This window comes from Pseudomonas sp. 8(2025) (genome assembly GCF_052665325.1).
Window position 1 is genome coordinate 1 of the sequence record NZ_JBQOIE010000029.1, and the last position, 42780, is coordinate 42780.

The 42780-nt window shown below is 61.5% G+C and carries 39 protein-coding genes and 1 tRNA gene; 12 read left to right on the forward strand and 28 right to left on the reverse strand.

Annotation, left to right across the window (positions count from 1 at the left end; all coding sequences use genetic code 11):
- Positions 1–336 precede the first annotated feature (336 nt).
- Positions 337–1026, reverse strand: a complete 690-nt coding sequence (locus ACUXVH_RS30325; RefSeq protein ID WP_093403625.1) for an SOS response-associated peptidase family protein — start codon at positions 1024–1026, stop codon at positions 337–339.
- A gap of 181 nt (positions 1027–1207) precedes the next feature.
- Here ACUXVH_RS30325 and ACUXVH_RS30330 point away from each other — a divergent pair, with 181 nt between their 5' ends.
- The 3 genes from ACUXVH_RS30330 (at position 1208) to ACUXVH_RS30340 (ending at position 4999) form a co-directional block, all read left to right on the forward strand.
- Complete coding sequence (locus tag ACUXVH_RS30330; RefSeq protein WP_093403622.1) at positions 1208–1633, forward strand: LexA family protein; 426 nt, start codon at positions 1208–1210, stop codon at positions 1631–1633.
- Complete coding sequence (umuC, locus tag ACUXVH_RS30335) at positions 1626–2903, forward strand: translesion error-prone DNA polymerase V subunit UmuC (RefSeq protein WP_123397334.1); 1278 nt, start codon at positions 1626–1628, stop codon at positions 2901–2903. Before ACUXVH_RS30330 ends, umuC begins: the two co-directional genes overlap by 8 nt.
- A 374-nt stretch (positions 2904–3277) precedes the next feature.
- Positions 3278–4999 (forward strand): AAA family ATPase, encoded by a 1722-nt coding sequence (locus ACUXVH_RS30340; RefSeq protein WP_185043275.1) that lies wholly within the window; start codon positions 3278–3280, stop codon positions 4997–4999.
- A gap of 303 nt (positions 5000–5302) precedes the next feature.
- Here ACUXVH_RS30340 and ACUXVH_RS30345 read toward each other — a convergent pair whose 3' ends face one another.
- Positions 5303–6403 carry a DUF3800 domain-containing protein gene (locus ACUXVH_RS30345; protein WP_123397336.1) on the reverse strand — a complete coding sequence of 367 codons (1101 nt, stop codon included), beginning with the start codon at positions 6401–6403 and terminating at the stop codon, positions 5303–5305.
- 449 nt (positions 6404–6852) lie between these two features.
- Positions 6853–6940, reverse strand: a tRNA-Ser gene (locus tag ACUXVH_RS30350).
- 123 nt (positions 6941–7063) lie between these two features.
- Here ACUXVH_RS30350 and ACUXVH_RS30355 point away from each other — a divergent pair.
- Entirely contained in the window at positions 7064–7735 is a 672-nt protein-coding gene (locus tag ACUXVH_RS30355; protein WP_011062013.1) for a Bax inhibitor-1/YccA family protein, read from the forward strand.
- A gap of 78 nt (positions 7736–7813) precedes the next feature.
- Here ACUXVH_RS30355 and gspM read toward each other — a convergent pair whose 3' ends face one another.
- The 17 genes from gspM to ACUXVH_RS30440 all read right to left on the reverse strand — a co-directional run bounded on the left by gspM (position 7814) and on the right by ACUXVH_RS30440 (position 26617).
- On the reverse strand, positions 7814–8314 hold the full coding sequence (gene gspM, locus ACUXVH_RS30360; RefSeq protein ID WP_065363292.1) for a type II secretion system protein GspM: 501 nt from the start codon (positions 8312–8314) through the stop codon (positions 7814–7816).
- Positions 8315–8317: 3 nt separating this feature from the next.
- Positions 8318–9457 (reverse strand): type II secretion system protein GspL, encoded by a 1140-nt coding sequence (gene gspL, locus ACUXVH_RS30365; RefSeq protein WP_065363293.1) that lies wholly within the window; start codon positions 9455–9457, stop codon positions 8318–8320.
- A 6-nt stretch (positions 9458–9463) separates the two neighbouring features.
- A complete protein-coding gene (gene gspK, locus ACUXVH_RS30370) occupies positions 9464–10348 on the reverse strand; it encodes a type II secretion system minor pseudopilin GspK (RefSeq protein ID WP_065363294.1) in 885 nt (294 codons plus the stop codon).
- Positions 10341–10985 carry a type II secretion system minor pseudopilin GspJ gene (gspJ, locus tag ACUXVH_RS30375; RefSeq protein WP_065363295.1) on the reverse strand — a complete coding sequence of 215 codons (645 nt, stop codon included), beginning with the start codon at positions 10983–10985 and terminating at the stop codon, positions 10341–10343. The genes gspK and gspJ overlap by 8 nt, the downstream gene beginning before the upstream one ends.
- Positions 10982–11377 (reverse strand): type II secretion system minor pseudopilin GspI, encoded by a 396-nt coding sequence (gene gspI, locus ACUXVH_RS30380; RefSeq protein ID WP_065363296.1) that lies wholly within the window; start codon positions 11375–11377, stop codon positions 10982–10984. Before gspI ends, gspJ begins: the two co-directional genes overlap by 4 nt.
- On the reverse strand, positions 11352–11846 hold the full coding sequence (gene gspH / locus ACUXVH_RS30385) for a type II secretion system minor pseudopilin GspH (protein ID WP_065363297.1): 495 nt from the start codon (positions 11844–11846) through the stop codon (positions 11352–11354). Before gspH ends, gspI begins: the two co-directional genes overlap by 26 nt.
- A 3-nt stretch (positions 11847–11849) precedes the next feature.
- The gene (gspG, locus tag ACUXVH_RS30390; RefSeq protein WP_072450556.1) at positions 11850–12284 is read right to left on the reverse strand and encodes a type II secretion system major pseudopilin GspG; all 435 of its coding nucleotides are present in this window, start codon (positions 12282–12284) and stop codon (positions 11850–11852) included.
- Positions 12285–12301: 17 nt separating this feature from the next.
- Complete coding sequence (gene gspF, locus ACUXVH_RS30395) at positions 12302–13519, reverse strand: type II secretion system inner membrane protein GspF (RefSeq protein WP_065363298.1); 1218 nt, start codon at positions 13517–13519, stop codon at positions 12302–12304.
- A 2-nt stretch (positions 13520–13521) separates the two neighbouring features.
- Positions 13522–15015 (reverse strand): type II secretion system ATPase GspE, encoded by a 1494-nt coding sequence (gspE, locus tag ACUXVH_RS30400; protein ID WP_065363299.1) that lies wholly within the window; start codon positions 15013–15015, stop codon positions 13522–13524.
- The gene (gspD, locus tag ACUXVH_RS30405) at positions 15012–16826 is read right to left on the reverse strand and encodes a type II secretion system secretin GspD (RefSeq protein WP_227454120.1); all 1815 of its coding nucleotides are present in this window, start codon (positions 16824–16826) and stop codon (positions 15012–15014) included. The genes gspE and gspD overlap by 4 nt, the downstream gene beginning before the upstream one ends.
- Before the next feature lie 119 nt (positions 16827–16945).
- Positions 16946–17479 (reverse strand): type II secretion system protein N, encoded by a 534-nt coding sequence (locus ACUXVH_RS30410; RefSeq protein ID WP_065363300.1) that lies wholly within the window; start codon positions 17477–17479, stop codon positions 16946–16948.
- Positions 17476–17982, reverse strand: coding sequence for a cytochrome b (locus ACUXVH_RS30415; protein ID WP_065363301.1), 507 nt, complete (start codon positions 17980–17982; stop codon positions 17476–17478). Before ACUXVH_RS30415 ends, ACUXVH_RS30410 begins: the two co-directional genes overlap by 4 nt.
- A gap of 66 nt (positions 17983–18048) precedes the next feature.
- Entirely contained in the window at positions 18049–19569 is a 1521-nt protein-coding gene (gene gbpA, locus ACUXVH_RS30420; RefSeq protein WP_073857945.1) for an N-acetylglucosamine-binding protein GbpA, read from the reverse strand.
- Between the two features lie 318 nt (positions 19570–19887).
- On the reverse strand, positions 19888–21417 hold the full coding sequence (gbpA, locus tag ACUXVH_RS30425; protein WP_073857947.1) for an N-acetylglucosamine-binding protein GbpA: 1530 nt from the start codon (positions 21415–21417) through the stop codon (positions 19888–19890).
- 123 nt (positions 21418–21540) lie between these two features.
- A complete protein-coding gene (locus ACUXVH_RS30430) occupies positions 21541–25161 on the reverse strand; it encodes an ATP-binding protein (RefSeq protein WP_065363303.1) in 3621 nt (1206 codons plus the stop codon).
- A 71-nt stretch (positions 25162–25232) separates the two neighbouring features.
- Positions 25233–25874 (reverse strand): response regulator transcription factor, encoded by a 642-nt coding sequence (locus tag ACUXVH_RS30435; RefSeq protein WP_065363304.1) that lies wholly within the window; start codon positions 25872–25874, stop codon positions 25233–25235.
- A gap of 305 nt (positions 25875–26179) precedes the next feature.
- Positions 26180–26617, reverse strand: a complete 438-nt coding sequence (locus ACUXVH_RS30440) for an Lrp/AsnC family transcriptional regulator (protein WP_011062012.1) — start codon at positions 26615–26617, stop codon at positions 26180–26182.
- Positions 26618–26749: 132 nt separating this feature from the next.
- On the opposite strand from ACUXVH_RS30440, the gene ACUXVH_RS30445 reads away from it, so the two are divergent.
- The 3 genes from ACUXVH_RS30445 to ACUXVH_RS30455 all read left to right on the forward strand — a co-directional run bounded on the left by ACUXVH_RS30445 (position 26750) and on the right by ACUXVH_RS30455 (position 31477).
- A complete protein-coding gene (locus ACUXVH_RS30445; RefSeq protein ID WP_011062011.1) occupies positions 26750–27643 on the forward strand; it encodes a DMT family transporter in 894 nt (297 codons plus the stop codon).
- 251 nt (positions 27644–27894) lie between these two features.
- Entirely contained in the window at positions 27895–30168 is a 2274-nt protein-coding gene (locus tag ACUXVH_RS30450; RefSeq protein WP_011062010.1) for an FdhF/YdeP family oxidoreductase, read from the forward strand.
- A gap of 334 nt (positions 30169–30502) precedes the next feature.
- On the forward strand, positions 30503–31477 hold the full coding sequence (locus tag ACUXVH_RS30455) for a Dyp-type peroxidase (protein WP_015636148.1): 975 nt from the start codon (positions 30503–30505) through the stop codon (positions 31475–31477).
- A 58-nt stretch (positions 31478–31535) separates the two neighbouring features.
- Here ACUXVH_RS30455 and ACUXVH_RS30460 read toward each other — a convergent pair whose 3' ends face one another.
- The 5 genes from ACUXVH_RS30460 to ACUXVH_RS30480 all read right to left on the reverse strand — a co-directional run bounded on the left by ACUXVH_RS30460 (position 31536) and on the right by ACUXVH_RS30480 (position 36700).
- Positions 31536–31682, reverse strand: a complete 147-nt coding sequence (locus ACUXVH_RS30460; RefSeq protein ID WP_011062008.1) for a DUF2474 domain-containing protein — start codon at positions 31680–31682, stop codon at positions 31536–31538.
- A complete protein-coding gene (locus ACUXVH_RS30465) occupies positions 31675–31806 on the reverse strand; it encodes a hypothetical protein (protein WP_015636146.1) in 132 nt (43 codons plus the stop codon). The genes ACUXVH_RS30460 and ACUXVH_RS30465 overlap by 8 nt, the downstream gene beginning before the upstream one ends.
- Positions 31793–32809 carry a cytochrome d ubiquinol oxidase subunit II gene (gene cydB / locus ACUXVH_RS30470; RefSeq protein WP_011062007.1) on the reverse strand — a complete coding sequence of 339 codons (1017 nt, stop codon included), beginning with the start codon at positions 32807–32809 and terminating at the stop codon, positions 31793–31795. Before cydB ends, ACUXVH_RS30465 begins: the two co-directional genes overlap by 14 nt.
- Before the next feature lie 16 nt (positions 32810–32825).
- Positions 32826–34247, reverse strand: coding sequence for a cytochrome ubiquinol oxidase subunit I (locus tag ACUXVH_RS30475; RefSeq protein ID WP_065363305.1), 1422 nt, complete (start codon positions 34245–34247; stop codon positions 32826–32828).
- A 128-nt stretch (positions 34248–34375) separates the two neighbouring features.
- Positions 34376–36700, reverse strand: a complete 2325-nt coding sequence (locus ACUXVH_RS30480) for an FdhF/YdeP family oxidoreductase (protein WP_053152590.1) — start codon at positions 36698–36700, stop codon at positions 34376–34378.
- A 456-nt stretch (positions 36701–37156) separates the two neighbouring features.
- Here ACUXVH_RS30480 and moaA point away from each other — a divergent pair, with 456 nt between their 5' ends.
- The 5 genes from moaA to moaE are packed head-to-tail and all read left to right on the forward strand — an operon-like array spanning position 37157 to position 40318.
- On the forward strand, positions 37157–38155 hold the full coding sequence (moaA, locus tag ACUXVH_RS30485) for a GTP 3',8-cyclase MoaA (RefSeq protein WP_047287823.1): 999 nt from the start codon (positions 37157–37159) through the stop codon (positions 38153–38155).
- A gap of 45 nt (positions 38156–38200) precedes the next feature.
- Positions 38201–39100, forward strand: coding sequence for a bestrophin family protein (locus ACUXVH_RS30490; RefSeq protein ID WP_065363306.1), 900 nt, complete (start codon positions 38201–38203; stop codon positions 39098–39100).
- A gap of 26 nt (positions 39101–39126) precedes the next feature.
- A complete protein-coding gene (moaC, locus tag ACUXVH_RS30495) occupies positions 39127–39609 on the forward strand; it encodes a cyclic pyranopterin monophosphate synthase MoaC (protein WP_036996513.1) in 483 nt (160 codons plus the stop codon).
- The gene (moaD, locus tag ACUXVH_RS30500) at positions 39606–39857 is read left to right on the forward strand and encodes a molybdopterin converting factor subunit 1 (protein WP_011062001.1); all 252 of its coding nucleotides are present in this window, start codon (positions 39606–39608) and stop codon (positions 39855–39857) included. Before moaC ends, moaD begins: the two co-directional genes overlap by 4 nt.
- Positions 39858–39859: 2 nt before the next feature.
- The gene (gene moaE, locus ACUXVH_RS30505; protein ID WP_065363307.1) at positions 39860–40318 is read left to right on the forward strand and encodes a molybdopterin synthase catalytic subunit MoaE; all 459 of its coding nucleotides are present in this window, start codon (positions 39860–39862) and stop codon (positions 40316–40318) included.
- 72 nt (positions 40319–40390) lie between these two features.
- Here the strand turns inward: moaE and fdhD are convergent, their stop codons facing one another.
- The 3 genes from fdhD to mobA all read right to left on the reverse strand — a co-directional run.
- The gene (gene fdhD, locus ACUXVH_RS30510; protein ID WP_011061999.1) at positions 40391–41218 is read right to left on the reverse strand and encodes a formate dehydrogenase accessory sulfurtransferase FdhD; all 828 of its coding nucleotides are present in this window, start codon (positions 41216–41218) and stop codon (positions 40391–40393) included.
- 58 nt (positions 41219–41276) lie between these two features.
- Positions 41277–42167, reverse strand: a complete 891-nt coding sequence (locus ACUXVH_RS30515; RefSeq protein ID WP_011061998.1) for a LysR family transcriptional regulator — start codon at positions 42165–42167, stop codon at positions 41277–41279.
- A 109-nt stretch (positions 42168–42276) separates the two neighbouring features.
- A partial coding sequence (gene mobA, locus ACUXVH_RS30520; protein ID WP_445496713.1) for a molybdenum cofactor guanylyltransferase occupies positions 42277–42780 on the reverse strand: 504 nt, incomplete at its 5' end.

Below are 42780 nucleotides of genomic sequence, written 5' to 3' on the forward strand. Positions count from 1 at the left end.
TAACAGGCTAACAAAGTAACAGGCTAACAAAGTAACAGGCTAACAAAGTAACAGGCTAACAAAGTAACAGGCTAACAAAGTAACAGGCTAACAGGCTAACAGGCTAACAAACTAACAGGCTAACAAACTAACAGGCTAACAGGCTAACAGGCTAACAGGCTAACAAACTAACAAACTAACAAACTAACAAACTAACAGGCTAACAAACTAACAGGCTAACAAACTAACAGGCTAACAAACTAGCAGGCTAACAAACTAGCAGGCTTAAAAAAGTAACAGACGCAAGAACTGAGAGGCTGACAATCTAGCAGGTTAGCAAACTAGCAAACTACGAAGTCACAGCCTTGGCTGCACCAGCTCAGGACCTTGATTTTTGACGTTCCCCACCTCAGCACCAACCCGATACCACTCAAAGTCTTCCGTCGGTCGGCACATCTTTAGCGCTATCTCCTCGGCCCGCTCAGAAGGTAGCTCAGGGTCCAGCCATTCGTTGGCATGCTCGGGAGAAAGCACCAGGGGCCGGCGATCATGGATATCGATCATTCCCTGGTCGCTAGCGGCGGTGATGATCACGAAGCCATCGTCCTCATGCGGTTCTATGTCTGGGTGCACCTGGGCCAGCGCTGCAAAAAACATAGGTCGTTGGCTTTTCAGCCTGATGAAGTAGGGTTGCTTCTTCTTCGGATCGGCCTGGTCTTTCACCCATTCGAACCATCCTTCACTGGGCACAATCGCTCGCCCACTTGGCCAAAGCTGCTTGAAGAACTTCCCTGTCGTCACCGTTTCTACTCGGGCATTGATGGGGGCTGGCTGTTTCCCAAGCGCCCAGAAGGGCGCCCATCCCCAGCGCACCGCGTCAATGTGCAGCCCATCCTGTGCCCCATGCAGTATCTGTACTCGGGTCGATGGGGCTACGTTGAATCGATTGATAGGTTGCGCGTCGTAGCCGCTAAAAAGCTCGCGCTGCGGACTCAGCTCCTCGATGAAAATCGCCATCCCCTCGTACTGTACAAATCGTCCACACATCTGTGCCTCCCAATGCCGATTGCATGGCTTTCACTCAGCTGGTTTCTTAACTGTAGACATCCTGGAGTGGCCTAGGATCGGCTGGCGGGATTCCGCCTGTCAGAATGTACTGAGGCGCAATTGACGGTAACCAATTGGTCTATTTAACTGTACGTTCGTACAGTTCTGGAAGTCGTGCGTCATGAGCTTCACAATCGAAGGCCCCATTGCGGAGGGCGGCTTAAAGCTGCCTCTCTGCCTCTTTCATGTGCCCGCCGGGTTTCCATCACCGGCGGCAGATCACATCGAAGCCCATATTTCTCTCGATGAAGTCCTGAACATTCGTGCGCCACACGTTTACCTGGTGTCGATCACCGGGGAGAGCATGCAGGGGGCGGGGATCTTCGATGGAGATCTGGCCGTCGTTGATCGCTCAATTGAGCCGGCGCATGGCCACATCGTGGTGGCCCTCCTGAACAATGACCCGGTCTGCAAGCGGCTATCTATCCGGGGAAAGGATGTAGTCCTGCTTTCTGAGAACGCCAAGTACCCACCACGTTACATCCTGGAGGGGGACGAGCTGTCGATCTGGGGCGTGATCATTGGTAGCGTGCGTAGTCATGTCTAAGGCCGCGCCTGTCTTCGCGCTGATCGACTGTAATAGCTTCTATGCAAGTTGTGAGCGTGTCTTTCGTCCTGACCTGGCCAGGGTTCCTATCGTTGTTCTATCAAACAATGACGGGTGTGTGATCGCTCGCAGCTATGACGCGAAGCCCCACGTAAAAATGGGCGAGCCTTACTTTCAGATCAAGCACAAACTTAAGCAGCACGGCATTGTTGCGTTTTCTTCGAACTATGCCCTCTACGGCGACATGAGCGAGCGGGTGATGTCGCTGATCGAATCGATGGTACCGGTAGTCGAGGTGTACAGCATCGATGAAGCCTTCGCAGATCTCACGGGAATCAATAGCCTTGACCAGTTCGGCCGCCAGATCCGGGCCCAGGTGCTGCGCTGTACAGGCATTCCGGTTGGTGTAGGGATCGCACCTACAAAGACGCTCGCCAAGTTGGCCAACCACACTGCCAAGCGTCTACAAGCGCACACTGGGGGCGTTGTAGATATTACCGATCAGGTGAAGCGAGATTGGGTGTTGCGAAACACTGATGTCGCCGAGGTGTGGGGTATCGGCCGGCGGATGAAGGCGCATCTGGACGGGATGGGAATCAAGTCTGCTATGGACCTGGCCAAGGCCGATCCGTGGACGTTGCGCAAAAATTTCAGTGTCGTGATCGAGAAGACGGCCCGGGAGTTGGCGGGCACACCGTGCCTGGAACTGGACGAGCCAGATCCGCCGAAACAGGAGATCTGCTGTAGCCGGATGTTTGGGAAGCGGCTAACTGAGTTGGCTCCTATCAAGGAGGCGGTTGCCACTTACATGATGAGAGCCTCGGAAAAGCTACGGGCTCAGAACTCATTGTGTAAGAAAATCCGCGTCAGCATTCGCACGGGCATGTTTAACCCCGAGGAAGCTAAGTATGCAAACGGTGTCCTGGTAGAATTGCCGTATCCAACCAATGACGTCAGGCTCATGACGAAAATGGCTGTGGAAGCGCTGGACCGCGTCTTCAGGCCGGGTTTCAAATACAGCAAGGCCGAGGTCATGTTGTTGAACCTGTGCCAGCCAGGCGAGTACACAGGCGATCTCTTCGCCATGGCGCAACCATCGGAAACCGACAAGGTGATGAAGGTTCTGGACCAGATCAACAGCCGTTGGGGGAGGGGGACACTCCGGGCCGCCAGTGTCCCTACCAAACCCGATTGGGGAATGCGGCGGGAGATGATGAGCCAGAGCTACACGACGAAGCTCGATCAGCTTTGGAAGGTGTCCTGCAACTGAGGGTACTCTGGAATAAGCTGCAATTCATCACCGGTAGCAAACGGCCAGAAGCAGTCACCTGCTGCCCGCATCAATATCTTGGCCTGCCCCTGAGGGTTCTGCGATCATCCGCTCGATAGCGAGTTTACGTCGACGATGCAGAACTCGCGGATGATCATCGACGATGACGACCAAGCCGACCAAGAGGGCTGGGAAGCAATATCAAGCACAGGAACGACGACTGATCTGGGTGGAATATGTCGCACTGGGAACGATCGAGACTTGACCAGCTAGAGCGTGGGGTAGCGATTACCCAAAAGCTGCTAGGCCCGACGACAAGAAATAGGCCCTGAATAAGAACGTTAAAATAAATCCATTCTATGGAACAGAATAAAATGCCCATAAAGCTATACGCTGTAAAAATTGAAAACTTCAAAGCAATAAAAGAAGCAACAATCCCATTATCAACAGGGTTAACCGTACTCGTCGGGCAAAACAGTTCAGGAAAGTCATCTGCATTACAGGCAATACATTGGGCCTGTAGATGCGTAGCAAACCCTAAGGTAGTTAGAAACCAATCACGAAGCATCTCTGCTCACGATTTTGATTTCAACCCAACAATACAAATACGCACAGTTGGGAACAACCAAGAACTCAGACAAGGCAGAGGAGAAAATCCGGAGGTATCAGTCAAGGTCACATTCAGTCACTCCACAAACGATGGTCAACAAGAAAATCTTGAGTCCATAGTTAAAATCAGCCAAGGGAATAACGAAGCTGTCAAGGTTGACCTCAGTAACGACTCTATTAATGCTGACTTTTATACAATACTCTCCGATCAGAACCGTCCTTTTTCAAGCTACATACCTGGCCTAGCCGGTGTACCTCTAGCCGAGGAAAAACGCTCCCGACTTCCAATTTTAAAACAGGCCGCAAGCGGAGATGCCAACACCGTTTTAAGAAACATTCTCTTGCTAATCAAAGATGACCCACGCGACGATGTTTCCATTGAAAAACTATCCGAGCTTTGCTCAAAGGTTCTAGGAGCTATAAAAATAAAGGTAGAGTTTGACGAAATAAGGCACTCAGAGATAAATGCAAAAATCCAAACATCTTCAATGGCAGAGGATTACTGGACGCCTTTAGAGATGGCTGGAACGGGCGTTTTACAATGCATTCAAATATTCGCCTACATCATACTATACCGGCCACAACTGCTACTAATTGATGAACCAGATGCCCACCTCCATCCGGATAGGCAAGAAAATTTAATTCTAGCACTTGCCGAAGTTGTCAATGAATATGGAATGTCGGTTGTGTTAACCACTCACAGCCCAAACGTTGTTAGAGCGATGCCAATAAGTGCGCAGATAGTTTGGATGAACGAAGGCGTAGTGCACGAGGAAGACGGCGACAATATACGGCAGCGTATGGGCTGGGGAATCCTTGACAAAAAAATAATACTAATAACAGAAGATGGAAAGCCCGCAGAGCTAAAATCCATACTAAAGCAATGGCCGCAACTTGAGAGAGCAGTATCTGTCTGGCCGGTATCCGGGAGTAAATCGCTGCCAACGCTGAGTGCTTGTGAATCACTATTAAACATGACATGCATGCCTCACATAGTATTACACCGCGACGGGGATTTTATGACCCCAAAAGAGAGGGCCGAATTAAATAAGAAATATGAGCATGCTAATGTAACCTTATGGATTACTGATGATACAGATATTGAATCTCTATTTCTTAACCCTGAGCGCATTGCAAGAATTTACGAAATTGAAATAGAAGAAGTAAACCGACTATACGAAGAAATATTCAAAGAGAACGCTATCGGCTTTGAAGACAAATTCGTAGGCAAGCGTCAAGATATAGCAGAAGACAGGCGCATCTATCAAAAAAGAGATGACGCAACAAAGGCAGCTACAGCGAAACAGGAAATACCTCTAGGAGAGGGAGGTCTTGGCAGAGTGCTAGGAAAAGACTTCTCTAAAAAACTCAAAGAAAAACTCGCGCAGCAAAAAAAAGACGCTTCAATTATTTTTAACATTCATGACAACGAAAACAACATAGGACTGTCACTACAACACATCCTAAATGCTGCACTAGCGCACTGACAGGACTGCAGAAAAGGGGGCAGATTTATTTACTGGTTGACCGTCCGCTTCTGGCCGAAAGCTGCCTGCCCTGACCTGGTGTGCATTTCCCGAAGTAGTTATTGGCTAGCGAGGCGTGGTAGTGGGGCAAAAATGGGGCAATATGTACGCCAATCAATACCATTCAATGCCAAACGGCGCGATATCATGCTCTTAAGAAAAAGCCCTACAGCCCTTGTTATTCGGGGGTGTAGGGCTTTTTTGCGTTAATACCCGAGCACAATCGGCGTATGGCGAGAGCGTCGTCGTAAAACCGAATCTAACTCAAGAAAACCTAACACAATCACCAAAAATATCTAGATCAGTGTTTGATGTGTTAACCCCAAACGACTCCAAAAACTTTTTAGCAAAGATGTCTTTCGGTCCAGTTTTTCCTTCTTCCTTATTCAGAACTCGCGAAATGGAGCTTACGAATAAGTCTGCGATCTGCATGAGAGGCGATATCGAAGAGTCTTCGGATTCAACGATATCTATATATACGTTGTCATTGAAGAGATTTTTTGCGGCATTTCTCAGTTGAAGCTCAATCTCCATTATGGAGAGCTTATCCTTGGATGCTTCCTCTGAGTCTTTTCGGAATTGTAAGTTTCTAGGTAGAACGGCCCGGCCTGACTTGTTTTCCTCTTGGATGCCCTGAATGGTCATGTGATAAAATAACTTGTCCAGAGTGTCGTCAATGTTTTTGAGCCCGCGGCGCTCGACAGCTAAGCCCTTGAAGGAAACGGCTTCGGAGTTTTTTACGATGGCTCCAAGCAGTTCAAGATAGGTTTCAAGGTTTCCATTGTTTATGTCTTTGAAGTGCATTTCACCTTTAAATTTTAATTCATCCTTTCTTTGATTAACTGCGCGAGTGATTTTCATCGTGTCATAGCTGCGTAGAACCCATAGGCTCCCAACTAGAAGGAATTTACTTGTTTTACCGCTTTCATCTGCATAGATGCAATACACGGGATGGGCTGGCCTAGCATCAAGGATCCTTTGTTTTTCTTCGTCCTCAAGCTTGCCGCGAGTGCGTCTGACCTCAGGAGATGCAATGAATAATCCATGAGTGTTTTGGATGAAGGCACGAGCACGGGCAATGGAAGGAAGACGTTCCAGCTTGGGATAATTGTCAATTGAAATGTCGCCCCCGCTATACAAGTCTTGTTGGAAGGTTTTCCAGTATAGAAGCTGGCATTTGACGTCGGAGTCTCGTGCTTGTGGGTAGTGGTTCAGAATCCAAGCGACCCTATCTATTGCCCGGGTAGGACTATTACCTGCGATTGCAGATAGTATGCGGGTTTTCTCGGCTTCATTCCGTGCTTTCGTGGCTAGATTCGCATCTTCCTGCTCTTCGTCACCTTCAAACTCGACTTGTTTGTTCATCCTGAAACTCCCTCTTTCCATGGCTAACTGCCAGCAATACGACGAGAAAGAGGTTGCGTCAACTGCTATTGAATGGTGAATCGAATCAGTATGAATCGCCCCAAGCTCTCTAGACACCTTGCAAGACTACGGTGGGTTAGCCAAGCTGGTTGGTGCGTTGGAGGAGGGCTACGTCCAATCCATCATCGGAGCGGTACAGCAACTAGTTCCGGCCACTGGCCGCCGGCCGTGGTGTGTGGCCAGAATCGGCCATTCTGAAGTTAGCAAAATCCAAGCCAGCACCCCGGTCGGACCATAGGTTCTGGCGCTCTGTCGGCAAGGTGCCGTAGGGGGGGGTAGTTGCGGAAAGTAAAGAAATGATGCGGAAACGGTCAGTTGGTGACGGTAAGCGACCGTGAGCAGCAGAAACAAAAAAAGCCCTGAAAAATCAGGGCTTTCTCGTTGAGATTTGGCGGAGGCGTAGAGATTCGAACTCTAGGACCTGTTACAGTCGGCGGTTTTCAAGACCGCTGCCTTAAACCACTCGGCCACACCTCCAGATCGCATTGCGGGCGCCATAATACCCGAATGAAACACACTGTCAAACTCTCTGCGTCGCGAGTTACAGAGCCTCTGTTATCATCCATGCCACTAAATGTTTCCCCCAACAGGAGTGTCGCCATGCGCGAACAGGATTACGCAGTTAACAACGGCGTGCAGGCCGAGCAGCTAGAGGTTAGCCGCGTCCTGCGCAACACTTACGGCCTGCTGGCCCTGACCCTCGCGTTCAGTGGGGTGATGGCCTATGTGGCACAGCAGATGCGTGTCGGTTATCCGAACATCTTCGTGGTGCTGATCGGCTTCTACGGTCTGTTCTTCCTCACCAACAAACTCCGTGACTCGGCCTGGGGCCTGGTGTCGGCTTTCGCCTTGACCGGTTTCATGGGCTTTTTGCTCGGTCCGATTCTCAACCGCTACCTGGGCATGCAGGGCGGCGCCGAAGTGGTCAGCTCGGCCTTTGCCATGACGGCACTGGTATTCGGCGGTCTGTCGGCCTATGTGCTGATCACCCGCAAGGACATGAGCTTCCTCGGCGGCTTCATCACCGCCGGTTTCTTCGTCCTGATGGGCGCCGTGCTGGCCAGCCTGTTCTTCCAGATCAGCGGCCTGCAACTGGCGATCAGCGCCGGCTTCGTGCTGTTCTCCTCGGTGTGCATCCTGTTCCAGACCAGCGCCATCATCCACGGCGGCGAACGTAACTACATCATGGCCACCATCAGCCTGTATGTATCGATCTACAACCTGTTCGTCAGCCTGCTGCAACTGTTCGGCATCATGGGTCGCGATGACTGATCACAGGTGCTGAGCCATTGAAAAAAGCCCGCTTCGGCGGGCTTTTTTTGTCCTGGGCTCCTTGGGACGTTCAGTTTTTCAACGTGCCTGTACCTGCATTCGCGCGGTGGCGACGGCGTCTTTGTTGACCTCGATGGAAAACGCCAGCACGTCCACCTGTTTCTGTTCAAGCTCATCAACCCAAGCGATCACCCCGGTGAGCGGGCCTTCCAGGGCCAGGCTGACCCGACCGGGCGCTTCGTTGTCCATGCGCTCCAGGCTGATGCCGGCCTGGCTGCTGGAACGGGCCAGCATGCCGGGCAGGGCTTCGGCCGAGATTGCCGTGACGGGGCTGGCAGGTTTGCCAGCATGCAGTTGGAGTATCAGGCGCTGCAATTGTGTGGCCTCGATAAAGCGTTGTTCGGCAAGCTGCAGGGCTTGTTGTTGTGGCTGCCAGAGCAAAAGGTAGGCGCCGGTCAGGGCACTGAATAGGGTCAGCCCTTTAAGGGCTCGCTGTTCGCGTTTCGCCAGGCGATGCCAGTGCCCCAGGGGTGGGTGGAGCAGGGCGGACAGTGGTTTTTTCAGTAACGGCAGGCTCATGCCTCACTCCTTGATCTGCAACCGTGCGCTGACCCCTCGGGCATCGCGGACGGAAGAGTCGGTACTGGCATCCAGGCCCTGGGCAATCAGGCCTTCGCGCAGCTGTTGAAGATCGGAGAACGCTGGTGCACTGATCTGCAGGTTCCAGCCTTCGCCGCTTTGGTAATCGAGGCGCTGTACCTGGGCCAGGGCGCCGTAACTGGCGCTCCATTGCTCGGCCAGCAGTGACAGTTTGTGGGCGCTACCGGAGCTTTTCTCGACCTTTTGCTGTTGCTTGGCGTGTACCTGGGCGGCGAGGTCGGTCACAGGCTCCTCAGTACCCGAATGGGCCTGCCACAACGCCTGGTTCTGCGCCTGGACCTGCTCGCTCTGCTGCTCCAGGTACCAGCGATGGCCCATGCTCTGCAGCAAGTGGGAGCCTGCGGCCACCACCACTAGGAGCAGGGCCAGGCGCCAGGGGGCCGTTTGCCGGGGGCGCTGCAGGAATTCGCCCTGGCGCAGGTCGATGGCCTGCTGCGCGCCCTGGCTCAAGCATTCCCAGGGACGTTCATCGGCCTGCCAGTGATGCTGGTCGAAACTTTCCAGGCCCGGTGGTTGCGGCCCCTGCCAGTGCAAGACTGCCGGAAGCAGGGGGGCCAGGTCCGCCAGTTCGCACGGGTACAGGGCCAGGCGCATCGGCGCGCTGCCTCCCAGCAGCCAGCGACCGTCCCAGGTTAGGGCCCGGGGCTGGTCTGGGGGCAGGCAATCGGCGTCGACATGAATATGCGAAGGCTGCAACCCCAGTTCGGCCAGTTGTCCAAGGCACTGGTTCAGGTGCTGACGATTGACCGCCAACACCGCGCAATGGCGTTTGTCCTTGAGTGGCCCGTGGGCCAAGTGCAGGTTGTCCAGTTCATCGATCAGTTGTTCTTCCAGCGCGCTGTGCAATGCCTGGCGCAGCCAGCGTCCACTGCGGGCGGGCACGCTGACCTGATGGTGGCTGGCCATTTCCATGGGAAGCAGCAGGCTCAGGGGCTGGTTGCCCAGCGCGGCCGCAGCCTGCTGCAGGTCGCCCTGGTGCAACTGGCCACCGGCCTGCCACCAGAAGCATTGCCAAGGCATGTTGCCGGTGGCACGGGGAGATAGATAAAGCCACTGCCTCATGTCGGTCTACTCGGTCTTCGGTTGTTCAGGAGGAGTGGGCATCAGCGTGCGCTGCTGCACCCGGACCTTTTCCCTATCCATGACTCGCAGGTCGCTCACCAGGCGCAGGCGTTGCCGGCCCTGTTCGACATCGATGGTGGCGCGGAACTGCCGACTGCTGACGCCTAGCCCCTGAGGTTTGATGTCCCGGCCCTGGAGCACCGGGTTGGAAAGAAAACGGGTGATATCGGGATAGCCACCTTCCGGACGGGAACTGACCAGAATGCGAGCCGTGGGTAGGTCGATGCCTTCAACACTGGCCAGGACCTCGGCGCGGGTGGTGTTGACGTTGATCGGGCTGTTGCCGAATACCCCCACTAGCGGCTCAAGCTGTTGCAGGGTCTGGCTGTCCACCCCGGGCAGTTGGCGCAGTTCACTGAGGTCGCTAAAGGGCAGCGGTAGGCCATCACGGTTGTTCTGGCCGACCAGGAGTGCCGGATCGTGGGCCCGGATGCCTTCCAAGGCCAGCAGGCGCTGGTAGCGGGCCCGCAGGTTCAGATCGCTGCGCTGGCGCAGGCTGTTGAGGTTGAGCCGGGCACCGAGGTCTTGCAGTTGGACATGAATGCGTCCATCGCCGATCTTGAACGCTGGCGCCGGTTGCGCCCAGTGCTGCCCCAGGTGGGTCACCAGCAGGCCGTCCTTGCTGCGAGTGTCTTCGAGCAATTGTTGACGGGCCCAGGCTTCACCGCTCAGCGCCAGTTGCCAGAGCTGCTGTTGTTCTATCAGGTTGCTGCTGGCGTGCAGGTTGAGCCGCTGGCGGGCGAGCATATTGCTTACCACCATGGTCACCAGGGCGGTGATCAGCAATACGCTGAGCAGGGCCACGCCTCGTTGCCGGGCCAGGTTATTCATGCAGAGCGGCCTCGTCGGGTTCCTGGGCATCGAGGCCGCCGGGCAGCAGTATCAGCCGGCGTACCTGAGGGTAGCCGGGGGCATCCAGTTCGATTTCCAGGGCCGCCGGCAGGCTCAGGCTCTCGGTCCCTGCCGGCCAGTGTTCGTGGGCCTGGCCGCGGGCATCGATAAAGCGCAGGCGAGTCAGCTCCACGCCAGCCAGCAGTTGCTGGTTCTGGCTGATGGGGGCGGGTGGAGGCTGTGCCGCCCCGGGGGCGGCCAGGGGTTGGGACAGGGACAGGGTGTCGCGTACCCAGCTGCCGCCTTCCCAACGGTGGCTGACTTGTAGCAGGTTGCTGCGCGGGTACTCCAGCGGGTTGCGCCAGCCACCGCGTACCAGGCGAATGCCGTCAGGCTGGCTGATCAGTGCCTGGCTTTGGCTGGGGTCGTCCGCCAGCGGGTGTCGACGGGCTTGCACCAGGTCACGCTCCAGCACACTCATGGCCCGTTGCAGTTGACGCAATTGCTGCTCATGCAGGCCAATGCGCTGATCGCTGCGCAGCACCCTGTCGAGCATCTGATAGGTGGCCAGGCCCAACAGGCTGAAAATGGCCATGGCCACGATCACTTCGAGCAAAGTGAAACCGCGCTGGTTCATGGCCGGGCCTCGATGTAGCCAAGCAGTTGTGCACGGCTGTACTGGCGTGCGCGTTGCTGGGTGGTTTCGACGGAGACGCGCAACTGGACCTTGAGCAGACGGCTGTCGGGTGCGCTCTGGATATCACTGAACAGCCACCAGAGGCGGCCGCCGAACTCGATCTGTTCCGCACTGCGTTGGCTCTGCGGCTCTCGCAGGCCGATGCGCAGTTCATTCATGCGGTTGTCGGCGATCCACAGCGCCTGGGTGCGCTCGGTGAGGTTTGCGCTGTTCATGGCCACATGCTGCACCGCACTGAACAGGGCGATCGACAGGGTGGCAAAGATCGCCAGAGCGACCATGACCTCCAGCAGGGTAAAGCCCTGTTCAGTTCCGGGTTTCAATTTGCGCATCCTGTATGCCATCGCTGGAAAGGCTCAGCAGTGCCTGGTCGCGGTATTCGAACCACAAGGTGAAGGCGCTGGTTTCATCGCTGGAAAGCACCAGCAATTGCGGCAGGCCAGTGCGGCTGTCACTGGTACCCAGGGCCGCGCCGGCCTCGGGTACGTCCAGGCGCAGGCGCAATTTGGCGGGTAGTGCATGCGTGCGCAAATCCCTGTCCTCGATCCAGCGACCCTGCTGGTCCAGGCGCAGCACCCAGTAGCCGTCGGGCTCGATTCGCACGCCGTAGTCGCTGTAGTTGAGCAGCGCTTCCTGGCGCAGCAGCTGCAACAGGCCCAGTAGGCGCTGTGCTTCCTGGTGCGCCTGGCGGCCACCGGAGTCCGGGCGTACGATGCCGACCAGGCCGGCGGTCAGGGCGATCAGCAGAATCACCACCAGCAGTTCAAGCAGGGTGAAGCCCCGGGTACGGTGGCGCTGCACGGTCTATTGTTCCCAGTTGCCAATATCGCTGTTCACGCCTTCGCCGCCGAGCTTGCCGTCGGCGCCAAAGGAAAACAGGTCGTAGGCGCCACCCTTGGTGCCGGGCACCCGGTACTGGTAGCCATTACCCCAGGGATCGACCGGCAGGCGCTTGAGGTAACCGTCGGGGTTCCAGTTGCGGGCCGCCGGGCTGCCACTGGGCTTGCTCACCAGCGCCTGAAGGCCTTGCTGGCTGCTGGGGTACTGGTGGTTGTCGAGGCGATAGATGTCCAGGGCCATGGCAATGGCATGGATGTCGCTCTGGGCGGCGGTGGCCTTGGCCTGATCGGGGCGGCTCATGATCTGCGGTACTACCAGGGCGGCGAGAACACCGAGAATGACTACCACCACCATGATTTCGATCAGGGTAAAACCGCGTTGCTTGTTTCGTGTGTGCACGTTGGGGGATTCCACATTCAGGTGATCAGTTGGTTCAAGCTGAGGATCGGCATCAGGATCGCCAGGACGATGACCAGCACGGACGCGCCCATGAACACCAGCATGGCCGGCTCGAACAGGCCCACCAGCAGGGCGATGCGGTTGGCCAGCTGTGCTTCCTGCTGCTTGGACGCGCGTTCGAGCATGCTGTCCAGCTCACCGGAGCGTTCACCGCTGGCGATCATGTACAGCATCATCGGAGGGAAACTGCCGTTGAGCTCAAGCGCTCGAGTCAGGCTGATACCTTCGCGTACGCCACGGACGATGTCTTTCAGACCGGTACGAATTTTCTGATTGGCAACGACCTCACTGGCGATCGCCAGAGCGTCCAGCAGCGGCACGCCACTGCGCCCGAGAATCGCCAGGGTGCTGACGAAGCGCGTGCAGTTGCTGGCCCTGACCAGCCCGCCAATGATTGGCAGGCGCAGCACCAGCGCATGCCAGCGTTCACGGTTGGCCGGCTGTTTCAGGAGCATGCGCAGGGCCGTCACTGCGGCGCCGATCAGGATCAACAGCAGCAGGCCGAAGTCCCGCAGGAAGCCGCTGGTGGCGATCAGCCCGCGGGTCAGCAACGGCAGCTCCTGGCCACTGTCGATGAATACCTTGATCACGTCCGGCACCACGAAGCCCAGGAGGAAGCCGACGATGCTGATGGCTGCCACCATGAGAATGCTTGGATAGAGCATGGCCAGATGGATCTGCTGGCGTGCGGCCTGGCTGGCTTCGGTGTAGTCGGCGAGGTTCATCAGCACCTGGTCCAGGTGCCCTGAATGTTCGCCGGCGGCCACCGTGGCCCGGTACAGGTCGGGAAAGGCCTTGGGGTAGGCGGCCAAGGCCACGGCCAGGCTGTAGCCTTCGAGGACCCGAGCACGAAGCGCCAGCAGCATGCTTTTTACTCGCTGCTTTTCGCACTGTGCGGCCACGGCAGCGAGCACTTCCTCCAGGGGCAGCGAGGCTTGCACCAGGGTTGCCAGTTGCCGGGTCAGCAGGGCCAGCTCGGCGCTGCTGAGGCCGCCGCCAGCCGTCTTGACCTCGCCCAGGACGGTGCTGCGATGGCCCTGGCTGGTGGTGATTTTCAGAGCGATCAGCTGGCGTTCGCGCAGCATTTGGCGGGCCTGGCGCGGGCTGTCGGCCTCCAGTACACCGCTGGATTTCTTGCCGGCGGCGCACATGGCCAGGTATTCGTAGGCGGCCATCTTCAGTCCCTCTGGGTAACCCGCAGCAACTCTTCAAGGCTGGTGAGCCCCTGTAGCACCATGACCTGGCCATCGTCGAACAGGCTTGGGCTGTGTTGCCGGGCGTGGCTGACCAATTCATGTTCTCCGGCGCCGGTGTGGATCAACTGGCGTAGGACGTCGTCGAACAGCACCAGCTCGTAGATCCCGCGGCGGCCGCGATAGCCCGAGTGCTGGCAGTTCGGGCAACCCACTGGCCGGTACAGTTGTGGCGCGCTATCCGGGCCCACGCCCAACCGTTCGCAGGCGGCGGGATCGGCGTCATGGGGCTCCTTGCATTCGGGACACAAAAGACGTACCAGGCGCTGGGCCAGTACGCCCAGCAGCGACGTGCAAAGCAGGAACGGCTCGATGCCCATGTCCACCAGGCGGGTCACAGCACCGATGGCGCTGTTGGTGTGCAGGGTCGAGAGCACCAGGTGCCCGGTGAGGGAGGCTTGCACGGCGATTTCCGCGGTCTCGCGGTCGCGGATTTCACCCACCATCACCACGTCCGGGTCCTGGCGCAGGATGGCCCGCAAGCCACGGGCGAAAGTCATGTCGACCTTGGCGTTGACCTGGGTCTGGCCAATACCGGTGAGGTGGTACTCCACCGGGTCCTCGATGGTCAGGATGTTGCGCTCCAGGCTGTTGAGGCTGGCCAGCCCGGCGTACAGCGTGGTGGTCTTGCCGGAGCCGGTGGGGCCGGTCACCAGGAGGATGCCGTGGGGTTTGTGCAGGGCGGTTTCCAGGCGCTGGCGTACCGCCGGGTTCATGCCCAGGTGCGCCAGGTCCAGGCGCCCGGCCTGTTTGTCGAGCAGGCGCATCACTACCCGCTCGCCGTGGCTGGAAGGCAGGGTCGAGACCCGGACATCCACTTCATGCCCGGCGATGCGCAAGGCAATGCGACCGTCCTGGGGGATGCGTTTCTCGGCGATGTCGAGCTTGGCCATGACCTTGATCCGTGACACCAGCAGGGTCGCCAGTTCACGCCGCGGGCGCAGCACTTCGCGCAGCAGGCCGTCGACCCGCAGGCGTACCGAAAGGTGTTCCTCGAACGCCTCCAGGTGCACGTCGGAGGCCTTGCTTTTGACCGCTTCGCTGAGGATCGCGTTGATCAGGCGAATGATCGGGGCGTCGTCTTCCTGCTCCATCAGGTCGGTGGTTTTCGGCAACTGCTCGGCGAGGCTGGAGAGGTCGAACTCTTCATCGAACTGTTCGCCCAGGCCATCGGCCACCTGCTTGGCACCGTCCTGGCCGTCGCGGTAGTGGGCAGCCATGCGCTGGGCGAAGGCCTGTTCATCGAGGATTTCGCTGCGCAGTGGCGCACCGTTGAAGCGGCGGACCTCGGCGATCACCGACCAGGGGGTATTGGCGCGGCAATAGAGCACCGGGCCCTGGGCCTGGTGCTCCAGGACCACGCCGTGACGGCGGGCATAGGCGAACGCCAGGCGCGGGCTTGGGTTGGGACTGATCATGGCTGCGGTGCAATCCCTTGGGTACGCATGTCGATCAGGCCCTGGTCGCCGTCACTGTTGGCATCGAACAACTGATGCGGATTGTGCGGAAGCTGGCCGCGGGTCTTGCCATCCAGGGTGCGCAGGGAGCGCAGGTTGTTGTACTTCTGGGTGCTCAGCTTGTCGGCATTGGCCGTATTGCGCAGCAGGGTCGGACGCAGGAACACCATCAGGTTGGTCTTCTCGTTGACCTCCTTGCTGCTGCTGAACAGCTTGCCGAGCCAAGGGATATCACCGAGCAACGGCACCTTGCTCACCTGGACCTTGATGTTGTCCTTGATCAGGCCGCCAAGCACGATGATCTGCCCGTCGTTGGCCAGGATGGTGCTCTTGACCGAGCGCTTGTTGGTGATCACATCGCTGGTGCTGATGCCGGGTGGTGCCGCGGCCAGCTCGGAGCTTTCCTGTTCGACTTTAAGGCGCAGAAAGTTGCCTTCATTGATATGCGGAGTGACCTTGAGGGTGATCCCCACGTCCTTGCGCTCGACGGTGGTGAAGGGGTTGCTGGCCCCTGCGGTGTCGGTGGTGTAGGAGCCGGTCTGGAATGGCACGTTCTGGCCGACGAGAATTTCCGCCTGCTCATTGTCCAGGGTCAGCAGGCTCGGGGTGGACAGCAGGTTGTTGTTGGAGTCGCTGGACAGGGCGGTGATCAGCGCGCCGAAGTTGCTACTGCCGATGCCTATCACGGCTCCGTCCGGGAGGGTCGGGCTCTTGCCGCTCTCCAGGTTGCCCAGCAGGGTGCCGATAGTCATGCCGGCGCTGTTGAAGTTGCTGACGGCGCCCCATTTGCCCCGGCCTGCGGCCCACTGCACGCCGAGGGCCTGGTTGATGTCGCCACTGACTTCGACGATGGCCGCTTCCACCAGCACCTGGGCGCGGGGCTGGTCGAGTTCGTCGATGATGCTTTCGAAGGTCGCCAGTTGTGCCGGTGAGGCCATCAGCACCAGGGCATTCTGGCTTTCGTCGGCGCTCACCAGCACCGGGCTTTCCTGTCTCTGATTGTCGCCACCGCGGCTTCCCGCTTCCAGGCGCTTGCCGATCCCGCTGAGCAGTTCTTCGAGCTTCTTCGCATCGCTGTGATTGAGGCGTCGCACTCGGGCGTTCTCGCCGACATTGTTCGGCACGTCGAGGCTCAGGGCCAGGCGCTGCATCTGTTGGCGAATCGGTGCCGGGCCGACCAGGATCAGGCGGTTGCTGCGCGAATCGCCGATAGCCTTGGCGCTGCTCTGGCCACTGCTGTTATCGGTCAGGCTTTCGCTCAAGGTCTTGGCCACGTCGTTGGCCCAGGCATGCTTGAGCTGGAGAATGTTGAACTGGCGCCCGCCGGCGTTATCCAGTTCTCCGATCACCTGGCGCACGCGTTGCACGTTGTTGGCGCTGTCGGAAACGATCAATGAGTTGGATGTGGTGGAAGCTGCCATGTAGGCGTCGGAGGCGACCAGAGGGCGGACGGCGGAGACCACTTCGCTGGCGTTGACGCTGTGCAGTTCGATGACTTCGGTGATGAACTCTTCGCTGCCCTCGTCGGGTTGGGCATAGGCTTTGGTCTTGGCCTCGGCTACCGGCAGGATCAGTACCCGGTCGCCCTGGTCCATGGCCACGTAGCCCTGGCTGCGCAAGGCGGTGAGAAACAGCGAGTAAATGCCTTTCTGGTCCATGGCGGTGGTGGACTGGACCGTGACCTTACCGTTCAGGCGCGGGTCGAGGATCATGGTCTTGCCGGTGATCTGCCCGACCTCGTTGATCAGGTCGCGTAGTTCTGCGTCCTTCATGTTCAAGGTCCACTGTTGTCCCTGGGGAGGTTTTTCAGCGGCCTGGACGGGGCCGATCAAGGTGCTAAGGGCCAGTAGGGAGCCTGCAATGAATGTTCGTTTCATGATGTCTTGGGGGGTCACAAAGAGGGTTGAACAAGGTTGTGGGTTTCTGCCCGCACAGCAGTGCTTTGAGGCATCTCGGGGGCCATGGGCAACGGCATCAGCAGGGGAGTCGAGTGGTGGGCCAGAGACAGCGACTGGTCTTCGCCAAAGCGTTGTATGCGCACCTGTTGGGTGCTGATCTCGCGCAGGCTGCCACCTCCGGGAAGGGGCTCGCCAATGCCATAGAAACGGCTGCCCTCAGGGGATTCAATCAGCGCCCTGGACAGTTCCGGGCGACGTTCCACCAGGCTGGCCAGCAGCGTCAGCGGCACTCTTGGCAGGTTGCCGGTGGCTTCCTGGGGCAGCACACCGAACAGTTGGGCTATGGCCGCGTTGTTCGGCGGCAGGCGCGGCGGCTCGCTGACGGCCAGGGGCCCTGGGCGCACGGTCTCGTCCAGACGCTGGGCGAACAGGAAGCTGTTGTAGGCGAGCCAGCCCAGCCAGGTCACCAGCAACGACAACGCGCCGATCTGTAGAACGGCGCGTGGGCATCGGCGCAGGAGGTTCATAGGCTCATGTGCCGCAGGAGTTTTTCACCGCGCCAGTGATGGATCACCACCGCTGCCACATGCCCGACCACCAGCAGCGCCAGCACGACGCAGGCGTACTTGTGCACCCTATTGAAGAAGGCAGTGAGCAGCGGTTCCTGCAGCGGCTGGGGCAGTGACAGCAGGCCGAAGACATTGATCGGGCGTTCCATCATCAATACGCCAGTGGCCAGCACCAGGCCGGTCGTGAGGTAGAGCGCCAGGTGTCCGCCCTTGGCCAGCAGGCGGGCGAGCCGATGGGGGGAGGCCGGTTCCTGGCGGTCCAGGGCACACACAACTCGCAGGCCAAGCAGCGGAATCAGCAGGAAGGTCAACGACACGTTGATGAAGTTGATCCCGTCGGCGATCACGGTGGGCAGGTCGAGCAGGGCGTTGCCGAAGCCACTGAGCGTTGCCCAGATGATGATGGTGGCGAAGGTCCAGTGCAGCAGCACATGAAGCCTGGAGTAATTGCGAGTAGACATAGGGGGCATGACTGGCAAAAGGAAGCGTGGCGCCAAGCGCCACGCTCGGGTTAACGAAGGTGTGGCTTAGTTCTTGTCCCACGCCTGCTGCCAGGCGAAACCTACGCCTGGTTCATAGGCGTTGTTAGTGCTGGTCCAGATGGTGCACCAGCCGGCAACAGGGCCGGTCTTGCACTTGTAGGTGTTGCCATCTTTGGGCTGCAGCACCACTGTGCCAGCCTTGTAGGACTTCAGGCTTTGCGGGAACACGTGGTCGTACTGGCCTGGCTCGCCGCCGCCGTTTTCGGCTTTCAGGGCGAAGCTGGCGGTCTGTTGCAGCACTTCGCCTTTCTTCGAAGTAGCAACCACGACCAGGTCGTACTGACCGGCGCCCTGACCGGTGAGGGTCATGCTGAAATGCGGGTTGTTGCCGGCTGGAGCTTCCTGGAACAGGACGCTTTCACCTCTGGCGTTGAACACAGTGGCTTTCACGGTGTAGTCGCCGCCCTTGGCGATGGCGTTGAAGTGCAGGTCGACCTTGCCGTCCTTGAGGGTGTATTCGGACTGCATGCCAGTGATGGACAATTCGCCCGGCTTGGCAGCCTGCTCCTTGTCGATCATCACGTTGACGATGTCGCTGCCTTTCTTGACCAGGATGTCGTTCTTGCCGAAGTTGGGTAGCACTTCGTCCTTGTCGTTGAGCAGGCCCATCTGGTAGCCCTGCTTGGCAGCGTTGACCTTCTTGGCCAGTTCGTGCGGCCAGACGTCGGCCTTGGCCAGTTCGGCGGAGCTGATTTGCAGCACGATCTGCTTGGCGGCCTGTTCGCCCTGGGCATTGAACACCCGGGTCTTGACCTTGTCGCCGATGCTCAAGGCTTCCGGGTTGACCTGGCCGACAGTGGTCCAGCCCGAAGGAATGACTGCACCGTTGTCGATGTTCAGGTCGACCACTTGATAGAAAGTGGCGTCGGTGTCGTGGACTTTCCAGGTCGCCAGCACGACGTGGTAGCCGCTGCGGTCGGACGGAATGTTCACGGTGTGCTTGGTGGTTTCTCCAGCTTTCGCCGGAACGTTGAGGGCTGGCCATGGCTCATCCAGCAGTGGGGTGCTTTCGAAGGAATCACGGGTCAGTGGCTGGTTGGGGTTCCAGTCTTTCTTGGTGATGTAGAACTGCCAGTAGCGAGTGGCGTGGGGAGCGGCGTACTTCCAGGCGAAGGTCTGCGGGCCTGGCTTGATGGTATTTTTGGTCCAGCGAGTACTGCTTTGTTCGTTGATCGCGGAGAAACGATCCAGGCCGCCGGCAGGAATGGTGCCGTTGGCCGGGCCGCACTTGGTGAAGTCACCGGTACAGGCCTGGGCGGCGCTTGGGAAGTGCGAGAAGCCGCCTTCGAACTTGCGGCCGATGTACTCGGTGCTCTGTGGCTCGTAAGCCACCGCTCCGCAGTTGCTGTTCTGGTTCAGGCCTTTCTCGTTGCACATGTAGGCACGGGACTTGGGGCTCTCGATGTAGCCGTGAGCGCAAGCTTGCTGAGCAGCAACGCCGGCAACGCTCATGGCCAGGACCAGCGGCAGCTTGAGGAACGAGCGAACTCGGTTGGATTTGATCATTGTTAGATCCTTGAGCAGATAGAAGGAAATGCAGGAGTTCTCGGGGGCGCCACTGGGGACCGATCTGAGGGGACGGTTGGCATCCGTGCCAGAGCTGCCCTGGGAACAACCACAGGCTACGCGGCAGGGTCTGGGAGGGGACATGGGACGAGTACGAGAGTCGCCAGCTAGCGCTGTTGGGCAGCAAGGGCCAGGCGTGCCGGGCGTTTTCGCGCGTTTTTGCGCGATTGCCAGCACTGGTACGGAGCGTGCTTTGTACGCAGAAAAAGCGTGGCATTCGCATGCCACGCTCCAAGGTGAAACCTTCACCACTGATGGTTACTGGCGATCCCAGGCCATGGTCCAGTGACTACCGGTACCTGGCTCGTAATGCGTCGCTCCGGCCTTCCACTGCACGCAGTAGCCGCTGTAGGGGAAGGGCTTGCACTTGTAGGTATTGCCGTCCTTGGGTTGCAGCACCAGGGTGCCGGCCTTGTAGGTGCTCAAGCCTTGGGGGAAGACGTGATCGTACTTGCCGCCTCCCTCACCGCCACCGCCGCTTTCCTCCTGTTTCAGGGAGAAGCTGGCAGTCTGCTGCAGCACTTCGCCTTTCTTCGACGTGGCTACCACGACCAGGTCGTATTTGCCGGCGCTCTGACCGGTCAGCGTCATGGAGAAGTGCGGGGTATTGCCGGCTGGAGCCTGTTGGAACGCCACGCTTTCACCCTTGGCGTTGTACACCGTGGCTTTCACTGTGTAGTCGCCGCCCTTGGCGATGGCATTGAAGTGCAGGTCGACCTTGCCGTCCTTGAGGGTGTATTCGGACTGCATGCCAGTGATGGACAGTTCGCCCGGCTTGGCAGCCTGCTCCTTGTCGATCATCACGTTGACGATGTCGCTGCCTTTCTTGACCAGGATGTCGTTCTTGCCGAAGTTGGGTAGCACTTCGTCCTTGTCGTTGAGCAGGCCCATCTGGTAGCCCTGCTTGGCAGCGTTGACCTTCTTGGCCAGTTCGTGCGGCCAGACGTCGGCCTTGGCCAGTTCGGCGGAGCTGATTTGCAGCACGATCTGCTTGGCGGCCTGTTCGCCCTGGGCATTGAACACCCGGGTCTTGACCTTGTCGCCGATGCTCAAGGCTTCAGGCTGGACTGCGCCGACAGTGGTCCAGGTCGACGGAATGGTGGCGCCATTGTCGATGTTCAGGTCGACCACCTGATAGAAAGTGGCGTCGGTGTCGTGGACTTTCCAGGTCGCCAGCAGCACGTGGTAACCGCTGCGGTCGGACGGGATGTTCACGGTGTGCCTGGTCTTGCCGCCCGCCGCGGTCGGGGCGTTCAGGGCTGGCCATGGCTCGTCCAGCAGAGGTGTGCTTTCGAACGAATCACGGGTCAGTGGCTGGTTCGGGTTCCAGTTTTTCTTGGTGATGTAGAACTGCCAGTAGCGGGTGGAGTGGGCCGCCGTGTAGTGCCAGGTAAAGGTCTGCGGGCCCGGCTTGATGGTGTTCTTGCTCCAGCGCGTGGCGGTCTGCTCGTTGAGCTCCGAGAAACGCGCCAGGCCGCCGGCAGGGATGGTGCCGTTGGCCGGGCCGCACTTGGTGAAGTCCCCAGTGCAGGCCTGGGCGCTGCTTGGGAAGTGCGAGATGGCCCCTTCCCCCGGGCGGCCGATGTACTCGGTGCTTTGTGGCTCATAGGTCACGGCGCCGCAGTTGGCGTTGAGCTTGCCACCATTGGTATGGCACATGAAGGCGCGGGATTTCGGGCTCTCGATATAACCGTGAGCGCTGGCTTGTTGAGCCGCGAGCGCAGCCATGCCGATGGCCATGGCCAGCGGAAGCTTGAGGAATGAACGGGCTCGGTGCAACGTGATCATCGATTGATCCTTAGTTGGGAATTATTGGATTCAACACGCGATCGTGGGGAAGGATGTGCAGCTGGCACCCCTGTCTTGCGCCCCCCGAAAGCAAGCGCAAGGGTAGGAAGGGCGGGCGCCACTTCACATGGGACAAGTACGAGAGTCAGTCAGCGGCGCGCGAGCAATGCCCCTGGACCAGGGCCGGAGGGGCTGGCGCAGGGCCGCCAGGTCGGCCTTGGCCTGTTCGAAGATGCGCTCCATGCTGTGCAACAGGTTGGCCTGGCAACGGCGGACTGCCTGTGGCTGGTGCACGTTGACCTGGCGCAGGGCCTGGCAGGCCGCGGCCATTTCGCTGGCATCGATCAGGCAGGCCACGCCGGTCAGGCGGTGGCTCAGGTCGCCGATGGTCTCCGTCATGACGGCCAGGTCGGTGTCGCGTATCTGCTGGATCTCTTGCTGCAGGTTTTTGGTCAGCTCAAGGAGAATGCGCCGGCGCAGGATCGAACTGTTCCGGCCTGCTTCATCCAGGTGGTCGAGGCTGAAGGCGCGAATATCCCGAGGCTCTTCCTCGACCGGCGCGTAGTTGTTCAGGACTTCCTGCAGGCGTGCCAGGGTTACCGGCTTGATCATCAGGTCGTTCATCCCGGCGTTGGAGCACTGGGTGGCTTCATTGCTCAGGGCACTGGCGGTGTAGCCGATGATCAGCCGCTGGGGCAGCCCCAGGCGCCGTTCATCCTGGCGCACGGTGCGAGCCAGGGCGTAGCCATCCATGCCCGGCATGTTGCAGTCGCTGATCAGCACGTCGTAGGTGGATTCGCTCAGGGCCAGCAAGGCCTGTTCGCCGCTGCACACATGTTCTGCCTGATGCCCCAGGCGACCCAGTTGCAGAGTCAGCACCAGGCCGTTGGTCGACACATCGTCCACCACCAGGACTCGCAGGGCCTTGGCCTCCTGCTGGTCAGGCACCAGGGGCTCGTCCACTGGCCCGGGGGCCAATTGCCAGCTCAGGGGCAGTTCCACACTCACGCAGCAGCCCTGGCCGGGCTGGCTTTCCAGCCAGATATGCCCATCCATCAACTGGGTCAACTGATTGCAGATGCTCAGGCCCAGCCCCGAGCCACCATAGAGGTGGGCGGTGCGCGCGCTGGCCTGGCGATAGGGTTCGAAGATCTGTGGCTGCAAGGCCAGGGGAATACCGATACCGGTATCGCTGACGCTCAGGGTCAGCAGGCTGACGCCTTCGCGCAGGACACTTTCGCTGACTCGGACATGGATGCCGCCCTGGTCGGTGAACTTCAGTGCATTGCTGATCAGGTTGTGGAAGATCTGCTGCACGCGCAGCGAGTCGACCCAGTACAGGCGCTGGCGGTCGGCATGGTAGTCGAAGTGCAGTTGCAGGTTTTTCTCCCGCGCCTGGGCGGCAAACAGGCCGAGGCTGTTGGTCAGCAACGGCTCCAGCGCGGTAGGGTGCGCCGCCAGCTGCATCAGGCCGCTCTCGATCTTGTCCAGGTCGAGGATGTTGCCGATCAGGTCGATCATCGAAGTCGCCGATTGTTGGGCCACCCGCAGGTTGTGCGATGGCAAGGTGCGGCTGCTGGTTTCCAGCTCCAGCAGGCCCACCAGAGCGTTGAGCGGAGTGCGCAGCTCGTGGCTCATGGACGCCAGGAATTCGCTCTTGGCCGCGCTGGCCTTGAGTGCCACCTGCTTGGCTTCGCGCAACTTGATTTCCAGGTGTTTGCGCTCGGAGATGTCCAGCCAGCCGCCGAGCAGTCCCTGTAGCAGGCCCCGGGCACTGTAGAAGGGGACCAGCCATTGGTACAGGTAATGTTGTTCACCCTTGATCACCAGGCTGGTGTCGAGAAAGCGCGGCCGGTGGTTGTGCAGCAGTTGTTGGTGCTCGTCCTGCAGGACCTGGGCGAACTCCGCTGGCATGTTCAGTTGTTCGGTGGGCAGGCAGCCCTCCACCTGTTCCTGGGAGGTGCTGAAGAACTCCTCGTAGGCGCGGTTGCAGGTGCTCAGGCGACCATGCAGGTCGCAGACGTAGAGTGGCGTCGGCAGACCATTGAGCAGGGAGAACTGGAATGCCAGCTTGTCCTGCAGCCGGGTCTGGGCGCAGATCCGTTCCTTGACCTGGATCTTCAGCCGCCAGTTCCACACCAGGAACAGGGCGAAGATCACCAGAGCCCCGACGCCGACGTGCCAGGCCTGGTCTGCGGCCCATTCCCAGAAATTGTCCCGGGGGCGTTCGGCCACCACCTGGATATCACTCAGCGGTGCGCGGGACAACGAGTCCAGCAGCTTGTCGAGGATACCCAGCAACTCGCCGGAGCCTTGGGCCACGGCGAACTGGTGGGGGCTGGGCGTGGCCTTGATCGACAGGCCGTATTGCAGGCCTGGGCCAGGCTGCATCGGGTCGCTAGCGGGGCTGTCCAGGGTCGCGTCGGCCCGACGCAGGCGCACCAGGTCAAGGGCCTGTTGGAAGTTGTCGGTAAGCATCAGTTGGATCTGCGGATAGCGCAGGCGCAAGTGTTCAAGCAGCGGGTGCTGGCGCGGCAGCGAAAGGGTGTGCCCCTCCATGGCCTCCAGGGAACTGGGGGAACTGTCTCCGTTGCGGATGATGAAGGCCCAGTTGCGGGTGACATAGGGCTGGCTGAAACGTATCCCGCGGGAGCCGTCGGCAATCGCCAGCGGGCGGGTGGCCAGGTCGACGTGGCCTCTGGTCAGTTGCTCCAGGTCGTGGGACCGGGACTGGCTCGATTCGATGTTCAGTTCCAGGCGAAAGGCATCGGCGAGGGTCTGCAGCAGCTCGACGCTGCGACCGGACCAGCGCCCGTCGCTGGTGCGATACAGGTATGGCGGCGCTTCATGGGCCAGCAAGTTGATTTGCCCGTGGTCCTGTAACCACCCCAGTTCCTGGGGGCTGAGCATGAACGTGTCGATCGGGGAATAGGGGAACGGCCCGTGGCTGGCCTGCTGTTGGAGCTTGAGCTTCTGGGCCTCGGGAATGCTCTGCAGCGCATGGTTGAGCAGGGTTAGCAGGGTGAGTTCATCACGGCGCACGGCGAAGGCGAAGCCGGTGTCGGGCAGTTGTGCGGAAAACTTGTTGTGCAGAGCCAGGTCCGTACGTGCCTGGAGGTACAAGTCGGAGCGGAACTGGTCGCCTATGAAGGCGTCCGCTTCGCCCCGGGCCAACTGCTCGAAGGCCAGCGCCGTGGTACTGACCTCGCGCAGTATGCTCAGGGGGTAGGCCTTGCGGACCCGATTGCTGTCCAGGTAGTTCTTTAGCACCAGCACCTGCTTGCCTCGCAGGTCCAGGGGCAGGCTGCGGTCACTGGAGCGGCCGACAATGATGGGCTGGTTGCGCAAATAGGGCAGGCTCAGGCGCAGCTCCGGATTGGCTGCTTCAAAATCGCTGGCCCTCGGCAGCAGGTCGATCCGCTGCTCCAGCAGCGCATCCACCGCCGCCTGGGGCGAAGGCAGCTCGACGTTTTCGAAGTGCAGGTCCAGTTGTTCACCGATGAGTTGCAGGTACTGGTCGGAGATGGCCTTCAAGACCTGATTGCCGGCGCTCTCCATGGGCCGATCCGGCGGTACGATCCGCGCCACCTTGAGGCGCTTGCGCGGCAGACTGTCGCGCAGCTGCAACAGTTTGTTCAGCGGCAGGTTGCTGTCCCGGGCGGCTGGCGGCAGGTTGTCGGCGTGGGCTGTGGCCAGGGTTGGCAGGCTGGCCAGCGGGATAAGCAGCAGGCAAAAGCGCTGCATCCTCCGGCGCACGAAGGAAAGCGAAAAGAGATACATAGAGGGGGGACTCCGGGATGTGCCGCGCTTGCAGCTCAGGAAAGGCCGTGCTCCTGGATGTACAGGAACAGGCTGGCAGAGGTGTCTAGGCCGAGCTTGCGCATGGCGCTGCTTTTTTGCGTGCTGATGGTCTGCTTGCTCCGGCACAGATGCAGGGCAATGGCACCGATGCTCATGCCGGTGCCGTACAGGCGTAGTACTTCGACTTCCCGGGCCGAGAGTTGCTCCGGTTGCAGCAACGGCTTGCCGTGCAACGCGGCGCTGGAATCCAGCAGGTGCTGGATCGACGCGGAGACGAAAGGCGCACGCGGGCTGGCCGCCACGGCCTTGGGCAGGTCGTTGAGCAGGCCGCGCTTGCTCACCAGGCCCTGGATGCCCAGCTTGAGCACGCTGCTGATCAGCGCCGGGTTGTCGAGCATGGTGACCACCACGATCGCCAGCTGCGGGTACAGCGTGCGCAAGCGGCGGATCAGGCGGATACCGTCCACCTGCTCGCCGCCGGGCATCATCAGATCCGTCAACAGCAGGTCGCAGGGGTGACGCTGCAGGTTCTCCAGCAGGGCTTCAACACTGTGGGCCTGGGCGACCACGTCCAGGTTGGCGCGGTTCTCCAGCAGGGTGTGTATCCCAATCAGGGTCAGGGGATGGTCATCGGCTATCTGGACGCGGATCGACATCGTTTTTCGCTACTCGGCTTTTCGACAGGCATGAGCACCCAGCAAAGCGCCGGCTTCCTTTGGTTGGAGTAGGCATTTTGCTAGTGGGTTCGTCAGAGGTTTCGCAGGGTATCACTGAAATTGGCGTCAAAAAGCTGCTGAGGCGCTTTTAAGAATCGTCTTATGTTTGCTAAGAAATGTCCTGTAAATATGTAGGATGCGTAGCTGATTTGTAGTGTGAAACGCCTCTGGATTGGGCTATCAGCGGTGCTTTTCTGCTTCGTTTCTGGCGTTTTTCAATCCTGAAGGCGCTTTCGGGATGGGGCTCATTCCAGAGGCGGCAGGCGCCGTTTGATCGGCGATTTCTTGACAATCGCGGTGTTGGTTTCGGCGTAGTGATTGAGGTGGTCCAGCAGGCTGTCCAGTTGTTCCATGGAGCGCACCTGGAGACGGGCAATGAAGCAGTCGTCGCCGGTGACCTTGTCGCATTCGGTGAACTCGGCAATCGCCAGGATCTGCCGTTCGACCTCCTGCAACTTGCCCGGCAAGGGGCGGATGCGGACGATGGCCTGCAACTGGTAACCGAGAAACCTGGGGTCGATCTCCAGGGTATAGGCGCTGATCACGCCGCGTTCTTCCAGCCGGCGCAAGCGCTCCGAGACGCTGGGGGCGGACAGCCCGCTGATCTGCGCCAGGGCTTTGAGGGAGCGTCGCGAGTCTTGCATCAGGGCGCTGATCAGGGTTTGGTCGATGGCATCCAGCATGGCGATCTCGTTAGGTGAATGGGCTCTTTGGCCTTGATAAAAAAGGTCTGAATCGATTCTAGCCCAGGTTTTGATCTGGCGATGGGCTCTGCTGGCTGGGCATAATTTGCCCACTTGCAAAGGAGCCTGATGATGGATGCACAAACCCGACGCGGATCATTGGAAATGACCGCTGCCATGCTGATTTCCGGAACCATTGGCTGGTTCGTCCTGGTGTCCGGGCAACCGGTGCTGGATGTGGTGTTCTGGCGGTGCCTGTTCGGCGCCGGGACCTTGCTGCTGATTTGTGGAGCTTTCGGCTTTTTGCGTAAGAACATTCTGAGCAAGCGCGCCTTGATCCTCGCGGTGCTCAGTGGCGTGGCCATTGTCGGCAACTGGGTGCTGCTGTTCGGTTCCTACTCCCGGGCTTCGATCGCCATCGGCACCGCGGTGTACAACGTTCAGCCGTTCATCCTGGTGGCCCTCGGGGCGTTGTTCCTGGGAGAAAAGATCACCCCGCAGAAGCTGTTCTGGCTGGGCCTGTCGTTCGCCGGAATGCTGGCCATCGTCAGTGCCCACGGCAGCCAGGGCGAGGAGGGTGGCGACTACCTGTTGGGCATTGCCCTGGCCCTGGGCGCGGCGGCGCTGTACGCCTTTGCCGCGCTGCTGATCAAGCGCCTGAGCGGCACGCCGCCGCACCTGATCGCCCTGATCCAGGTCTGCACCGGGGTGCTGTTGCTGGCGCCCTGGGCCAACCTCGGCGCGCCACCCCAGCAGGCCAGCGCCTGGGCCAGCCTGCTGACCCTGGGCATTCTCCATACCGGGGTGATGTACGTGCTGCTGTACGGGGCGATCCAGAAACTGCCGACGGCCCTGACCGGCGCCTTGTCGTTCATCTACCCGATTGCGGCGATCCTGGTCGACTGGGTGGCCTTCGGGCACCGCCTGGGGCTGCTGCAATGGGTGGGCGTGGGGGCGATCCTGCTGGCCGCGGCCGGCATGCAGCAGGGCTGGACCCTCAAGCGCCGGCGCAGCGTTTTGCAGTAGGCGCTACAGGTTCTGGCGGGGGCCTGCAATAGGCTCCCCCGGGCCTGGCCGGGGCCCTGGCAAGGGCCCTGTACCGGTCGGCGCCTGGCCTTGACAGGCCAACCCGCAGGGCTAGATTTTACCCTGCGCTGAGGCTTTTCCAGCGCACTTGCCCCTTGATCCAGGCCTCTGGGCATCCTGCCCTGGCGCGCCTCGGTCACCCGCAACCACCGGTTCGCGTCGTGCAGCGCCGGGCCGGCCCTGGAGCGCTCATGAGTACTCGACGCAAGGTTCCCGGAATCCGCAACTACGATGGTCCCGCCGGTGGCTGGGGCGCGCTCAAGGCCACTGCGACCGCGGTGCGCGAGCAGATGGACACCCTCAAGGCGCCGCTGACCCTGATGCGCACCAACCAGCCCGACGGCTTCGACTGCCCGGGCTGCGCCTGGCCGGACAAGGAGCACAAGTCGACCTTCCAGTTCTGTGAAAACGGCGCCAAGGCGGTGACCTGGGAGGCTACCAACAAGCGGGTAACCCCGGCGTTCTTCGCCCAGCATCCGGTGACCTCATTGCTGCAGCGTTCGGACTACGAACTCGAAGATCTCGGGCGCCTGACCGAGCCCCTGGTCTACGACCGTGCCAGCGACACCTTCAAGCCTGTGGCATGGCAGGACGCCTTTGCCCGCATCGGCGAGATCCTGCGCAGCCTGCAGCCCGAGCAGGTGGAGTTCTACACCTCCGGGCGCGCGTCCAACGAAGCGGCCTACCTGTACCAGCTGTTCGCCCGGGAATACGGCTGCAACAACTTTCCCGACTGCTCGAACATGTGCCACGAGCCCACCAGCGTCGGCCTGCCGCGGTCCATTGGCATCGGCAAGGGCACGGTTTCGCTGGAGGACTTCGACCTCTGCGAGCTGATCATCTCCATCGGCCACAACCCCGGCACCAACCACCCGCGGATGATGGGCACCCTGCATGAAGCTTCGCGGCGCAAGGTGCCGATCATGGTCTTCAACCCTTTGCGCGAGCGCGCCCTGGAGCGGTTCGCCGACCCGCAGAACATGGTGGAGATGGCCACCTACGGTTCCACCCGCATCGCCTCGTCGTACTTCCAGGTCAAGGCTGGCGGCGACGCGGCGGCGATCAAGGGCATTATGAAGGCGCTGCTGGCCCTGGAGGACAGCCTGGGGCAAGTCCTGGACCAGGCATTCATCGCCGAGCACACCCAGGGCTTCGAGGCCCTGGCGGCGGACCTGCATGCCACCGCCTGGGCAGACATCGAGCAGGCCAGCGGCCTGCACCAGGCGGACCTGGAAATGGTCGCCGCGGCCTATGCCAAGTCCAACGCCACCATCGTCACCTACGGCATGGGCATCACCCAGCACAACGAAGGCACGGCCAATGTCCGGCTGATCTGCGACCTGCTGATGCTGCGGGGCAACCTGGGCAAGCCGGGGGCGGGGATCTGCCCGTTGCGCGGCCACTCCAACGTGCAGGGCAACCGCACCGTGGGCATTACCGAGAAGCCTTCCCCGGCCTTTCTCGACAAGCTGCAGCAGACCTTCGGCTTCACCCCGCCGGCGCATCACGGTCACGATGCGGTGCAAGCCATGCAGGCGATGATCGCCGGCAGCGCCAAGGCCCTGCTGTGTCTGGGGGGCAACTTTGCCGTGGCCCTGCCGGACCCGGGCCAGTGCTTCCCGGCCATGGGCAAGCTGGACCTGAGCGTGCACATCGCCACCAAGCTCAACCGCAGCCACCTGCTGGTGGCCCGGGAAACCTTCCTCTTTCCCTGCCTGGGCCGTACCGAGCTGGATATGCAGGACGGCCTGCGTCAGGCGATCACCGTCGAAGACTCGATGTCCATGGTGCATGCCTCGGCCGGCAAGCTGGCGCCGGCCTCCGAGTTTTTGCTGTCGGAACCGGCGATCGTCGCCGGCATGGCCCGGGCCACCCTGCCGGGCAGCCGCGTGCCCTGGCTGGAGCTGGTGGCCGACTACGACAAGATCCGCGACCTGATCGAACAGACCGTGCCCGGCTTTGACGACTACAACGCCCGCATTCGCGTGCCAGGTGGTTTCCGCATGCCCCTGGCGGCAGCCGAGCGGCAGTGGCTGACGCCCTCGGGCAAGGCCGAATTCTTCGTCTTTCCCGGGCTGCATGAGGACAAGGAAGTGGACGGCGCCGATGTGCTGCGGCTGATCACCCTGCGCAGCCACGACCAGTACAACACCACCATCTACGCCCTGGACGACCGCTATCGCGGGGTGTTCGGCCGCCGCGACGTACTGTTCATCAGCCCGGCGGACCTGGCCGCCCGGGGCCTGGCCCATGGCGACCTGGTGGACATCGAAACGGTGATCGGCGGGCGCCGGCTGCGCTACGAGAAGATCACCGCCATCGAATACAAGATCGCCAATGGCACGGTGGGCGCCTACTACCCCGAAGCCAACCGCCTGGTGCCCCTGGACTACCTGGACGTGGACAGCGGCACGCCGTCCTACAAATCGGTGCCGGTGCGAGTGTTGCGCTCAAGCCCCGCTTGAACGGAGCCACAGCGTCACAGCGTCACACCGCCTCGCGACTCGTGCAGCCGCTGCCGCAGGCTGCGCACGGTCGCGTAGCGGCCGCGGCGATCCGGAAAACGCTGATGCCCGGCGGTAGATCGCCAAGCAAGGCCCTGCGGTCCTTTGCGCAGCCTCGCAGGCTCGGCAGCGGCTACAGGGTCGTGCGCTTCGGGAGGCCAGAGATGCTTGATGGCCCGGGGATTCGGTGAGTGGGAGGGCGGCACCTTCCAGGGGGAGCAATCTCCCTGGCCAAGGTCACAATCTGCTATTTTCCTGTCGGTGATTTTTCCGACCGCAGCCTGTGGAACCCATAATGACCCAGCCGTCCTCCCTGGCCGAGCGCAAGCCCGAGCCCCAAGCCATCTGCAATCCCATCACCCGTAGCGCGATCTTCATCGTCGCCACCCTGGCGCCCGGCGCCGCTGCCGCGCAAACCGTGCGCGACTGGTGCGCCGATATCGCCGCCTTGACCCGTTCGGTGGGCAAGCGTGTCCCGGGGGGCAATCTGTCCTGTGTCTGCGGTTTTGGCTCCAGCGCCTGGGACCGCCTGTTCGGCGGCCCGCGCCCGGCGTCGCTGCACCCGTTCATCGAGGTGGGCGTGGAGGGGCGCCGCGCGCCATCGACTCCCGGCGACCTGCTGCTGCACATCCGTGCCGAGCAGATGGACCTGTGCTTCGAGTTGGCCACGCAGTTGCTCAAGCCCCTGGGGGATTCGATCAAGGTGGTGGACGAGGTCCAGGGCTTCCGCTATTTCGACATGCGCAGCATGGTCGGCTTCGTCGACGGCACCGAGAACCCGGAAGGCCGCGAGGCGGTGGATTTCACCCTGGTGGGGGACGAGGACCCGCAGTTCTGCAATGGCAGCTACGTGCTGGTGCAGAAGTACCTGCACAACATGACCGCCTGGAACGAACTGACGGTGGAGGCCCAGGAGCGCATCATCGGCCGCACCAAACTGTCGGATATCGAACTCGACGATGCAGTGAAACCCAGCTGCTCACACAGCTCCCTGACCACCCTGGAAGAGAACGGCGAGGAGGTGAAGATCCTGCGCGACAACATGCCGTTCGGCCGCCCGGGCGCCGGGGAATTCGGCACCTATTTCATCGGCTACGCCCGCTCGCCACGGCCGGTGGAGCAGATGCTGGAGAACATGTTCGTCGGCCGCCCTGCAGGCAACTACGATCGCCTGCTGGACTTCAGCACCGCGGTCACCGGCGGGCTGTTCTTCGTGCCCTCCGCCGACCTGCTGGAAGACCTGGCCGAGCGCGCGCCCACCGGCCTGTAGGCGCAAAAAAAACCGGCCCGCTATTGCGGGCCGGGGTTGCAGGCGTTATCGCCCCTGCTCAGTGGCTGTGCATGCCGGCGGCTTGCATCAGCAGCCGCAACACGCCGGCCACCAGCCCCAGGCCCACCACACTGGCCAGCCAGATACCCCCCATCCACAGCAACCGCTGCCAGGTGGATGCCGGCCGCGTCGATAGCCTATCCATGCGCCAGCTCCAGCATCAGTGCGCCGCTGCAGGCGAGCATCAGCAGTGCGCCGATGAACAGCAGGCTCAGTTGCGCCACAGCCTTGTGCCAGGGCAGGGGTGTTGCTCGATCAATGGTAGCCATCGCCAATCCTCACTTTGCCGCGGAACACGTAGTAGCTCCAGCAGGTGTACATCAGGATGACCGGCAGGATGAACAGGGTGCCGATCAGGATGAACAGCTGGCTGGAAAGCGGTGAAGCCGCCTCCCACAGGCTGATGGACGGCGGCACTATGTTCGGCCAGATGCTGAACGCCAGGCCGATGTAGCCGAGGAACACCAGCACCAGGGTGAACACGAACGGCCAGTGGGAATGGTGCTGGCGCAAAGTGCCCAGGAGCCCGAACAGTGCCGCCAGCCCCAGCACCAGCAGGGCGCCGAAGATCACGATATGGGCATGGCTGAACCAGCGGTTGGCGATCTCCGGGTGCAGCAGCGCGGTCCACACGCAGAGCACCGCCACCACCGCGGTCAGCGCGAACGCCAGGGGCCGGGTGTAGTGGCGCATGCGCGCTTCCAGCATGCCTTCGGTCTTGACCAGCAGCCAGGTGCTGCCCAGCAGCGCATAGGCCACGATCAGCCCCAGGCCGCAGAACAGCGGGAAGGGCGCCAGCCAGTCCAGGGTGCCGCCGGCGAACTGCCGATCGACCACCGGGATGCCGCTGATATAGGTGCCGATCACGATGCCCTGGCACAGGGTCGCCAGCAGCGAGCCGCCGATGAACGCCCAATCCCAGATGTGCCGTTTCTCGGGGCTGGCCTTGAAGCGGAACTCGAAGGCCACGCCGCGGAAGATCAGCCCTGCGAGCATGAAGATCAGCGGCAGGTACAGGGCCTCCAGAATCACCGAATAGGCCAGGGGAAAGGCGCCGTACAGCGCCGCGCCACCGAGGATCAGCCAGGTCTCGTTACCGTCCCACACCGGGGCCACGGTGTTCATCATCACGTCCCGCTCCCGGGCATCGGGGATCAGCGGAAAGAGGATCCCCAGCCCCAGGTCGAAGCCGTCCATGATCACGTACATCATCACCCCGAAGGCGATGATCACGCCCCAGATCAATGACAGGTCTATGCCTTGAATCGTCATGTTGGTTGCCCTTGTTTCAGAGGTGGTGGTCGCCGGTGGCGAAGGTCTCGGGGATGGCCGACAGCGGCCGGCGCGGAGTCGGCTCCTGGCCGGGCGCAGTGCTGGGCGGATGCTCGTGGTGGGGCTGCGGGCCCTTGCGCACCAGCTTCATCATGTAGCCGATGCCCACGGCGAACACCGAGAAGTAGATCACCACGAACAGCGCCAGGGAGATGCTCAGTTGCGCCACGCTGTGGTTGGAGGCGGCGTCGCTGGTGCGCAGCAGGCCGTACACCACCCAGGGCTGGCGCCCGACTTCGGTGGTGATCCAGCCCGCCAGCAGGGCGATCAGGCCGCTGGGGCCCATCCACAGCACCAGGCGCAGGAACAGGCGGTTGCGGTACAGCCCGCCGTTGCGTCGCAGCAGCAGGCCCAGCAACCCGGTGAGGATCATCAACATGCCCAGGCCGGCCATGATGCGGAAGCTGAAGAACACGATGGCCGAGTTGGGACGGTCTTCCTTGGGGAAGCTCTTGAGCGCCGGGATCTGCTTGTCCAGGCTGTGGGTCAGGATCAGGCTGCCCAGGTAGGGCACTTCCACGGCGTAGTCGGTTTTCTCGCCGTCCATGTTGGGAATGCCGAACAGCACCAGGGGCGAGGGTTCGCTGCCGTGGTTTTCCCAGTGGCCTTCGATGGCAGCGATCTTCGCCGGCTGGTGCTCCAGGGTGTTCAGGCCATGGGCGTCACCGACCACCGCCTGGATCGGTGCCACGATCAGCGCCATCCACAGCGCCATCGACAGCATCTTGCGCACCGGCGGCGTGTCGTTGCCCCGCAGCAGGTGCCAGGCGGCGCTCGATCCGACGAAGAACGCCGTGGCGACGAATGCGGCAATCGCCATGTGCATCAGGCGGAAGGGGAAGGACGGGTTGAAGACGATCGCCAGCCAGTCCATGGGCATGATCCGCCCATCGACGATGGAGAAGCCCTGGGGCGTCTGCATCCAGCTGTTGGAGGCGAGGATCCAGAAGGTCGAGATCAGGGTGCCGATGGCCACCATCACCGTGGCGAAAAAGTGCAGCCCGCGACCCACTCGGTTCCAGCCGAACAGCATGACCCCGAGAAAGCCCGCTTCGAGGAAGAACGCGGTCAGCACTTCATAGGTCAGCAGAGGGCCGGTGATACTCCCGGCGAAGTCCGAGAAGCGGCTCCAGTTGGTGCCGAACTCGTAGGCCATGACCAGCCCGGAAACCACGCCCATGCCGAAGTTGACGGCGAAAATCTTCGACCAGAAGTGGTACAGGTCCTTGTAGGTGCTGTTGTGGGTCTTGAGCCACAGCCCTTCGAGCACCGCCAGGAAACTGGCCAGGCCGATGGTGATGGCGGGAAAGATGATGTGGAACGAGACCGTGAACGCGAACTGGATGCGCGCCAGGTCGAGTGCCTGTAGATGAAACATGACGAAACCCTCGTAATGGCTGGGGGCCCGCGCAGGCGCCTTCCGGCCGCCGTGAACCCGGGTTCGCGGCGTACGGCAAAAGGCTGCGCGGGGCAGGCTGGAGCGGCGCCTTGGCCGCTCCGGCCGGGTCAAACGCCGACGGACTGGATCAGGTTGCTGGCCGCCGCCGGCTCCAGGCGGATGGCGATGAACTTGGAGGTCGGCGTGTAGGTGCGGTCGCCGTAGCTTTCCAGGGGCACCAGGGGGTTGGTCTCCGGGTAGTAGGCGGCCGACTGGCCGGCGGGAATGTCGTAGGCGATCAGGGTGAAACCGCTGACCCGGCGTTCCCGGCCGTCATCCCACAGCGACACGATGTCGACCTTCTGTCCCGGCTCGTAGCCCAGCCGGCGGATGTCGTCCTCGTTGGCGAACAGCACCTCGCGCATGCCGTAGACCCCGCGATAGCGGTCGTCCAGGCCATACAGGGTGGTGTTGTACTGGTCGTGGGAGCGCATGGTCTGCAGGATCAGGTCGGGCTTGACCTTGAGCTTGCGCACCCCGGCGCTGACCAGGTGTTCCGGCAGCTCGCTGGGGATGAACCGCGCCTTGCCGGTGGCGGTGTTCCAGCGCCGTTGGCTGGCGTCGTTGCCCAGGTGGAAGCCGCCGGGGTTGAGCAGCTTGAGGTTGAAGTCGGAAAAACCGGGGATGGTGTCGGCGATCAGGTCGCGGATGCGCCCGTAGTCTTCGATCGCCCACAGCCAGTCGATGGGGTGCTGGCCCAGGGTGGCGTTGGCGATGCCGGCGATGATCGCCGGTTCCGAACGCAGGTGCGGCGACTTGGGTTTGAGCTGGCCGTGGGAGATATGCACCATGCTGAAGGTGTCTTCCACGGTGATGCCTTGCGGGCCGTTGGCCTGGATGTCGATATCGGTGCGGCCCAGGCACGGCAGGATCAGCGCCTCGCGCCCGGTCACCAGGTGGCTGCGGTTGAGCTTGGTGGCTATGTGCACGGTGAGCTCGCAGTTGCGCAGGGCAGCGTGGGTGCGCGGGGTGTCCGGGGTGGCCTGGGCAAAGTTGCCCCCCAGGCCGATGAACACCTTGGCCCGGCCCTGTTCCATGGCCGAGATCGCCATCACCGTGTTGTGCCCGTGCTCCCGGGGCGGCTTGAAGCCGAAGCGCGCCTCAAGGGCATCCAGCAGCTCGGTGGGCGCCAGTTCGTTGATGCCCATGGTGCGGTCGCCCTGCACGTTGCTGTGGCCGCGCACCGGCGACAGGCCGGCGCCGGGACGGCCGATATTGCCCCGCAGCAACAGCACGTTGATCACTTCCTGGATGGTCGGCACCGAGTGGGTGTGCTGGGTCAGGCCCATGGCCCAGCACATGATCGCGCGCTTGGCCTTGCGGTACATGCGCGCGGCCAGCTCGATGTCGGCCAGGCTCAGGCCGGACTGCTCGACGATGTGGTTCCAGGACGTGGCATCGACTTCGGCCAGGTAGCTGTCCAGGCCCGAGGTGTGTTCGGCGATGAAGGCCCGGTCGAACACCGCTTCGCCATTGTTGGCCAGGGCTTCGCGTTCCCAGCGCAGGAGGAACTTGGCGATGCCGCGAAAGGCCGCCATGTCGCCGCCCAGGGCCGGGCGGAAGTAGGCCGAGGAGGTGGGCTCGGAGCCGTTGGTGAGCATCTCCAGCGGGTGCTGGGGGTGCTGGAAGCGTTCCAGGCCACGTTCCTTGAGCGGGTTGAAGCAGATCACCTGGGCACCGCGTTTCACCGCCTCGCGCAGTGGCTCGAGCATCCGCGGGTGGTTGGTGCCGGGGTTCTGGCCGATGACGAAGATCGCGTCGGCCTGTTCCAGGTCATGGAACACCACCGTGCCCTTGCCCACGCCGACGCTTTCGAACATACCCACGGCACTGGCCTCGTGGCACATGTTGGAGCAGTCGGGGAAGTTGTTGGTGCCATAGGCGCGTACGAACAGTTGGTACAGGTAGGCCGCCTCGTTGCTGGCCCGGCCGGAGGTGTAGAACTCCGCCTGGTTGGGCGAGTCCAGGCCCTTTAGGTGGCTGGCAATCAGGTCGAAGGCTTCGTCCCAGGTGGTTTCCACATAGCGGTCCTGGGTGGCGTCATAGCGCATGGGGTGGGTCAGGCGGCCCTGGTACTCGAGCCAGTAGTCGCTCTGCGCGGCCAGGGCCGAGACCGTGTATTTGTTGAAGAAGGCCGGGTTCACCAGGCGCCCGGTGGCTTCCCAGTTGACCGCCTTGGCGCCGTTCTCGCAGAACTTGACCATGCCGTTTTCCGGCGACTCGCCCCAGGCGCAGCCGGGGCAGTCGAAGCCGCCGTTCTGGTTGGTCTTGAGCATGGCGCGGATGTTCTTGAAGGCATTCTCGCTGCCCAGCCAGTTCTTGGTCACTGCGATCAGCGCCCCCCAACCGGCAGCGGCGCCCTTGTAGGGTTTGTATCGATCAACTTCGCTCATGATATTTCTCCAATACAGCGCACGCAGGCAACCGGCCGACATTGAATCGATGTCAGTGATTGTTTGACTGCACAGGCTAAATGCGGTTGTTGTGAACTTGTTTGAGTTCGGTATTGCTTATTGGCGTGGAGTAACTTTCAGGGCTCGTTATATGGGCCACGAATAAAGCCTATTCGTCACCCGTGGCCGCTGTCTAATCGCAATTAATGACCGGCTGATCGAAAGCCTCTATCATCGTTAAAAACCTATATATATCAAATGGTTGATTGTTTGTTTCGGTCTTTTTTGGAAGCGATTTTAGGAGTGATAGATTGTATTGATCAGCCAGTTGTTAATAGCGATTGGACGGGGCTTTTAATGGCTTTTAATCTTGCCGCCAATAACACCTTCTGCATGTTCTTGTGTGGAAGAACTTCAACTAATCGCGATGGATTCCCACCGTCGAAAGAGGCTCGGATGTCAGATCAGGTATTGCTCGATGGCTTCGCTCGGCGGGTCGACTATCTGCGCATGTCGGTGACCGACCGCTGCGATTTCCGCTGTGTGTATTGCATGGCCGAGGACATGCAGTTCCTGCCGCGCCAACGCATTCTTACCCTGGAAGAGCTGTACCAGCTGGCCGAACGTTTCGTGGCCCTGGGCACCCGCAAGATCCGCCTCACTGGCGGCGAGCCGCTGATCCGCCCCGGGGTGGTCCAGCTGTGCCGGGGCATTGCCCGGCTGCCCGGGCTGCGAGAGCTGTGCATGACCACCAACGGCTCGCAACTGGGCAAGCTGGCCGCGCCGTTGTTCGACGCCGGGGTCAAGCGCCTGAACATCAGCCTCGACAGCCTGGACCCGACCCTGTTTCGGCAGCTGACCCGCACCGGCGAGCTGGGCCAGGTGGTTGCCGGCATCGACGCGGCGATTGCCGCCGGCTTTGAGCGCACCAAGCTCAACTGTGTGGTGATGAAGGGGCGCAACGACCGGCAGATCAACGAGCTGGTGGCCTTTGCCATCGACCGCGGCCTGGACATCTCCTTTATCGAGGAAATGCCCCTGGGCACCATCAGCGAACACAGCCGCAGCGATGCGTTCTTTTCCAGTGCCCGGGTTCGCGAGCGGATCGCCGAGCGCTACACCCTGATCGAGTCCGCCGAGTCGACCCAGGGCCCGTCGCGCTACTGGCGCCTGGCCGAGGCGCCGCACATTCGCCTGGGGTTCATCTCGCCCCACAGCCACAACTTCTGCGGCACCTGCAACCGCGTGCGCCTGACCGTCGAAGGCCGCTTGCTGCTGTGCCTGGGCAACGAGCACTCGGTGGACCTCAAGGCCGTGCTGCGTGCTCACCCCGGCGATACCGGGCGCCTGCAGCGGGCCATAGTCGAGGCGATGAAACTCAAGCCCTACAGCCATCACTTCGAACTCAACGACGAGGTGCAGGTGGTGCGCTTCATGAACATGACCGGCGGCTGAACCGCTGCTCATCACGGCTTTTCATTGTGCAAAGGTTCTACCCCGATGATCGTCAGATCCAAACCCAACCTGATCAGCGTGCTGATTTCCCTCAAGGGGTCGATTGCCAAGCGCATCGCCCTGCGCAGCCTGCTGGTGACCCTGCTGGCCTCGGCCATCGTGCTGATCGAGACCTTGCACCCGGCGTATTTCTCCAAGGTCAATGCCACCCCGTTCACCTTGCTCGGCCTGTCGCTGTCGATCTTCATGAGCTTTCGCAACAACGCCTGCTACGACCGCTGGTACGAAGCGCGCAAGGCCCTGGGCACGGTGGTGACCGAGGTGCGCTCGATGATCCGCGAAACCCAGGTGCTTGAAGACACCCGGGCGCGCAGCGCGATCCTGCGTGACCTGTGCGGTTTCGCCCATGCCCTCAAGGCCCGGCTGCGCCGCGAAGATGAACTGAGCGCTGCCGAAACCTGGCTCAGCCAGTTGCCGCCGGCAAGCACCAGCAACCTGCCGGACAGCCTGCTGCGCCAGATCGCGCGCCAGTGTTCGGACCAGGCCCAGGCGGAGCGGCTCAGCGAATGGCGCTACCTGCTGCTGGCCAATCAACTGGCGGCCATCACCGGCGCGCAATCCACCTGCGAGCGGATCAAGGCCACGCCGCTGCCGTTTCCCTACACGTTGCTGCTGCACCGCACCAGCTACATGTTCTGCATCCTCCTGCCCTTTGCCATGGCCGAGCCCCTGGGCTGGCTGACGCCGATCTTCACCGCCATCGTCAGCTACACCTTCTTCGGCCTGGACGCCATTGGCGACGAGCTGGAAGACCCCTTCGGCCACGACGAGAACGACCTGCCGCTGAGCGCCATCGTGCGCAACATCGAGCGCGAGATTCTCGAAGCCCTGGGGGCCACCGAACTGCCGCCGGCGCTGGAGCCGGTGGACTATGTCCTGAGCTGATCCACTGTTGTTATCCGAGGTTGCACATGAATGAACTCACTCACCTGGACGACCAGGGCCGGGCCAGCATGGTGGATGTCACCTGCAAGGCCGCTACCGAGCGCGAGGCCCAGGCTCGGGCCTGGGTGCGCATGCTCCCGGCCACCCTGCAACTGATCCAGGACCAGGGCCATCCCAAGGGCGATGTGTTCGCCGTGGCGCGCATCGCCGGGATCATGGCGGCAAAGAAGACCCACGAACTGATCCCCCTGTGCCACCCGTTGCTGCTCACCGGGATCCACATCGAACTGCAGGCACTGCCGCCGGACCGGGTGCAGATCACCAGTTGCTGCCGGCTCAACGGCGCCACCGGGGTCGAGCTGGAAGCCATGACCGCCGCCAGCGTGGCGGCGCTGACGATCTATGACATGTGCAAGGCGGTGGACCGCGCCATGGTCATCGAAGGGCTGCACCTGCTGAAGAAGCAGGGCGGCAAGTCCGGCACCTTTATCGCAGGAGAGGCCCGATGATTCTGGTCAACTACTTTGCCCGCTACCGTGAGCAACTGGGCTGCGGTGGCGAGAAACTGCCCCTGGATGCCAGCCTGCGCACCGTCGAGGACCTGCGCCAGCGGCTGATGGCCCGGGGTGAAACCTGGGCGCAGGTGCTGGGGGAGAACAGCCTGATGTGCGCGCTGAACCAGGAACTGTGCAAGCTCGATGCGGCCATCGAGGACTTCGATGAAATCGCCTTCTTTCCGCAAGTGACCGGAGGCTGAGCATGAGCATCCAGGTGCAGACCCAGGCGTTGAGCCTCGACCAGTTGAATGCCGGCTTGCAGGCCGGCGACGCCAGCGTCGGCGGCGTGGTGACCTTTATCGGTTATGTGCGCGATCTCAACCTGGGGGAGGCGGTGCACAGCCTGTTTCTTGAACACTACCCGGGCATGACCGAGCGCTCGCTGCAGCGCATCGTGGAGCAGGCCCAGGCGCGCTGGCCGCTGAACCGGGTGAGCCTGGTGCACCGGGTGGGGTTGCTGCAGGTGGGTGAGCCCATCGTCTTTGTCGGGGTGGCCAGCGCCCATCGCCAAGCGGCCTTCGAGGCCTGCGCCTTCATCATGGATTACCTCAAGAGCCGCGCCCCGTTCTGGAAGCGCGAAGTCACCCCGGCCGGCGAACGCTGGATCGACGGCCGCGAGAGCGACCGGCAGGCGGCCGAACGTTGGGGTGTAGAACGTTGAGCTTATGCCGCTGACAGAGGCTTGAGGGAAGGGGCTAGCCACGCCGGATGCATGTCATCCGGCGTGGTGCATTTACACCGGGCTGTAGATTCGTGGGGCGTTGCGGTGGGGGACGTGGATCAGGTTCAGGCGATGCTTGTTGGCCCATTGCACGGTGAGTGCGGTCGGCGCCGAGAGGCTGACCAGGGTGCCGAGGCGGGCGCGCACGGCCTTGTGGATCAGTTCCAGGCTGCAACGGCTGGTGACCACGGTAAAGCCCTGGCGGCCATCGATCCCGGCCTGCAGCAGCGCGCCAATCAGCTTGTCCAGGGCGTTGTGGCGGCCGATGTCTTCCTGGCACAGGCGCACCTCGCCCTGTTCGTCGAAGTACAGCGCCGCGTGCAGGGCGCCGCTGCTGCGGGCCATGTGCTGGGCCTGTTCGATGCGCTCGCGCAGGCCCTGCAGGTGTTCGGCAGGTGGCAGGGCCGCGGGTTCGAGGATCTGCAGTTGCGGCAGCGCCTGTTCCAGGGCCTCCACTCCGCACAGGCCACAGCCGCTGGTGCCGGCCATTTGCCGGCGATGGTCCTTGAGGGCCCAGAACGCCCGGCTGGAAATTTCCACGTCGGCCTGGCAGGCCTGGGGGAAGTGGCTGAGGCGGATGTCGTAGATTTCGCCGAGGTCATTGACGATGTCGTTGGTGATGCTGAAGCCGCGAATGAAGTCTTCCAGGTTGCCCGGAGACACCATCATCACCGCCTGGCTCAGGCCGTTGTAGGTAATCGCCAGGGCGATCTCGGCGGCCAGCGGCGCCTCGGCCATCGGGCCGTCGGCGCTGTACTCGCGATAGGCCACCCGCTGCGGCGCCGGCGCCGGCGCATTGGCCTCGGGTTGTTGCTCCGTTTGTTCGATCCGGCAAACCATGACCACACCTCGTTGCATTCGATTTGCCCAGGGCCATGGGCGGCCCTGGGGCATTGATTCACTCTTTGATCGCAAACAGCTTCTTGGCTTCGGCGAAGCACTTTTCGGCAATCGCCGAGCGCGGCTCGGTCTTGCGCATCACCAGCCCCAGTGGCGCCAGCACGCTGGCATCCGGCAGTTGGATAAAGGCCAGGTTCTCGATGGGCGAATCCAGGCCGCTGTCCAGGGGCATGATCGAGCAGCAGAAGCCTTCGTGGATCGCCTGGAACAGTTGGTAGGTGGAGTCGCTTTCCAGGATCGGCTGCGGGTTCAGGCCGCGGCTGCGAAAGCTCAGGTCGATGGACTTGCGATAGTGCATGCCGGTGCTGAGCATGCCCAGCGGCAGTTCGGCGGCGTCCTCCCAGCTCATCTCGGTGCCTTCGAAATGAAAGTGCCGGGTGTCGTAGAGCAGGCCGACCCGGGTCTCGCCGATCTCGAAGAAGTCCAGGTAGTTGGGGTTGACGTGGTCCAGGTAGCAGACCCCCAGGTCCAGCTGGTTGTTGCCGATGTCCTCGATGATCCGGTCGGAGCTCATGGACGACAGGCTGAACTGCAGTTCCGGGAAGCTCGACGATAGCTGTTGCACGTAGCTGATGGGGTTGAAGCCGCTCAGCGGTACCAGCCCCAGGCGCAGCTTGCCCACCAGTTGCCCGCGGCAGGCAGCGGCTTCGGCGAACAGCCCGTCATGGGCTGCCAGCAGGGTCTTGGCCCAGGCCAGCACCCGCTCGCCGGCTTCGGTGAAGCCTTCGAAGCGCTGGCCACGGGTGACCAGGATCAGGTCCAGTTCATCCTCAAGATTGCGCAGGCGCATGGACAGGGTCGGCTGGGTGATATGGCAGCGCGCGGCGGCCTGGCCAAAGTGCCGGGTCTGCTCCAGGGCGATCAGAAACTTGAGTTGCTTGATGTCCACGGTGGCACCTGTTGTGGGAAAAGTCGGGTTCAGTAATAACGCAGGTGTTGCGCCCATGAAAAGGCCTGGGGCCTTGCCCGGTCGCGCCCTTGGGCACCTCCGGCGGTGTTCAGGCCAGGGGCTTGGGGCCTGCTTCAGACAGTAGTTCAGGGGTATTGAAGTTGCTCAGCCGCGGATCGTCCGCGGCGCAGGGCAGGGGCCTCAGTCCATGGGCGGCCAGGGCCCGCAGCAGGCTGCGCTCGCCGTTGTCCCAGGCCTGGCGCAGGTCGCCCAGCAGCGCCGTGGGGATCAGGCTGAACATGGGTTGCCATTGCCCGGCCTGCTGCACCATCACCGGCCTGGCGTCGTTGCCGCGGGCATCCAGCAGGGCCTGGATCAGCGCCGCGTCGATCTGCGGCGCATCGCAGGCCAGCACCAGCAGCCAGGGGTGGCGGGCCGTCGCGAGGCCGGCCAGGACTCCGGCCAGGGGCCCGGGGAAATCCTTCTGCCCGTCCTCCACCAAGCGGTCGGCATAGGCCCGGTAGCGCTCGGCGTTGCGGTTGCAGGAAATGATCAGGTCATCGCTCAAGGGCCGCACCACCGCCTGCACATGGGCGATCAGCGGCTGGCCGCG

Coding starts and splice junctions, on each gene's coding strand:
- ACUXVH_RS30325 (WP_093403625.1), bottom strand. CDS start 1,026: ATGTGTGGACGATTTGTACAGTACGAGGGGATGGCGATTTTCATCGAG.
- ACUXVH_RS30330 (WP_093403622.1), top strand. CDS start 1,208: ATGAGCTTCACAATCGAAGGCCCCATTGCGGAGGGCGGCTTAAAGCTG.
- umuC (WP_123397334.1), top strand. CDS start 1,626: ATGTCTAAGGCCGCGCCTGTCTTCGCGCTGATCGACTGTAATAGCTTC.
- ACUXVH_RS30340 (WP_185043275.1), top strand. CDS start 3,278: ATGCCCATAAAGCTATACGCTGTAAAAATTGAAAACTTCAAAGCAATA.
- ACUXVH_RS30345 (WP_123397336.1), bottom strand. CDS start 6,403: ATGAACAAACAAGTCGAGTTTGAAGGTGACGAAGAGCAGGAAGATGCG.
- ACUXVH_RS30355 (WP_011062013.1), top strand. CDS start 7,064: ATGCGCGAACAGGATTACGCAGTTAACAACGGCGTGCAGGCCGAGCAG.
- gspM (WP_065363292.1), bottom strand. CDS start 8,314: ATGAGCCTGCCGTTACTGAAAAAACCACTGTCCGCCCTGCTCCACCCA.
- gspL (WP_065363293.1), bottom strand. CDS start 9,457: ATGAGGCAGTGGCTTTATCTATCTCCCCGTGCCACCGGCAACATGCCT.
- gspK (WP_065363294.1), bottom strand. CDS start 10,348: ATGAATAACCTGGCCCGGCAACGAGGCGTGGCCCTGCTCAGCGTATTG.
- gspJ (WP_065363295.1), bottom strand. CDS start 10,985: ATGAACCAGCGCGGTTTCACTTTGCTCGAAGTGATCGTGGCCATGGCC.
- gspI (WP_065363296.1), bottom strand. CDS start 11,377: ATGCGCAAATTGAAACCCGGAACTGAACAGGGCTTTACCCTGCTGGAG.
- gspF (WP_065363298.1), bottom strand. CDS start 13,519: ATGGCCGCCTACGAATACCTGGCCATGTGCGCCGCCGGCAAGAAATCC.
- gspE (WP_065363299.1), bottom strand. CDS start 15,015: ATGATCAGTCCCAACCCAAGCCCGCGCCTGGCGTTCGCCTATGCCCGC.
- gspD (WP_227454120.1), bottom strand. CDS start 16,826: ATGAAGGACGCAGAACTACGCGACCTGATCAACGAGGTCGGGCAGATC.
- ACUXVH_RS30410 (WP_065363300.1), bottom strand. CDS start 17,479: ATGAACCTCCTGCGCCGATGCCCACGCGCCGTTCTACAGATCGGCGCG.
- ACUXVH_RS30415 (WP_065363301.1), bottom strand. CDS start 17,982: ATGTCTACTCGCAATTACTCCAGGCTTCATGTGCTGCTGCACTGGACC.
- gbpA (WP_073857945.1), bottom strand. CDS start 19,569: ATGATCAAATCCAACCGAGTTCGCTCGTTCCTCAAGCTGCCGCTGGTC.
- gbpA (WP_073857947.1), bottom strand. CDS start 21,417: ATGATCACGTTGCACCGAGCCCGTTCATTCCTCAAGCTTCCGCTGGCC.
- ACUXVH_RS30430 (WP_065363303.1), bottom strand. CDS start 25,161: ATGCAGCGCTTTTGCCTGCTGCTTATCCCGCTGGCCAGCCTGCCAACC.
- ACUXVH_RS30435 (WP_065363304.1), bottom strand. CDS start 25,874: ATGTCGATCCGCGTCCAGATAGCCGATGACCATCCCCTGACCCTGATT.
- ACUXVH_RS30440 (WP_011062012.1), bottom strand. CDS start 26,617: ATGCTGGATGCCATCGACCAAACCCTGATCAGCGCCCTGATGCAAGAC.
- ACUXVH_RS30445 (WP_011062011.1), top strand. CDS start 26,750: ATGGATGCACAAACCCGACGCGGATCATTGGAAATGACCGCTGCCATG.
- ACUXVH_RS30450 (WP_011062010.1), top strand. CDS start 27,895: ATGAGTACTCGACGCAAGGTTCCCGGAATCCGCAACTACGATGGTCCC.
- ACUXVH_RS30455 (WP_015636148.1), top strand. CDS start 30,503: ATGACCCAGCCGTCCTCCCTGGCCGAGCGCAAGCCCGAGCCCCAAGCC.
- ACUXVH_RS30460 (WP_011062008.1), bottom strand. CDS start 31,682: ATGGATAGGCTATCGACGCGGCCGGCATCCACCTGGCAGCGGTTGCTG.
- ACUXVH_RS30465 (WP_015636146.1), bottom strand. CDS start 31,806: ATGGCTACCATTGATCGAGCAACACCCCTGCCCTGGCACAAGGCTGTG.
- cydB (WP_011062007.1), bottom strand. CDS start 32,809: ATGACGATTCAAGGCATAGACCTGTCATTGATCTGGGGCGTGATCATC.
- ACUXVH_RS30475 (WP_065363305.1), bottom strand. CDS start 34,247: ATGTTTCATCTACAGGCACTCGACCTGGCGCGCATCCAGTTCGCGTTC.
- ACUXVH_RS30480 (WP_053152590.1), bottom strand. CDS start 36,700: ATGAGCGAAGTTGATCGATACAAACCCTACAAGGGCGCCGCTGCCGGT.
- moaA (WP_047287823.1), top strand. CDS start 37,157: ATGTCAGATCAGGTATTGCTCGATGGCTTCGCTCGGCGGGTCGACTAT.
- ACUXVH_RS30490 (WP_065363306.1), top strand. CDS start 38,201: ATGATCGTCAGATCCAAACCCAACCTGATCAGCGTGCTGATTTCCCTC.
- moaC (WP_036996513.1), top strand. CDS start 39,127: ATGAATGAACTCACTCACCTGGACGACCAGGGCCGGGCCAGCATGGTG.
- moaD (WP_011062001.1), top strand. CDS start 39,606: ATGATTCTGGTCAACTACTTTGCCCGCTACCGTGAGCAACTGGGCTGC.
- moaE (WP_065363307.1), top strand. CDS start 39,860: ATGAGCATCCAGGTGCAGACCCAGGCGTTGAGCCTCGACCAGTTGAAT.
- fdhD (WP_011061999.1), bottom strand. CDS start 41,218: ATGGTTTGCCGGATCGAACAAACGGAGCAACAACCCGAGGCCAATGCG.